55 protein-coding genes (2 of these 55 cut by a window edge) are annotated in these 56,738 nt (G+C 61.8%); 31 read left to right on the top strand and 24 right to left on the bottom strand.

The window, feature by feature from the left end; translation table 11 throughout:
- Both FGE21_RS03885 and FGE21_RS03880 read right to left on the bottom strand, forming a co-directional pair.
- Positions 1 to 418, bottom strand: the 5' portion of a protein-coding gene (locus FGE21_RS03885; RefSeq protein WP_139661824.1) for a tripartite tricarboxylate transporter TctB family protein. Its footprint begins 113 nt before the window's first position; 418 of the gene's 531 nt are visible here — the first part of the coding sequence; its start codon is at positions 416 to 418; the stop codon falls past the left edge of the window.
- Positions 419 to 574: 156 nt separating this feature from the next.
- Positions 575 to 1,537, bottom strand: a complete 963-nt coding sequence (locus tag FGE21_RS03880; RefSeq protein WP_139661822.1) for a tripartite tricarboxylate transporter substrate-binding protein — start codon at positions 1,535 to 1,537, stop codon at positions 575 to 577.
- A gap of 232 nt (positions 1,538 to 1,769) precedes the next feature.
- Here FGE21_RS03880 and FGE21_RS03875 point away from each other — a divergent pair, with 232 nt between their 5' ends.
- Positions 1,770 to 2,549, top strand: a complete 780-nt coding sequence (locus tag FGE21_RS03875; RefSeq protein WP_139661821.1) for an IclR family transcriptional regulator — start codon at positions 1,770 to 1,772, stop codon at positions 2,547 to 2,549.
- A gap of 36 nt (positions 2,550 to 2,585) precedes the next feature.
- Positions 2,586 to 3,941, top strand: a complete 1,356-nt coding sequence (locus tag FGE21_RS03870; protein WP_139661819.1) for an aspartate aminotransferase family protein — start codon at positions 2,586 to 2,588, stop codon at positions 3,939 to 3,941.
- Positions 3,942 to 4,075: 134 nt separating this feature from the next.
- Here FGE21_RS03870 and FGE21_RS03865 read toward each other — a convergent pair whose 3' ends face one another.
- The 3 genes from FGE21_RS03865 to FGE21_RS03855 all read right to left on the bottom strand — a co-directional run bounded on the left by FGE21_RS03865 (position 4,076) and on the right by FGE21_RS03855 (position 7,611).
- Complete coding sequence (locus FGE21_RS03865; protein ID WP_139661817.1) at positions 4,076 to 4,858, bottom strand: FkbM family methyltransferase; 783 nt, start codon at positions 4,856 to 4,858, stop codon at positions 4,076 to 4,078.
- Between the two features lie 114 nt (positions 4,859 to 4,972).
- Positions 4,973 to 6,262 (bottom strand): glutamine synthetase family protein, encoded by a 1,290-nt coding sequence (locus tag FGE21_RS03860; protein WP_139661815.1) that lies wholly within the window; start codon positions 6,260 to 6,262, stop codon positions 4,973 to 4,975.
- 89 nt (positions 6,263 to 6,351) lie between these two features.
- Positions 6,352 to 7,611 carry a cytochrome P450 gene (locus FGE21_RS03855; RefSeq protein WP_139661813.1) on the bottom strand — a complete coding sequence of 420 codons (1,260 nt, stop codon included), beginning with the start codon at positions 7,609 to 7,611 and terminating at the stop codon, positions 6,352 to 6,354.
- A 73-nt stretch (positions 7,612 to 7,684) separates the two neighbouring features.
- Between FGE21_RS03855 and FGE21_RS03850 the strand changes: the two genes are divergently transcribed.
- A complete protein-coding gene (locus FGE21_RS03850; RefSeq protein WP_139661812.1) occupies positions 7,685 to 8,455 on the top strand; it encodes a type 1 glutamine amidotransferase in 771 nt (256 codons plus the stop codon).
- Here the strand turns inward: FGE21_RS03850 and FGE21_RS03845 are convergent.
- Entirely contained in the window at positions 8,452 to 9,102 is a 651-nt protein-coding gene (locus FGE21_RS03845; protein ID WP_139662074.1) for a GntR family transcriptional regulator, read from the bottom strand. The genes FGE21_RS03850 and FGE21_RS03845 overlap by 4 nt on opposite strands.
- A gap of 247 nt (positions 9,103 to 9,349) precedes the next feature.
- On the opposite strand from FGE21_RS03845, the gene paaA reads away from it, so the two are divergent.
- The 16 genes from paaA (at position 9,350) to FGE21_RS03765 (ending at position 23,660) form a co-directional block, all read left to right on the top strand.
- Positions 9,350 to 10,342: a 1,2-phenylacetyl-CoA epoxidase subunit PaaA gene (gene paaA / locus FGE21_RS03840; protein WP_139661810.1), complete on the top strand. Its 993-nt coding sequence runs from the start codon at positions 9,350 to 9,352 to the stop codon at positions 10,340 to 10,342.
- A gap of 45 nt (positions 10,343 to 10,387) precedes the next feature.
- Complete coding sequence (paaB, locus tag FGE21_RS03835) at positions 10,388 to 10,672, top strand: 1,2-phenylacetyl-CoA epoxidase subunit PaaB (RefSeq protein ID WP_139661808.1); 285 nt, start codon at positions 10,388 to 10,390, stop codon at positions 10,670 to 10,672.
- A 1-nt stretch (position 10,673) separates the two neighbouring features.
- Complete coding sequence (gene paaC, locus FGE21_RS03830; RefSeq protein ID WP_176695356.1) at positions 10,674 to 11,447, top strand: 1,2-phenylacetyl-CoA epoxidase subunit PaaC; 774 nt, start codon at positions 10,674 to 10,676, stop codon at positions 11,445 to 11,447.
- A 63-nt stretch (positions 11,448 to 11,510) separates the two neighbouring features.
- Positions 11,511 to 12,035, top strand: coding sequence for a 1,2-phenylacetyl-CoA epoxidase subunit PaaD (gene paaD / locus FGE21_RS03825; RefSeq protein ID WP_139661806.1), 525 nt, complete (start codon positions 11,511 to 11,513; stop codon positions 12,033 to 12,035).
- A gap of 10 nt (positions 12,036 to 12,045) precedes the next feature.
- Positions 12,046 to 13,116 (top strand): 2Fe-2S iron-sulfur cluster-binding protein, encoded by a 1,071-nt coding sequence (locus tag FGE21_RS03820; protein WP_139661804.1) that lies wholly within the window; start codon positions 12,046 to 12,048, stop codon positions 13,114 to 13,116.
- Between the two features lie 121 nt (positions 13,117 to 13,237).
- Positions 13,238 to 14,101, top strand: a complete 864-nt coding sequence (locus FGE21_RS03815) for a branched-chain amino acid aminotransferase (RefSeq protein ID WP_139661803.1) — start codon at positions 13,238 to 13,240, stop codon at positions 14,099 to 14,101.
- A gap of 314 nt (positions 14,102 to 14,415) precedes the next feature.
- A complete protein-coding gene (locus tag FGE21_RS03810) occupies positions 14,416 to 14,871 on the top strand; it encodes a universal stress protein (RefSeq protein WP_139661801.1) in 456 nt (151 codons plus the stop codon).
- Between the two features lie 239 nt (positions 14,872 to 15,110).
- Positions 15,111 to 15,674 (top strand): NifU family protein, encoded by a 564-nt coding sequence (locus FGE21_RS03805; RefSeq protein ID WP_139661799.1) that lies wholly within the window; start codon positions 15,111 to 15,113, stop codon positions 15,672 to 15,674.
- A gap of 4 nt (positions 15,675 to 15,678) precedes the next feature.
- Entirely contained in the window at positions 15,679 to 16,329 is a 651-nt protein-coding gene (tsaB, locus tag FGE21_RS03800) for a tRNA (adenosine(37)-N6)-threonylcarbamoyltransferase complex dimerization subunit type 1 TsaB (RefSeq protein ID WP_139661798.1), read from the top strand.
- On the top strand, positions 16,322 to 16,747 hold the full coding sequence (locus FGE21_RS03795) for a GNAT family N-acetyltransferase (protein WP_139661796.1): 426 nt from the start codon (positions 16,322 to 16,324) through the stop codon (positions 16,745 to 16,747). Before tsaB ends, FGE21_RS03795 begins: the two co-directional genes overlap by 8 nt.
- Positions 16,748 to 16,885: 138 nt before the next feature.
- Positions 16,886 to 17,881: a BMP family protein gene (locus tag FGE21_RS03790; protein ID WP_139661794.1), complete on the top strand. Its 996-nt coding sequence runs from the start codon at positions 16,886 to 16,888 to the stop codon at positions 17,879 to 17,881.
- A gap of 195 nt (positions 17,882 to 18,076) precedes the next feature.
- A complete protein-coding gene (locus tag FGE21_RS03785; protein WP_139661793.1) occupies positions 18,077 to 19,606 on the top strand; it encodes an ABC transporter ATP-binding protein in 1,530 nt (509 codons plus the stop codon).
- Positions 19,607 to 20,701, top strand: a complete 1,095-nt coding sequence (locus FGE21_RS03780; protein ID WP_139661791.1) for an ABC transporter permease — start codon at positions 19,607 to 19,609, stop codon at positions 20,699 to 20,701.
- Positions 20,701 to 21,708 carry an ABC transporter permease gene (locus FGE21_RS03775; RefSeq protein WP_139661790.1) on the top strand — a complete coding sequence of 336 codons (1,008 nt, stop codon included), beginning with the start codon at positions 20,701 to 20,703 and terminating at the stop codon, positions 21,706 to 21,708. The genes FGE21_RS03780 and FGE21_RS03775 overlap by 1 nt, the downstream gene beginning before the upstream one ends.
- A 222-nt stretch (positions 21,709 to 21,930) precedes the next feature.
- A complete protein-coding gene (locus FGE21_RS03770; protein WP_139661788.1) occupies positions 21,931 to 22,848 on the top strand; it encodes a sulfite exporter TauE/SafE family protein in 918 nt (305 codons plus the stop codon).
- Positions 22,849 to 22,913: 65 nt separating this feature from the next.
- On the top strand, positions 22,914 to 23,660 hold the full coding sequence (locus tag FGE21_RS03765) for a TIGR02186 family protein (RefSeq protein WP_139661787.1): 747 nt from the start codon (positions 22,914 to 22,916) through the stop codon (positions 23,658 to 23,660).
- 97 nt (positions 23,661 to 23,757) lie between these two features.
- Here FGE21_RS03765 and FGE21_RS03760 read toward each other — a convergent pair whose 3' ends face one another.
- The 5 genes from FGE21_RS03760 to FGE21_RS03740 form a co-directional block, all read right to left on the bottom strand.
- The gene (locus FGE21_RS03760; protein ID WP_139661785.1) at positions 23,758 to 24,495 is read right to left on the bottom strand and encodes an SDR family oxidoreductase; all 738 of its coding nucleotides are present in this window, start codon (positions 24,493 to 24,495) and stop codon (positions 23,758 to 23,760) included.
- A complete protein-coding gene (locus FGE21_RS03755; protein WP_139661783.1) occupies positions 24,492 to 26,033 on the bottom strand; it encodes an ATP-dependent RecD-like DNA helicase in 1,542 nt (513 codons plus the stop codon). The genes FGE21_RS03760 and FGE21_RS03755 overlap by 4 nt, the downstream gene beginning before the upstream one ends.
- A gap of 62 nt (positions 26,034 to 26,095) precedes the next feature.
- Positions 26,096 to 26,815, bottom strand: a complete 720-nt coding sequence (locus FGE21_RS03750) for an autoinducer binding domain-containing protein (protein ID WP_139661782.1) — start codon at positions 26,813 to 26,815, stop codon at positions 26,096 to 26,098.
- Between the two features lie 492 nt (positions 26,816 to 27,307).
- Positions 27,308 to 28,588 (bottom strand): crotonyl-CoA carboxylase/reductase, encoded by a 1,281-nt coding sequence (gene ccrA, locus FGE21_RS03745; protein WP_139661780.1) that lies wholly within the window; start codon positions 28,586 to 28,588, stop codon positions 27,308 to 27,310.
- Positions 28,589 to 28,712: 124 nt separating this feature from the next.
- Complete coding sequence (locus FGE21_RS03740) at positions 28,713 to 30,167, bottom strand: 1-acyl-sn-glycerol-3-phosphate acyltransferase (RefSeq protein ID WP_139661779.1); 1,455 nt, start codon at positions 30,165 to 30,167, stop codon at positions 28,713 to 28,715.
- Positions 30,168 to 30,344: 177 nt separating this feature from the next.
- On the opposite strand from FGE21_RS03740, the gene FGE21_RS03735 reads away from it, so the two are divergent.
- From FGE21_RS03735 to deoD, 3 genes are all read left to right on the top strand, one after another.
- On the top strand, positions 30,345 to 32,333 hold the full coding sequence (locus FGE21_RS03735; protein ID WP_139661777.1) for a protein meaA: 1,989 nt from the start codon (positions 30,345 to 30,347) through the stop codon (positions 32,331 to 32,333).
- Positions 32,334 to 32,460: 127 nt separating this feature from the next.
- The gene (locus FGE21_RS03730) at positions 32,461 to 32,781 is read left to right on the top strand and encodes an H-NS family nucleoid-associated regulatory protein (RefSeq protein ID WP_139661776.1); all 321 of its coding nucleotides are present in this window, start codon (positions 32,461 to 32,463) and stop codon (positions 32,779 to 32,781) included.
- 16 nt (positions 32,782 to 32,797) lie between these two features.
- Positions 32,798 to 33,502, top strand: a complete 705-nt coding sequence (deoD, locus tag FGE21_RS03725; protein ID WP_139661774.1) for a purine-nucleoside phosphorylase — start codon at positions 32,798 to 32,800, stop codon at positions 33,500 to 33,502.
- A 138-nt stretch (positions 33,503 to 33,640) separates the two neighbouring features.
- Here deoD and FGE21_RS03720 read toward each other — a convergent pair whose 3' ends face one another.
- The 13 genes from FGE21_RS03720 to FGE21_RS03660 form a co-directional block, all read right to left on the bottom strand.
- Positions 33,641 to 34,495 (bottom strand): DUF1989 domain-containing protein, encoded by an 855-nt coding sequence (locus tag FGE21_RS03720; protein ID WP_139661772.1) that lies wholly within the window; start codon positions 34,493 to 34,495, stop codon positions 33,641 to 33,643.
- A gap of 100 nt (positions 34,496 to 34,595) precedes the next feature.
- On the bottom strand, positions 34,596 to 35,768 hold the full coding sequence (locus FGE21_RS03715) for a type III PLP-dependent enzyme (RefSeq protein WP_255731339.1): 1,173 nt from the start codon (positions 35,766 to 35,768) through the stop codon (positions 34,596 to 34,598).
- Positions 35,769 to 35,967: 199 nt separating this feature from the next.
- Positions 35,968 to 36,165, bottom strand: coding sequence for a hypothetical protein (locus tag FGE21_RS03710; RefSeq protein ID WP_139661769.1), 198 nt, complete (start codon positions 36,163 to 36,165; stop codon positions 35,968 to 35,970).
- 336 nt (positions 36,166 to 36,501) lie between these two features.
- Positions 36,502 to 37,281: a succinate dehydrogenase iron-sulfur subunit gene (locus FGE21_RS03705; protein WP_139661768.1), complete on the bottom strand. Its 780-nt coding sequence runs from the start codon at positions 37,279 to 37,281 to the stop codon at positions 36,502 to 36,504.
- A 128-nt stretch (positions 37,282 to 37,409) separates the two neighbouring features.
- A complete protein-coding gene (locus FGE21_RS03700) occupies positions 37,410 to 38,345 on the bottom strand; it encodes a hypothetical protein (protein WP_255731338.1) in 936 nt (311 codons plus the stop codon).
- On the bottom strand, positions 38,342 to 39,160 hold the full coding sequence (locus FGE21_RS03695; RefSeq protein ID WP_255731336.1) for a sulfotransferase domain-containing protein: 819 nt from the start codon (positions 39,158 to 39,160) through the stop codon (positions 38,342 to 38,344). The genes FGE21_RS03700 and FGE21_RS03695 overlap by 4 nt, the downstream gene beginning before the upstream one ends.
- Positions 39,160 to 40,968 (bottom strand): succinate dehydrogenase flavoprotein subunit, encoded by a 1,809-nt coding sequence (sdhA, locus tag FGE21_RS03690; RefSeq protein WP_139661766.1) that lies wholly within the window; start codon positions 40,966 to 40,968, stop codon positions 39,160 to 39,162. The genes FGE21_RS03695 and sdhA overlap by 1 nt, the downstream gene beginning before the upstream one ends.
- 24 nt (positions 40,969 to 40,992) lie before the next feature.
- Positions 40,993 to 41,364: a succinate dehydrogenase, hydrophobic membrane anchor protein gene (sdhD, locus tag FGE21_RS03685; RefSeq protein ID WP_139661765.1), complete on the bottom strand. Its 372-nt coding sequence runs from the start codon at positions 41,362 to 41,364 to the stop codon at positions 40,993 to 40,995.
- Between the two features lie 11 nt (positions 41,365 to 41,375).
- On the bottom strand, positions 41,376 to 41,765 hold the full coding sequence (gene sdhC / locus FGE21_RS03680; protein WP_139661763.1) for a succinate dehydrogenase, cytochrome b556 subunit: 390 nt from the start codon (positions 41,763 to 41,765) through the stop codon (positions 41,376 to 41,378).
- A 389-nt stretch (positions 41,766 to 42,154) separates the two neighbouring features.
- Positions 42,155 to 43,201 carry a MaoC family dehydratase gene (locus tag FGE21_RS03675; protein ID WP_139661761.1) on the bottom strand — a complete coding sequence of 349 codons (1,047 nt, stop codon included), beginning with the start codon at positions 43,199 to 43,201 and terminating at the stop codon, positions 42,155 to 42,157.
- On the bottom strand, positions 43,201 to 43,404 hold the full coding sequence (locus tag FGE21_RS03670) for a DUF1737 domain-containing protein (RefSeq protein WP_139661760.1): 204 nt from the start codon (positions 43,402 to 43,404) through the stop codon (positions 43,201 to 43,203). Before FGE21_RS03670 ends, FGE21_RS03675 begins: the two co-directional genes overlap by 1 nt.
- 2 nt (positions 43,405 to 43,406) lie before the next feature.
- The gene (locus FGE21_RS03665; RefSeq protein ID WP_139661758.1) at positions 43,407 to 43,955 is read right to left on the bottom strand and encodes an NnrU family protein; all 549 of its coding nucleotides are present in this window, start codon (positions 43,953 to 43,955) and stop codon (positions 43,407 to 43,409) included.
- 38 nt (positions 43,956 to 43,993) lie between these two features.
- Positions 43,994 to 44,848, bottom strand: a complete 855-nt coding sequence (locus tag FGE21_RS03660) for a CoA ester lyase (RefSeq protein ID WP_139661757.1) — start codon at positions 44,846 to 44,848, stop codon at positions 43,994 to 43,996.
- A 342-nt stretch (positions 44,849 to 45,190) separates the two neighbouring features.
- On the opposite strand from FGE21_RS03660, the gene FGE21_RS03655 reads away from it, so the two are divergent.
- The 9 genes from FGE21_RS03655 to lpdA form a co-directional block, all read left to right on the top strand.
- A complete protein-coding gene (locus FGE21_RS03655) occupies positions 45,191 to 45,514 on the top strand; it encodes a hypothetical protein (protein WP_139661755.1) in 324 nt (107 codons plus the stop codon).
- 564 nt (positions 45,515 to 46,078) lie between these two features.
- A complete protein-coding gene (mdh, locus tag FGE21_RS03650; RefSeq protein ID WP_139661753.1) occupies positions 46,079 to 47,041 on the top strand; it encodes a malate dehydrogenase in 963 nt (320 codons plus the stop codon).
- Between the two features lie 789 nt (positions 47,042 to 47,830).
- Positions 47,831 to 49,024, top strand: a complete 1,194-nt coding sequence (gene sucC, locus FGE21_RS03645; protein WP_139661751.1) for an ADP-forming succinate--CoA ligase subunit beta — start codon at positions 47,831 to 47,833, stop codon at positions 49,022 to 49,024.
- Between the two features lies 1 nt (position 49,025).
- Positions 49,026 to 49,304, top strand: coding sequence for a hypothetical protein (locus tag FGE21_RS03640; RefSeq protein ID WP_139661749.1), 279 nt, complete (start codon positions 49,026 to 49,028; stop codon positions 49,302 to 49,304).
- Positions 49,305 to 49,316: 12 nt separating this feature from the next.
- Positions 49,317 to 50,204: a succinate--CoA ligase subunit alpha gene (gene sucD, locus FGE21_RS03635; protein ID WP_139661748.1), complete on the top strand. Its 888-nt coding sequence runs from the start codon at positions 49,317 to 49,319 to the stop codon at positions 50,202 to 50,204.
- A 229-nt stretch (positions 50,205 to 50,433) separates the two neighbouring features.
- Entirely contained in the window at positions 50,434 to 53,385 is a 2,952-nt protein-coding gene (locus tag FGE21_RS03630; protein ID WP_139661746.1) for a 2-oxoglutarate dehydrogenase E1 component, read from the top strand.
- A 14-nt stretch (positions 53,386 to 53,399) separates the two neighbouring features.
- Complete coding sequence (gene odhB / locus FGE21_RS03625; RefSeq protein WP_139661745.1) at positions 53,400 to 54,914, top strand: 2-oxoglutarate dehydrogenase complex dihydrolipoyllysine-residue succinyltransferase; 1,515 nt, start codon at positions 53,400 to 53,402, stop codon at positions 54,912 to 54,914.
- A gap of 326 nt (positions 54,915 to 55,240) precedes the next feature.
- The gene (locus FGE21_RS03620; protein WP_139661743.1) at positions 55,241 to 55,651 is read left to right on the top strand and encodes an MAPEG family protein; all 411 of its coding nucleotides are present in this window, start codon (positions 55,241 to 55,243) and stop codon (positions 55,649 to 55,651) included.
- 94 nt (positions 55,652 to 55,745) lie between these two features.
- A protein-coding gene (lpdA, locus tag FGE21_RS03615; protein ID WP_139661741.1) for a dihydrolipoyl dehydrogenase crosses the window boundary here: on the top strand, positions 55,746 to 56,738 show its 5' portion. It continues 402 nt past the right edge of the window; only the first 993 of its 1,395 coding nucleotides appear in the window; its start codon is at positions 55,746 to 55,748; its stop codon lies beyond the right edge, outside the window.

The following is a 56,738-nucleotide window of genomic DNA, read 5'->3' as shown; positions in this document are numbered from 1 at the left end:
CAAAGATCACGCAGATGGCCATCATCCGTCGGCTGCGGTATCCCATGCGCCAGGCCAGTGCCGACACAAACACCAGTGTCACCGGCAGGTATCCGATCAGTGGCACCAGCAGCACATAGGCCATGAACCACACCGCATATTCCAGCGCCTGCGCCCATCTCAGGACCTCGCGCAGATCATTGCGTCCGACGCGACGAAACGGCAGCCGCCACAGGTGCAGGGCCGACAGCCCCACCATGCCGCCCACTGCGACGGCGGGCCAGAACCTTGGCTGGGCAAACAAGGCCGTCTGCTTCACCCATGTGGTCTGCTGGCCGATCAGAGCAAGCAACACCCCCGACAGAGTGAGGAAGGTCAGGACAAAAAGCAGCTGCCCCCGATGCGGGCCGACAAATCTGCGTTCGCGTTCGCTGGTCATGGCTGGGCTCGGGCGATCTCTGACTGAAAGGGGAGGCCCGGGGACGGGCCGAATGCGGGGGGCGCAGGTGTGATGGGCATGGTAGGCGTAGTGGAGGGCGGGCAAAAATCCGCCGGGGTCTCTGCGCGTGTCCCCCGGCGGCAGGCTCAGGAAAGGCTACTCCAGCGCGGCGCCGATCCGGGCCATAGTGTCGATATCGCTGGCCACGCGCGCGGCACTTTCGGCCGCGTCCTGCCAATAGACCAGCGCTCCTGTCTCGGCGGCCACCGCCTGCGCGCGGGCGCTCATCACGGTCTCCTGCGCGACGGCGATGATCTTGTCGCGGACGTCTTGCGGGGTGTCCTTGGTCACGAACAGGCCATTCCACAGCGCAATATCAAGCTCCGGGTTCAATTCGCCAATGGTCGGCGCATCGGGCACCAGCGGGATGCGGTCATCGGTGATGGAGACCAGAACGTTCACATCATCGAGACAGGGCAGGATCAGCTGCAACGTGGTGTTGATGACATCCGCATCGCCGGAGGCCAGCGTATTGCAATCCAGCGCATCAAACGCCGCATCCGCCCCCCATTCAAAGCCCGCCGATTTCGCATAGGCCTTGGTCACCTGCGTGGGCGTCAGGACATCCCCGAAATGCCCGAGAACCACATCGTGATCCTTGGCGTAGGTCGCCAGTTCCTCCATCGAAGCATAGGGGGCATCGCCGGATGTGGCGATCACAAAGGGATAGGTCAGAAAGATGCCGAGCGGGTCGAATTTTGCGGGGGTCAGGGGCGCAATGTCGATCTGGTGGCCCATCACCGGCACACCAATCACGAAGGACCCCACGGTGTAGCCATCGGCCGGCGCGTTCGCGACCTCAATCGCACCGGGAAATGGCCCGCCGCCACCGCCGGGTTTGTTGACCACCGCCGCTGCGACACCGTATTTTTGCTGGAAATCCTCGGCGATCATCCGGGTCAGCACGTCTTCGAGGTCTCCCGGCGGCCAGGGCACGATGAAGTTCACGGGCTTTTCGGGATAGTCCGCCAGTGCGGCCCCGGCGGTCACAGTCAGGCCTGCCGCAACAATGGCCCCCGTTTTGAAAACTGCGCTTCTGAAGAAAGAACTCACGGTCATTGGCTGTCTCCCTGTTCGCCATTCAAGTTGCCGTAGTCAAGTTGCTGTCGGTGAGGTGGCGACGTGGTCCGCCGCTCGGTCGGGGGCGCCCCCGATTGGTTCATTATTTGAACCATTGGTTTGAATTTAGATTGACAGCGGCGGGCTTCATCTGTCAACAAAAATAGAGCCACCCGGGACACCCGTGATCCGGCGGGCTGAGAATTCTGGCAAAACGGTATCAGGACAACCGATGGGCACTGTCTCCAAAGCACTGAGTTTGCTCACCCATTTCAATCATGGTCGGCTTGAGATCGGTTTGAGCGACCTGACGCGCCTGTCTGGTCTGAACAAGGCGACCGTCTACCGGCTGATGGGGGAGCTGCAGGAACAGGGATTCGTCGAACAGATCGAAGCGGCCCGGTCCTATCGCCTCGGGCCGCAGGTCCTGCGGCTGGCGGCCCTGCGGGAGGCGAGCGTTCCGATTCTGTCTGCCTCGCGCCGGGTCCTGCGCGAGCTGTCGGAGGTCACCGGGGAAACCACCCATTTGTCGCTGTTGCAGGGCGATCAGCTGGCGTCGCTGTCGCATGCCTATGCGCCGCAGCATGCAACGAAAGTGATGATGGAAGACGCCGAAGTGCTGACGTTTCACGGCACGGCTTCGGGCCTGGCGGTGCTCGGGTTTGCCGAGGCGGGATTTGTCGAGGCGGTTCTGGCCCGGCCGCTGGAGGCCCGCACGCCGCAGACACAGACCGACCCGGAAGTGGTGCGCGCCCAGATCACCGAGGTGCAACGCGCTGGCATCGCGCAATCGGTCGGCGGCTTTGAGGCGGAAGTGCATTCCCATGCGGTGCCGATCTTCGGGCCGGACCGTGCCGTCCTGGGCGCGCTGGCCGTGGCGGCGCCCAGCTCGCGCATGAGTGCGGCACAGCGGCGCGCCATCCCCCAGGCCCTGCATGCGGCCGGGCTGGCCCTCACCCAACGCATCGGCGGTGTCTGCCCGCCGGATTTTCCCACCGTTCCCGCGGCCTGACTGCCGCGCCATGCCGCGAAAAAGGAGCCCGCTTCCATGAAAGACGCCAACTTCCTGAAAGAGCACAACGCCCGGAGCCTGTGGCATCCGATGGCCCATCCCGGCGACAGCCTCGCCCACCCTCCGACCATCATCACCGGCGCTTCGGGCGTGCGGATCACGGATGTGGACGGCCATGAGGTGGTGGACGCGGTGGGCGGTCTCTGGAACGTCAACCTCGGGTTTTCCTGCCAGCCGGTGAAGGATGCGATTGCCGCGCAACTGGACAGGCTGCCCTACTATTCGATCTTTCGCGGCACCACCAACGATCAGGTGATCCAGCTCGCCGAGGAGTTGCGGGACTTTTTTGCCCCCGACGGTCTGTCGCGCGCCTTCTTTACCTCGGGCGGTTCAGATTCGGTCGAGACCGCCCTGCGTCTGGCCCGCCAGTATCACAAGGTGCGCGGCGAGCCTGGCCGGGTGAAATACCTGAGCCTCAAGAAAGGCTATCACGGCACTCATTTCGGAGGCGCGTCGGTGAACGGGAACGCCAATTTCCGCACGGCCTACGAACCCTTGTTGCCCGGCTGCCACCATATTCCGGCCCCCTACACCTACCGCAACCCGTTCAATGAGACCGACCCGGAGCGTCTCGCTCAGCTCTGTCTTGCCGCATTGGAAGACGAGATCGCGTTTCAGGGCGCGGGCACCATCGCCGCCTTCATCATGGAGCCCATCCTCGGGGCGGGCGGCGTGATCCCCCCGCACGAGAGCTTCATGCCCGGTGTGGCCGAAATTTGCAGCAGGCACGGCATTCTGCTGATCGCCGACGAGGTGATCACCGCATTCGGCCGCTGTGGATCCTGGACCGGGTCGCGGCATTGGGGCGTCCAGCCCGACCTGATGTGCACGGCCAAGGCGATCACCAACGGGTATTTCCCTTTTGGCGCGGTGATGATCTCGGAACGGCTGGTGGACACGTTCGAACAGGACCAAAGCGGCAAGGCGGCAATCGGACATGGCTACACCTACTCCGGCCATCCGGTGGGCGCGGCGGCCGCTCTGGCCTGTCTGGCGGAAACCAAACGGCTGGATGTCGCCACCAACGCAGCCGCACGGGGGGCGCAGGTCCATGCAGGGCTTCTGGCCCTCAAGGCGCGCCATGCCCTCATCGGAGACGTGCGTGGCGGACATGGGCTGATGTCCGCAGTGGAACTGGTCAGCGACCAGGAGAGCAAGGCGCCGATCGACAAGAAGACCGCCAACACCATTCAGGAGGTCGCCTATCAAAACGGGGCAATGGTGCGGGTTTCTGGGCCCAATATCATCCTGTCGCCACCGCTGGTCGTGACGGAGGCTGATGTAGACCAGATCCTCTCGGCACTTGCGGCCGGCCTCGCGGCGGTGAGCTGACGGTCCTCCGGGGTGCGACCGCAGCCAATCCTTCTGGATTGGCTGCTACCAGATACCATGGCGGGCCCGAAGCCGAAGGCTTCGGGCCCGCTCCCTTCGGTGGCGCCGCTGGCGCGGCGCGGTTCCGCTTGAGACTAGCCCTCCGCATCCTCACGAACGCAGGTCCAGACGGTCCGGGTCGACACTTTTTCGACCTTCGCAAACCCCGCCTTTCGCAGGATTGCCTTGCATCGGCGCATGCCCGCCACCTCATAGGCGTCGGGATGGAACTCCATGACGATCGCGCGAAAAGAGCTGAGATCCATGGCGTCCAGCAGCGCCAACTCCCCGCCTTCGATATCCATCACAAGGACCGTGGGCTGAAACCCATCGATCACTTCGGCCAGATCCGCCGTCGGGACCTGCACAACCCGCGACGGGCGCCCTCCTTCATTCAGCACCGACGAGCCGAGAAAGCTGGTGCGGAGATGGAAGGCCAGCGTGTCCGGTCGGTCCGCCCCGGCCCACAACACCTGATTGCGCACCTCAATCCGCCCCACCAGCCCGTTCATTTCGTGCAACGCCGTGATGACCGGTATCAGCTCCGGATTGGCCTCGAACGACAACAGTTTTTGCGGCCGGGCATTCAGCGCGATGACCGCGCCCACCACCCCCAGCCCGGCCCCGACTTCCAGCACCCTGTCTGTTTCGCGCACAACATGGAGCGCCCCCGCGATCTCCTGTCCCTCATATCGGGCGGCATTGATCCGCTCGATCCGGGTCTCGGTCAAAAAATCAGAAGCCGGGACTTTGACCCCGAGACAGACGGCCGCCACCCGGGCGCCGGATGCCTCGCCCCCGGACGGGTCAGACTTCGCCGCGTGAACGCCGGTCTCTGGCTCGGTGGCTGCGCCTGTGTCTGTGTCTGTGTCAGACATGGTCTGGATCTTCCCCCGGAATGAATCTGGCCCCAGTTTGACGCGCCCCGACCGCCGGATGCAAGCCCGCAGCGCTGGTGCGCGCCCAGTTCACGCCAAGTTCACACCCAGACCTCAGAGGAAATGCACGTAGAAATCCCGCAGGGCGTCCCCTTCGAGATCGCGGGTCTTGCGCACCTCTTTCTGCTTCATGAAGATATGGTTGTCCGCCAGCTCGGCCCCCAGCGCCTGCGTCAGGGCAATGTCCTTCTGCAGGTCGGCCACTGCCCCCTTCAGCGTCATCGCGGTGCTTTCGCGGGTATCCGTGCGGTCAAATCCGTCGCCGGTCTCCATCGGTGGCAGATCATAGCCCAGCTCCACGCCAAGCCGCGCCGCCTGCAACAGCGCTGCTACGGTGGTATAGGGATTGGAGGAGGCATCCGCCGTCCGATGTTCCAGCCGCGCCTTGGCACCGCCTTCGGAACTGATCCGGGTGGTGACGTTGCGATGATCACCGCCCCAATTCTGCCAGAACCCCGACAGGCTGCCGGGCTGCAGGCGCATGTAGCTGTTCGCCGTGGGGGCAATCAGCCCCGCCAGCCCTTTGTGGTGATGAAGGAAGCCCGCCAGACAGCCCCGCGCGAGATCATTCATATGCTCGGGGCCGCCGCGCGGGCCACAGGACAGCGCATTGCCGCCCCGCTCGTCGCTGAAGGAGAGATTGACATGCATGCCCGAGCCGCCCCCCTGGGCCACCGGTTTCGGCATGAAGGTCAGCACGATGCCATATTCCAGCGCAACCTCCCGCGCCATCAGCCGGAACAGGACAATATCATCCACCGCCTTGACCGCGTCATCAAAGGTCAGCGTGTATTCGAATTGCGGGCTGTCGAACTCTGCGGTGATCATATCGAGCGCAAAGCCCATTTCATCCGCCATCGCCCAGATCCGGTCATTGAACCGCAACGGGTCCGCAAAGGGACCGGTGCCATAGACCACGCCGCCCGGCGCATCATAGGGGACCAGCCGCCCGTAGTCATCGGGTTGCAGCGCATAGGCTTCGAGTTCGATCCCGACCTTCGGGGTCAGACCGCGCGCCTGCCATTGCGCCACGGCCCGCTTCAGGGCGCCGCGCGGGCAGAGGCTGAGCGCAGCGCCTGCATCGTCATAGAGGTCGCCCAGCACAATCTTGGTCGAGGCATGCCAACTGTCGCGGATATCGTCATGACGCCAGCGCAGCTCCATGTCGGGCAACCCCTGCTTCACCATGGCCCCCGGCGCATTCAGCAGATCCCGGTCGTAGTGGGTGCCGAAAACCGAGCGGCAGAACCGGGTGCCATCGTCACCGATCTTGGAATGGGGCAGATATTTGCCCCGCATGATACTGAGATGATCGCAAAAAAGCGCGCGCAGGCGGGTTTTCATCAAATGTCCTTTCCTGTTGTGCGGATCGCTCCAGCTGCCCTGCCCCCCCCGGAAAGACGTGCGCCCCGGGCGAGCCTTCTCAATCCAGCCTAGGCCGCCTCGACCCGCACCGGCAATTCCTTGATGCCCCCGACAAAATTCGACCGCAGGAATTTATGCGGCCCTGCGGGCTCGATATGGCGGATGCGTTTGGCCAGTTCCTGAAACAGGACTGTCACCTCCAGCCGCGCCAGCCACATGCCGAGACAGACATGGGGGCCGAACTGACCAAACGACAGGTGACGGTTCGGGTTGCGCATCAGGTCGACGCGAAACGGATCTGTGAAATAACTGTCGTCACGATTGGCGGAAATGAACCAATAGAGCACCTTGTCGCCCTTCCGGATGGTCTTGCCGTGCATCTCCACGTCCTGCGTGGCGGTGCGCCTGAAATAGAGCGCAGGCGTGGCCCAGCGGATGATTTCATCCGCGGCCGTGTCCCAGACCGCGCCGCCAGCCTGCATCTGCGCCAGCAGTTCCGGTTGATGGCACATCGCTTGCAGGCCCGCCGCAATGGAGTATCGGGTGGTATCATTGCCCGCCGCCACCAGCAGGCAGAAGAAATTGCGAAACTCGGTCTCGGTGATGGTGGAGCCGTCCCGCGCGGGCCGCAGGATCATGTTCAACACGCCCGCCGTGTCGCCCTTGCGGTCTTTCTCCCGCATCAGATCCTTCGCATAGACATAGAGCTCTGCGCCGGCGGGGGAATTGAAGGGCATCATGCGGAATTCATCCGTGTCCATCTTGTCGAGCACATGCGCGGTGAAATCCGGGTCCGTATTGGCGATCAGCGCATCGCCCTTTTCCACCAGCCACGGCAGGTCCGCATCGGGTAGCCCGACCACCCGTCCCAACATCCGCATCGGCAATTGCCGGGCGATCTCCTTGGTGGCGTCAAAGGTGCCTTTCTCCAGCACCGGGTCGAGGATCTCGGCGCAGAGATCGCGGATATCCTGTTCGTATTGCGCCATCGTGGTCCTGGAGAAGGCCTTCAGCAATTTCATGCGGACCTGGGAATGCTCCGGCGGGTCGGTTTCCTGAAACGTGCGCCGGGCAAGGTATTCCTCATAGGTCTGATCCTCCATCCGGATGCCCTGGGCGGAGGAAAACACCTCGGTGTTCCCGTTCATCAGGGTGATGTCGTCATAGCGCGTCACCGACCAGAAATTCTGCCCATCGCGATACTCTGTCCAATATAGCGGATCCTCGCGCCGCAGCCGGGCAAAGGTGTTGTGAGGCGCGCCCCCGGCAAAGGTGTCATGGCTGGACAGATCCGCATGGCCATCGTCGTTTGGAGTCCAGATCGTCATGGCGGGGCTTCCTTTGCTACGCGGCGAATGTATACTAGTAAGCACGTTAATTATACACATGGAAAGGCCGAATATGCGCATTGCGATCCTGATGACCAACACGGATGAGAGCGAATTTGCGCATCGCCACCCTCTGGATGGCGAGAAGTTCACACGCCTCATTCATCTGGCCCGCCCGCAGGGGAGCTGTGTTGTGTACCCGGTGAAGGACGGAATTTTCCCTTCAGATATCACGGCGTACGATGGTGCGATCATCACCGGGAGCCCCGCCTCCACCCGGTCGGGCGCGCCCTGGATCGACCGGCTTTTGCAGTTGATCCGGCACATGCATGCGGAGCGGATGCCGCTGTTCGGGGCCTGTTTCGGCCATCAGGCCATTGCGCTGGCCCTCGGCGGCGCGGTGGAGCATGTGCCCGGCGGCTGGGTGCACGGGCTGACATGGAATCACCTCGTGGCGCGCCCGGATTGGGCTGCGGATGTCGCGCCGGTCGTCGGGATTTACGGATCTCATGTGGAATATGTGAGCAGGCTGCCGGACGGGGCCCACCCGCTGATGACATGCAGCGGGATCAACAGCGGGTTCACGCTCGGGTCACATATCGCCACCACACAGCACCACCCTGAGATGACGCATGATTTCATCGTTGCGCTGACGGAAGAGCTGCGCGGGAAGATGGGGCCTGAGCTCCACGCCCGCGCGGTCGCGAGCCTGACCGATCATGCCGATCAACCGGCCCTCGCCGAGGCAGTTGCGCGGTTCTTTGACAGCGCGCGAAGGGTCGCTGCGGCCAAAACAGCCGCCACAGCCAGCCCCGTCAAAACCGCCAGACCAGGCTGCGCCTAGCCAAGCGCCGCTAGAAGATCCATCACAGTGATCTGATCAAAAAGGATATGCGCCTCCATCGCCGCCTCGGCGCCGGCGCGGTCATGGGCGATGATCAAATCGGCGATGTGGCGGTGGTCCTGCGCCGATTGCGCGATCGCGCCGGGATAGCGATAGCGGGCGCGATAATAGGCCATCAGCTTTCTCGCGTTGGTCTTGATCATCTCCAGCAGGAATGCATTTGCCGCCCCCAGCGCGACGGTCTCGTGAAACACCAGATTCAGCTGATAATAGTCGTCCGGATCTGTCTCGCCCTTCTCGGCCGCGTGGGTTTCGCAGGCGAGGGTGGAGGCCTCCAGCCGGTCGCGCAGCTCTGGTGACAGACGTCGCGCCGCCAGCCCTGCGGCCTGCCCTTCGAGGCGCGCATGCACCTCCTGAATGGCGAGGAACTCTTCGAGGCCGGGTTTGAACAGGATCGCCCCCTTACGCGGCAGACGACGGATCAGGCCGGTGGCCTCCAGTTGAATATAGGCCTCACGGATGGGCGTCCGCGAGACCCCATGGCGATGTGCCAGCGCCGCCTCGTCGATTTCCTGCCCGGGAGCGAGACGTCCGGCATCGATGTCCTCAAGGATCGCAGCGATCAGCGTTTCGGTCTGCCCGGCCATGCGCGTCTTGTCCTCCTGTCGCCCCGGCAAATGTGCTGCGGTGGCCATTGCTGCCTGCTTACGGCAGCCGGCGGGCGCTTGGCCACAGGCAAGTTGCGCTAGAGGCAGGTTGCGTTACAAGAAAAATCCAAAGCGGATATTTTCGTTACAATATTCTTGAGCCGAATCGGCGCAGGCAATAGAGTGGCAGTGTGCGGGGCCTGCGACAGCGCCCTGCGCGCGCCCTGCCAGCAGCGAGGAGCCAGCCATGTATGCGCAGATGGTCAAATCGACCGGCAAGGGTGTGACCCCGCGGGAGGAGATGAGCGCCCAGGAGCGGGCCTTTCAGGACCGGATCGACGCCGGCGAAAAGATCGAACCCAAGGACTGGATGCCCGAGGGATACCGCAAGACCCTGATCCGCCAGATCGGCCAGCACGCCCATTCCGAGATCGTCGGCCAACTGCCCGAAGGCAACTGGATCACCCGCGCGCCGACACTGGAACGCAAGGCGATCCTGCTGGCAAAGGTTCAGGATGAGGCGGGGCACGGGCTATATCTGTACTGCGCGGCGGAAACGCTGGGGATCTCGCGCGACGAAATGACGGAAATGTTGCTGGACGGGCGGATGAAATACTCCTCCATCTTCAACTATCCAACGCTGACATGGGCCGATATGGGCGCGGTCGGATGGCTGGTCGATGGGGCTGCGATCATGAACCAGGTGCCGCTGCAGCGGACCTCTTTCGGGCCCTATTCCCGCGCCATGATCCGCATCTGCAAGGAAGAGAGTTTCCATCAGCGTCAGGGGTTCGACATCATGATGAAGATGGCGCGGGGCACTGCCGCGCAGCGGGCGATGGCGCAGGATGCGCTGAACCGGTTCTGGTATCCGTCGCTGATGATGTTTGGTCCCTCCGACAAGGACTCCGTCCATTCCGCACAGTCGATGGCCTGGCGGATCAAGATGAACACCAACGACGAGCTGCGTCAGAAGTTTGTCGACCAGACCGTGCCGCAGGCGGAATACCTCGGCCTCAGCGTCCCCGATGAAGACCTCCGGTGGAACGATGAAAAAGACGGCTATGACTTCACCGAGCCCGATTGGGATGAGTTCTTTGAGGTGATCAGCGGCAACGGCCCCTGCAACAGCGACCGTCTGGCGGCACGCAACAAGGCCTGGGACGACGGCGCCTGGGTCCGCGAGGGTCTGATGGCCCATGCCGAGAAAAAACGCGCCCGCGCGATGGCGGCGCAATAGTCGCCCTCTCTGCCTTTGTTGACCCCTTGCCGAGGACACAGGATCATGACAACCCAATGGCCCCTCTGGGAAATTTTCATCCGTGGTCAACACGGCATGAGCCACCGCCACATGGGCAGCCTGCACGCGCCCGATGCCGAAACGGCAATTCGCAACGCCCGTGATGTCTATACCCGCCGCAACGAAGGGGTGTCGATCTGGGTGGTCGAAGCGGCGGCCATCACGGCCTCGTCGCCCTCGGCCAAGGGGCCGATGTTTGACCCCTCCGAAAGCAAAGTCTACCGCCACCCCTCGTTCTACGACATCCCCGATGATGTGGGGGCGATGTAGAATGGCCGACAGCACATCCGAGCACATGGCCCTGCGGGAATTTCTGCTGCGCATGGGGGACAATACGCTGATCCTCGGCCACCGCGTCAGCGAATGGTGCGGCCGGGCCCCGGTGCTGGAAGAAGATATCGCGCTGGCCAATATCGCCCTTGATCTGATCGGCCAGACGCAGATGTGGCTCGGTCTGGCGGCCGAGGTTCAGGGCGACGGCCGCTCTGCCGATGATCTGGCCTTTCTGCGGGACGTGTCGCAGTTCCGCAATCTGCTGCTGTGCGAAATGCCGAACGGTGACTTTGGTCAGACCCTGATGCGGCAGTTTCTTTTTGACGCCTGGCATGACTGCCAGCTGCGCCAGCTTTCTGCATCGACCGATGAAAGAGTGGCCGCGATTGCCGCCAAAGCGGCCAAGGAGGTGGCCTATCACCTTGAACGCTCGGCCGAGACGGTGATTGCCCTCGGCGATGGCAGCGCCGAAAGCCATGCCCGCATGCAGGCGGCGCTGGATTATCTCTACCCATATGTGGGCGAGCTGTTTCTGAGCGATCCTGTCGATGAGGCGCTGATCGCGGCGGGCATTGCCCCCGACCCCCGAAGCCTGCGCCCCGCCTATGACGAGACGCTGACGCGGGTGCTGGGCGCTGCGACCCTGACCATACCGCAGGCGCGCCGCCCCCGGGGCGGCGGGCGGGACGGCAAGATGCATACGGAACATCTCGGCCATCTGCTGACCAGCATGCAATGGATGCAGCGTGCCTATCCGGGAGCAACCTGGTGATGCGGCGTCCGGCGATCGACAGACCTGTGCCGCGGCGTCGGCCAGACCTGGAGGGGGTGTGATATGCCTGCGGCCCGCTCTCAGCCCCCATCGCTCCCCTCACGGGACCCGCCTTCGACCAGCCAGGGGCGCGCGCCCGACCTTGCCCGGATCTGGGCCTGGCTTGATGCGGTGCCAGACCCGGAAATCCCGGTCATCTCGCTTGTTGATCTTGGTACCATCCGTGATGTGGCCTGGCAGGAGGACCGGCTTGTGGTCACAGTGACCCCGACCTATTCGGGCTGCCCCGCAAGCGCGGTGATCCGTCTGGATATCGAGACGGCCCTCAGGGCGCATGGCATCGGCAGGGTCGAGATCCGCACCCGGATCGCCCCGCCATGGACCACCGACTGGCTGACCGAAAAGGGCCGCGCGCAGCTTGAGGAATACGGCATTGCGCCACCTTCAGCGGCGGGCGGCCCGGCGCGCTGTCCCCGCTGCGGCAGCGCCGAGCTGACCCGGGTGAGCCAGTTTGGCTCCACCCCCTGCAAGGCTCAGTGGCGCTGCCAGAGCTGTCTCGAACCTTTTGACTATTTCAAATGTATCTGAGGAGGCAGCAATGGCCCGTTTTCACGCGCTCGAAGTGACCGACATCAGAAAGACGATCCGGGATGCGGTGGTCGTCACCCTCAGACCCGCCAATGATGCTGCGCCGGAATTCGACTTTGTGCAGGGGCAATACCTGACCTTCCGGCGGCAGTTCGACGGCTGCGAACTGCGCCGCAGCTATTCGATCTGCGCCGGGCGGGACGAGGGGCTTCTGCAGGTCGGGATCAAACGCGTTGACGGGGGGACCTTTTCCACCTGGGCCAATAGCGACCTTCGGGTCGGGGACCGGATCGACGCCATGCCGCCGCAGGGCCGGTTCCACACGCGGCTGGATGCTGAGGCGCAGCGGCACTATCTGGGGTTTGCGGGGGGATCGGGGATCACGCCGGTGCTGTCGATCCTGAAAACCACGCTGGCCTTTGAACCTCGGTCACGGTTCACGCTTGCCTATGCCAACCGCAGCGTGAATTCGATCATGTTCCGTCAGGAGATCGAAGATCTGAAGAACCGCTATATGGATCGCCTGTCCGTGGTCCATATTCTGGAGACCGACACCCAGGAAGTTGACCTCTTCACCGGGCGCATCACCCAGGACAAATGCACCGAACTCTTCGCGCGCTGGATCCCGGTCAAGACCGTGGACAGGCTGTTCGTCTGCGGGCCGGAGCCGATGATGCGCGGCATTGTCGCAGCGGCGAAGACCGCAGGCCTGGAGGACGACCAGATCAAGTATGAACTGTTCGCCTCCGATCAGCCCGGCCGGGCCCATCACCGGGCGGCCGCCCCGACGCATGCCTCGACCGCACCTGTCACGGCGGCGATCACGCTGGACGGGGCCACCCGCACGGTCACCTTTGACCGCAACACCACCCTGCTGGAGGCCGCCCTCGCCAATGATCTGGACGCACCCTTTGCCTGTCAGGCCGGGGTCTGCTCCACCTGTCGGTGCAGGGTGATCGAGGGAGAGGTCGAGATGGCCGCCAACCATGCGCTGGAGGATGACGAAGTCGCCAAGGGCTATGTGCTGTCCTGCCAGTCGGTCCCCCTGACAGATCGTCTGGTCGTGGATTATGATCAGTAACCCCCGGTCACAGCGCCCTCCTTTTTGTCGCGCATTCCGGTGCCATTCCCGCTGGACCTTGTGGGGGCTGGCCCGTAACGTCCCGAGTCTGTCCAGCGTCTTTCAATGATCCGAGGTTTGCATGGCTATTGGCAAAACAATCCGCACCTATTTCAACGGCCAATGGCACGACGGCGACGTGCCCATCATGTCCGCCGCCGATCATGCGGCCTGGCTCGGCTCGTCGGTTTTTGACGGCGCGCGCGCCTTTGAGGGGATGTGCCCGGATCTCGACAAGCATTGCGCCCGCGCCAATGCCTCGGCAGAGGCGCTGATGATGGCCGCGACGACTCCCGCAGAGCAGATGGCAGAGATCGTGCGCGACGGGCTGAAGGCCTTCTCGCCCGAGGCTGCCGTCTACATCCGGCCGATGTACTGGGCAACCGAGGGCGATCAGACCATGATCGCGCCCGCACCGGAGGCGACACAATTCGCGATCTGCCTGGAGGAGATCCCGATGGCGCCCGAAGCCGCGTCGGCAACGCTCACCCGCACGCGTTTTCGCCGCCCGGTGCTGGAAAGCGCCGTCGTCAACGCCAAGGCCGGATGCCTCTATCCCAACAATGCCCGCATGCTGCGTGAAGCCCGCGCCAAAGGGTTCAGCAATGCCCTGTCCTGTGACGTGATGGGAAACGTGGCGGAAACGGCGACGGCAAATGTCTTTTTGGTCAAAGATGGCGAGGTTTTCACCCCCATCGCCAATGGCACCTTCCTGGCGGGCATCACCCGCGCGCGCCACATCGAGAACATGCGCGCCGACGGTATTGTCGTGCACGAGGCCGTGCTGGGCTACGCCCATTTCGAGGCGGCGGATGAAGTCTTCATGTCCGGGAACATGTCCAAGGTGACTCCGGTCACTGCCTTTGACGATGTAAGTTACCAACACGGGCCGGTTACGCGGCGCGTGCGGGAATTGTACTGGGACTGGGCCAGATCCAACGGCTAGGCCCGACTGGTGCGACGCGCAATTGCGCCTGCGGCGGGCGGGGGCGCTCCCGCGCCCGCTGGCGATCCGTCTGCGCCGGATCTCCATGGCGGGCTTGGGCGTGGCAGCGCACCCTGCCGGGTGCGCTGCTGTCGCGACATGTCGCGACGGCGCCGGGCGGGAGCCCGGCGCCCGGCCCAACGGGTTGCCGGGCATGTCAGTGGACGGCAACCGGGCGGGAGCACCCCTTGCGACGCCGGAAACACCCGCAACGTTCTATTGCGCGGCTCACGCGCATCGGCCAATATGTCCTTCACACGACAGCAGAGGTTTCCATGCGCAAGTTCCTAGTGGTGCTGGATGACAGCCGCGAATGCCTGAACGCCATGCGCTTTGCCGCAATGCGCGCCGCAAACACTGGCGGCGGAGTACTCATTCTCTCTGTCATCCCCCCGGATGAATTCAATCATTGGATTGGCGTCGGTGAGGTCATGCGCGAAGAAGCGCGCGAGCGCATCCACGCCCATTTCGAGGTCTTTGCCAAATGGATGCGGGACCGTCAGGGCGTGGACCCGGAACTGGTGATCCGCGAAGGCGACATTGTGCCGGAAATCCTCGCGCAGATTGAGGCCGACCCGAGTGTCGGCGTTCTTGTTCTCGGCGCCGCGAGTGACCGCAAGGGCCCCGGCCCGATCGTGACGCAATTGACCCGGAATGCCGGCACGCTGCCGCTCCCGATCACCATTGTTCCCGGCGACATGTCCAAGGAAAAACTGGAAGCGATCACCTGACATCGAAACGTCGGATGGCTCCTCCCTTTCCGGCGGACATCAGACCCGGGCTTTCAGGCATCCGGCACCGAAAAGAGCTGATCAGGCCCCGATCATGCCCTCATGAAGCAGGGACAAAGCCCCGTCTATGCACAGACAACGCACCGATACAGCCCCTGCCCCACATTTAGAACCATTCTAAAACTTGACTTCAAAGCAACGAAGGCGCATATCCATCAGGTGCAATGCGGAGATGCGAAATGTTTATCCAGACCGAATCCACGCCCAACCCGGCAACTTTGAAATTCCTGCCCGGCCAGACGGTTCTGGATGCGGGCACCGCTGACTTTCCCTCCGCCGAGGCGGCGACCAAATCGCCGCTGGCGACACGGATATTTGCTGTGAATGGCGTGTCCGGCGTCTTCTTCGGCAATGATTTCGTGACGGTCACCAAAGGCGACACGGTGGAATGGGATCACATCAAACCCGCCATTCTCGGCGCTGTGATGGAACATTACCAATCCGGCCAGCCGGTCATCGACGAAGGGACGCAACAGGCCTCGGCCCATGCGGAACACACCGGCGAGAACGGAGAAATCGTCAATCAGATCAAAGAGCTGCTGGACAGTCGTGTACGGCCGGCGGTGGCTCAGGACGGCGGCGACATCACATTCCACGGCTTTGACCGCGGTGTTGTCTATCTGCATATGCAGGGCGCCTGCGCTGGCTGCCCCTCGTCCACGCTGACGCTGAAAATGGGGATCGAAAATCTGCTGCGCCACTATATCCCCGAAGTGACCGAGGTCCGCCCGGTTGCCGTCTGACCACATGACGGTCAAACCGCTGATCCTGGCGTTTGACACATCGGCCGCGCATTGCGCGGCCGCTTTGCTGCGTGGACATGACATCGTCTCACAGCGGCTGGAACCAATGGCCAGAGGTCAGGCAGAGCGGTTGATGCCCCTGCTGGAGGAGGTCCTGGCCGAAGGCGGCGCGTCCTATGGCGACCTGCAGGCGATCGGCGTCGGCATCGGCCCGGGCAATTTTACCGGGATCCGCATTTCCGTCTCTGCCGCCCGCGGGCTCGCACTGGGGCTGGATCTGCCCGCGATCGGGGTTTCCAGCCTCGACGCTCAGGCGTTCGGCCAGACGGGCACCGTGATTTCCAGCCTTGATGCCCGGCGTGACCATCTCTACCTGCAGATCGCCGATGGGGCGCCGGGCCTATATACGCCGGACAGCCTGCCGCCGCTGCCACAGGACGACCGGCCGATATGCATCGGCCATATGGCTGACGACATCGCCGGGCGCTGCGGCGGCATCGTTGCCTCCCCGCGCTATGCGACGGCCGAGGCAATCGCGCGTGTGGCGGCCTCTCGCCTGGGGCAGCCGGACCTGCCTGCGCCGGCGCCGCTCTATCTGCGGGAGGCGGACGCGGCACCCTCCCACGACACGCCCCCTGCCTTGCTGGATGCGTGACGCCATGCTTGCCGCGGCGCTGGCCGCCACCCATGCGGCCGCCTTCACCCAGTCGCGCCCCTGGAGCGCCAGGGAAATGGCCGACCTTCTGGCCGATCACTACACGCATCTGACGGGCGGCCCAGAGGCCTTCGCACTTGTCCGCGAGGTCGCGGGAGAGGCGGAACTGCTGACGATTGCCACCCATCCCGACCATCAGCGACAGGGGCACGCCCGCCGTCTGATGCAGGAATGGATGACAAAGGCCACAAACAATGGCGCAACCGAAGCTTTTCTCGAGGTCGCAGAAGACAATGCCGCCGCCCGGGCGTTATACTCGGACTGCGGATTCGGGCTTGTCGGGATTCGAAAGGCCTATTATCCGCGATCAAAGGCAGCAGCGGCGGACGCATTGCTCATGAAACGTCTCTTTCCCTAAAGGAAACAGCTCTTTTCTGGACCGGCTGGTCAAAAAATAGTTGACCCCGGCCCAACGCAGCAGGCTAAATCGCTCCACCTTTTTCGAATGGACACACCCGTTTTGCGGGAAAGAACAAGACCAACTGGGAGTACCTGAATGACCCTGATGAAATCGCTCATGGGCGCGGCGGCTGCGGTAGCGCTGACGGCCGGTGCCGCTCTGGCAAACCCGGCCCTGATTTTCGACCTTGGTGGCAAGTTCGACAAATCCTTCAACGAAGCTGCGTTCAACGGCGCCGAGCGTTGGGCCGAAGAGACCGGCGGCAAGTATCTCGAAATCGAGATGAAGTCCGAAGCCCAGCGTGAGCAGGCCCTGCGCCGCTTTGCGGAATCCGGTGCCAACCCGATCATCACCACCGGCTTTGCCATGAGCGCGCCCCTGGCCGAAGTGGCGGGCGACTACCCGGACACCAAGTTCGTCACCATCGACGGCTGGGTTGACGCGCCGAACGTCCACGTTGTGAGCTTTACCGAGCATGAAGGCTCTTATCTTGTTGGCATGCTGGCCGCTCAGGCGTCCAAATCCGGCACCGTCGGCTTCATCGGTGGCATGGATGTCCCGCTGATCCGCAAATTCGCCTGTGGCTACGCACAGGGCGTCAAGGCCGTGAACCCCGATGCGACCGTGATCTCGAACATGACCGGCACCACGCCATCGGCCTGGAATGACCCGGTAAAAGGCTCCGAGCTGACCAAGGCACAGATCTCGCAGGGCGCGGATGTTGTCTATGCGGCCGCTGGCGGCACCGGTGTCGGTGTCCTGCAAACTGCTGCTGACGAGGGCATCCTGTCCATCGGTGTCGACAGCAACCAGAACCACCTGCACCCCGGCAAGGTCCTGACCTCCATGCTGAAGCGCGTGGACGTGGCCGTCTACAACATCATGACCGCCGGTGCGGACCTCGAAGTAGGCAAGGTCACTCTGGATCTGTCCGACGATGGCGTCGGCTACGCGATGGATGAGAACAACGCCGAGCTGGTGTCTGATGAGATGCAGGCCGCCGTTGAAGAGGCCAAGGCCCAGATCATCGCAGGCGAGTTGAGCGTTCATAACTACACCAGCGACGACAGCTGCCCGGTGCTGAACTTCTGATCGACCTGATCTGCACCCCGCGCGGCCGCTTGTTTTCAGTTGGCGGGCGGGGTGTTCAAATTGGCCCGGAGGATGCAGGTGCAGCCCTCCGGGCCTGCTTTTTTTTCGTGCCGGTCCTTTTTGACCTTGAACGAAACGACGTGGCCTGCAGGCTGAGCCCGCACGGATCTGCGTCGAGATGACAGGGGAGCCCAAATGACGGCACCAGCAATCGAACTCAAAGGCATTTCAAAGGCCTTTGGCCCGGTCCAGGCGAACAAGGACATCTCGATCCGTGTGCAGCCCGGCACCATCCACGGGATCATTGGGGAAAATGGCGCCGGCAAGTCGACGCTGATGAGCATCCTCTACGGGTTTTACAAAGCCGACAAAGGCGAAATCTGGATCAAGGGGACCAAGACAGAAATTCCCGACAGCCAGGCGGCAATTGCCGCGGGCATCGGCATGGTTTTCCAGCATTTCAAACTGGTGGAGAATTTCACCGTGCTGGAGAACATCGTGCTGGGGGCCGAAGACAGCGGCCTGCTGATGCCCTCCCTCTCCCGCGCCCGCAAGGAGCTGAAGGAGCTGGAGGAAGAATACGAACTCTACGTCGATCCGGACAAGCGCATCGACGAGATCGGCGTCGGCATGCAGCAGCGGGTTGAAATCCTCAAGGCGCTGTATCGCAAGGCCGAGATCCTGATCCTGGACGAACCCACCGGCGTGCTGACCCCGGCCGAGGCGGATCAGCTGTTCCGCATTCTCGACCGGCTCCGCTCCGAGGGCAAAACGATCATCCTGATCACGCACAAGCTGCGGGAGATCATGGAATATACCGATACGGTGTCGGTGATGCGGCGCGGCGAGATGAACGCCACCGTCAAGACATCAGAAAGCAGCCCCGAGCAACTGGCCGAGCTGATGGTGGGTCGCAAGGTCCTGTTGCGGGTCGACAAGATCCCGGCGACGCCCGGCAAACCCATTCTCGAGATCGAGCGGCTGTCCGTCGTCGATGGCGCCGGTGTGGAACGTGTGAAGGGGATCGACCTGACGGTGCGCGCGGGCGAGATCCTTGGCATTGCGGGGGTGGCCGGCAATGGTCAGTCGGAGTTGCTGGAGGTTCTCGGCGGTATGCGCGAGGGCACAGGCACCATCCGCGTCAACGGCCAAGCCTTGCCGCTGGCCGGGCCCGGCTCCGACGCGCGGTCACGGCGGCACAGCGGTATTGCCCATGTCCCCGAGGATCGCCAGCGCGAAGGCCTGATCATGGACTTCCACGCCTGGGAAAACATCGGCTTCGGCTATCACCGCGAAGAGGCCTACAAGAAGGGTCTGTTTCTGGACAACGCCGCCCTGCGCGCCGATACAGAAGCCAAGATCGAAAAATTCGATGTCCGCCCGCCCAACCCCTGGCTCGCCGCCAAGAGTTTCTCCGGTGGCAATCAACAAAAACTGGTGGTTGCACGGGAAATCGAACGCAATCCCGACCTGCTGCTGATCGGCCAGCCGACCCGTGGTGTCGATATTGGCGCCATCGAGTTCATTCACCAGCAGATCGTGGCTCTGCGAGATCAGGGCAAGGCAATCCTGCTGGTCTCGGTCGAGCTGGAAGAGATCCTGTCGCTGAGCGACCGGGTTGCGGTGATGTTTGATGGCAAGATCATGGGCGAACGGCTCGCGGATCAGACAGACGAAAAAGAACTCGGTCTCTTGATGGCCGGCGTCGCGGGGGAGGCCGCGTAAATGGAAAAAATGCCAAAATGGGCCGATGTGGTGCTGATCCCTGTGATCAGTCTGCTCCTGGCCGCCCTGATTTCTGCTCTTGTGATCCTGCTCATCGGCGAAAGCCCGGTGGAGGCGCTGAACCTGATGGTCAATGGCGCGCTGGGATCGACCTACGGCTGGGGCTATACGCTCTACTACGCCACCAACTTTCTCTTTACCGGTCTGGCGGTCGCCGTCGCGGCCCATGCGGGCCTGTTCAATATCGGCGGCGAAGGTCAGGCGATGATCGGTGGCCTCGGCCTGGCCGTTGTCTGCCTCTATATTCCCTTCCCGCACTGGACCATCGCGCTGATCTTTGCCGCGCTTGGCGCCGGGATCTTTGGGGCGGCCTGGGCGGCTATTCCTGCGTATCTGCAGGCCAAACGCGGCAGCCACATCGTGATCACCACCATCATGTTCAACTTCATCGCGGCCGCCGTGCTGAACTACATGCTGGTGACCGTGCTGAAACCCAAGGGCGCGATGGACCCTTCGACCGCAAAGTTCCCCGAGACGGCCCAACTGCCGTCCCTGCACGAAATCCTCGCGCCGCTGGGCATCGAGTTTTCCAAATCCGCCCCCGCCAATGTCACCCTGTTTGTGGGTCTGGCGGCCTGCGTTGTGGTTTGGGGGCTGATCTGGCACACACCTCTCGGGCATGAGATCCGCGCGCTTGGCAAATCCGAACGCGGCGCCGTTTACGCAGGCATCTCACCGGTGCGCACGGTGATGATCACCATGCTGATCTCAGGCGGGCTCTGCGGCCTGATGGCGATCAACAATGTCATGGGCGAGGCGGAGCGACTGGTTCTGAACGCCACCGAGGGCGCCGGTTTCATCGGCATCGCCGTGGCCCTGATGGGTCGCAATCACCCCTTCGGCGTGTTCCTTGCGGCAATTCTGTTTGGGTTTCTCTATCAGGGCGGGGCGGAGCTGGCGCTCTGGACCAATATCCCGTCAGAGCTGATCGTGGTGATCCAGGCGCTGGTGATCCTCTTCACCGGAGCGCTTGACAACATGGTGCGTATCCCGATCGAGAAGATCTTTATCGCCCTTCGCAAGGAGAACGTCTGATGGATTTTCTCACTCTGATTCAGGTGCTCGACAGTTCCATGCGCATGGCGACACCGCTGCTGCTGGCCTGTCTGGCCGGGCTGTTCTCGGAACGGGCCGGCATTTTCGACATCGGCCTTGAAGGCAAGATGCTGATGGCGGCGTTTTTCTCCGCCGCGGTGGCGTCGATCACCGGCGATGTCTGGCTTGGTCTGGGGGCCGGTATCCTGTCCTCTCTGGCCCTGAGCGGTCTGCATGGGCTTGCCTCCATTACCTTCCGCGGCAACCAGCTGATCTCGGGCGTTGCGCTCAATTTTCTCGCGTCGGGGCTGACAGTCCTGATTGCGCAGAGCTGGTTTCAGCAAGGCGGCCGTACGCCGTCTCTGATGACGGCCGGACGGTTCAACGGGATCGAGCTGCCCTTTGCCATCGGCCCTTCCGATGCCGAAGCCGCAGGCCGTCCGTTGACCGAAATGATCAAGGAAGCCAGCATGGTGCAGCAGCTCTATTCAGAGCTGATCTCCGGCCATTCCATCCTTGTCTATGTCTCGCTTCTGGCGGTTCCGATCACATGGTGGGTGCTGTTTCGGACCCGCTTTGGCCTGCGGTTGCGGGCGGTGGGCGAAAACCCGGCTGCGGTGGATACAGCCGGTATTTCGGTGCGGGGGCTGCGCTTTGCGGCGGTCGGCATCTGCGGTCTGCTCTGTGGCATCGCAGGCGCCTACCTGGCCACCGGACTGCAGGCCGGGTTCGTCAAGGAGATGACCTCGGGCCGTGGCTATATCGCATTGGCGGCGCTGATCTTTGCCAAATGGCGCCCATGGCACGCGCTTGGCGCCTGTCTGTTGTTCGGCCTGTTGCAGGCCGTGGCCCTGCGGTTCCAGAGCATCCAGCTCGGCGGTTTCACCATCCCGGTTCAGGTGATGGACGCCCTGCCCTATATCCTCACAGTGGTCATCCTCGCAGGGTTCGTGGGCAAGGCAATCCCCCCGCGCGCCGGCGGAGAACCCTATGTGAAGGAGCGCTGACCGAAATATCGTCCGGTCACGCACCTGTAGCGCCTTCGCCTCACTCAGAGAGCGGAGGCGTTTTTATTGCAACGACAGTCGCTTTCGAAAACGGCCTGCACTAAAGTGGCACAAAGCCCGACCGCAAATCGCCCGGCCTGTAGTCGGCCTGTGATCTACCTGTGACCGCTGCATAGCAGCATTGTAATTGAATCATCCGCCCAGAACCGACACCCTAGCACAATGAACATCTATCTCCCCATCGCCGAAGTCGCGGTCAATGCGTTCCTGGTTCTGGGACTCGGTGGCATGGTTGGCGTGCTGTCGGGCATGTTTGGCGTTGGCGGCGGCTTTCTCCTGACGCCTTTGCTGTTCTTCATCGGCATCCCGCCGGCAGTGGCAGTGGCAACGGGTGCGAACCAAATCGTCGCCTCCTCCGTGTCGGGCGTGCTGGCGCATTTGCGCCGCCGCACCGTTGACCTGAAGATGGGAGGCGTGCTGCAGGCCGGTGGCATCGTCGGCGCCGCGCTGGGGATCGCGGTTTTCAACTATCTGAAATCTCTCGGTCAGGTCGATCTCTTTGTGACGCTGTGCTACGTGGTGTTCCTCGGCATCGTCGGTGGGCTGATGTTCATCGAGAGCGTCAACGCGCTGCGCAAATCCAGACGCGGCACGCCCGCCAAACGGAAACAGCGCGGTTGGGTCCATAGCCTGCCGTTCAAGATGCGGTTCAGAACCTCGGGGCTCTATATTTCGGTGATCCCACCGCTGGCTGTCGGGCTTTTTGTGGGCATGCTCACGGCGATCATGGGCGTTGGCGGCGGCTTCATCATGGTGCCTGCGATGATATATCTTCTTGGCATGCCGACGAAGGTGGTGGTCGGCACCTCGCTGTTTCAAATCATCACGGTCACTGCGGCGACCACCATGATGCATGCGATCACCAACCAGACCGTCGATATTGTCCTTGCCGTGCTGCTGCTCATCGGCGGTGTTGTCGGTGCCCAGTTCGGCACCCGCATCGGCACGTTGCTGAAGGCCGAGCAGCTACGTATCCTGCTGGCGCTTCTGGTCCTTCTGGTCTGCGCCAAGCTGGCCCTCGATCTGTTGCTGGAGCCAAGCGAGCTTTATTCGATCAGCCCAATCCGGGTGGCGCAGTGATGGGCAGTATCCGCAGATCCCCATGGCCACCGCGCTTGGCCGTCCCGGGTCTGGCCGTCCTGTTCATGTCGCTTTGGTCGGCCCTGTTTGCTGCCTCCACAGCCATGGCCGAGGAGGTCGTGCTGGGGCTCAGCCATGACCGCGTGGCAATCACGGCGACGTTTGACGGCTCGGAGATCCTGATTTTTGGCGCAGTCAAACGCGAAACTCCGATCTCGGACCGGGCGCCGCTCGAGGTGATCGTCACGATTTCGGGTCCGAAGGAACCTGTGATGGTGCGCCGCAAGGAGCGCAGCATGGGGATCTGGGTGAACACGGACAGCGTTGCAGTCGACTCTGCGCCGAGCTTTTATGCGGTCGCCACCAGCGCGCCCTTTTCCGAGGTTCTCAGCGATACCGAGGATCTGCGCCACAAAGTCTCCATCCGGCGCGCGATCAGATCCGTCGGCTCCACGATCGAAGGCGCGCAGGCCTTCAAGGAGGCCCTGATGCGGATCAGAGAGGAAAACGGGTTCTATAGCCTGCAGGAAAACGTGGTGTCCCTGGATGAACAGACCCTGTTCCGCACCGCCCTGCAGATGCCTGCCGATCTGATCGAAGGCCAATACGAGACCCGGATTTTCCTGACCCGCGACGGGAGCGTGGTCTCCCAATATGAAACGGTGATCGAGGTCAACAAGGTCGGAGTAGAACGGTTCCTGTTCAATCTGTCCCGCGAACAGCCGCCCCTATACGGAATTCTCGCCCTGTTCATCGCAGTCCTGTCGGGCTGGGGCGCGGCTGCAATCTTCCAGCTGTTGCGCAACGGCTGACGGGGCGGTCCGGCGCCGCCACCGGCATCAACAGGCATGATCTGGCAGGAACTGGCACGGCCCCGTGCGCGCACTGCTCGTTTTTGGGCCCTCAGCTTCAGCCGCGTCCGATATAGGGCATCTTTGTTGCCATCACGGTCATGAACTGAACGTTGGCCTCGGGCGGCAGCGCAGCCATATGCAGAACGGATCGCGCCGCATCGGCGACATCAAAGCTCTCCATCACTGGCGCGTCGGGGTTGGCTTTGGCCTGACGCTCCGCCAGATCCTCGACCATAGGGGTGCGCGCATTTCCGATATCGATCTGGCCGCAGGCGATATCAAAGGCGCGGCCATCCAGCGACAGAGACCGCGTCAGCCCGGTGATCGCCGCCTTGGTGGCCGCATAGGGCGCGCTCTGCGGGCGCGGGACATGTGCCGCAATAGAGCCGTTGTTGATGATCCGCCCGCCCCGGGGGTGCTGCCGCCGCATATGGCCAAAGGCTGCACGCGCGCAGAGGAACATGCCGTTGAGGTTCACATTGACGGCGGCGTACCAATCCTCCAGCGGGATTTCATCGATCGTGCCAGCCGGGGTGAAGATGCCTGCATTGTTGAACAGCACGTCCAATCGTCCCGCGGCAGTCATGAATTGGTCGAAGACCTCTGTCACCGCAGCCGGTTCGGTCACATCCGCAGGCAACACAATGGCACGGCGATGCCCCCTGGCGAGATCCTCCAACAGGGGTGCCCGCCGTGCCAGCAGGCCGACGGTCCACCCTTCGGCCAGAAACAGCTCTGCGACCGCGCGGCCGATGCCGGAGCTGGCGCCGGTGACCAGAATGGATTTGCTCATGCGGGGGCCTCTTCGTCCTGAACTTCGAGCGTCAGCGCCGCCACTGGCGCCGCACGCAGATCCTCCACCGGCAGCCCCGCCGTGGGTTTTGCCAAGCGGTTGCGAACCACCCAGATCAGCCGCTCCTGCGCCCGGGTGATCGCCACATAGGCCAGACGTTTCCACAGCGGCTGACCCGCCTCCACCCGGCCCATCCGCGCCGCCGCGTAGATGTCTGGCGCAAAGACCTGCGTTGTCCCCCATTGGCTGCCCTGGGCCTTGTGAATGGTCACTGCCGCACCGTGCAGGAAGGTCGCCCCCATCCCCGCTGCGAAGGGAATGAAGGGTTCCTCTTCATCGGGTCGCTCGATCTTCACGATGGAAGCGGCCGAGACCTGCGGATCCTCCGCTCCCATGACATGCAATCGCGAAAACCCCGGTTTGCGGCCGGGGCCGAGGTAAATCACCTGCGCGCCCTTGATCAAGCCGCGCGCTTCGAGGTCGAGACGTTTCTTGCGATGCTTCATCGGCAATTCTATCCCGTCGCAGATCAGCGGCTCGCCCGGCATCAGTTGGTCCTCCGGCGCCCCATGCACGGCGCGAAAGGCGTTGATAAGCCGAATACGGGTGTTGTTGCGCCAGACCAGCACCGGCGACCGGGCCATCAGGTCGACCTCGACCCGTTGGCCCCAGACGACGCGCTCGTCCTGCCGGGCCTTGTCTTCGATCATGCGTTCGAAATCTTCAAAGCCCAGCGCCGGGTCCGCCAGCGCATGCGCAAGGTCGAGGATCGGGTTGTCGGCCTCCTGACGGTGGATCCGGTTCAGGATCAGCTGGCGCTCTGCGGGCAGAGATTCAAAGACCATTGCCCCCGATTGATTGACCGGCGCCAACTGGGCGGGATCTCCGAACAGGACGAGGGTCGGGAAAATCTCCTTCAGGTCGTCGAACTGGCGGTTGTCCAGCATCGAGGCCTCGTCGACGAAACCGATATCCAGCGGTTCCTCGCGCCGTTTCCAGCCGGTGATGAAATCGGACCCGCGCAGGCCCGCCGCCGCCAGCGCACCGGGGATGGATTTGTTCTTTTGGAAGAAGGCCGAGGCCCGGGCCAGAGCCTCTTCTGTCAGACCTTCGATCTCCGGCTTGTCCCCGTCACCGGCCAGCCATTCGGCAATGCGCTCGTATTCGGGATCATAAACAGGGGTGTAGAGAATGCGGTGGATCGTCGTCGCCGGCACACCCCGCAACCGCAGCACACTGGCCGCCTTGTTTGTCGGTGCAAGGATCGCGAGGGTCCGCTTGTCTGCTTTCTTGCGGCTCTCGTAATCACCGGAGACCACCTCGACCCCGGCGGCGGCAAGCGCCTTGTAGAACTCCGCCAGAAGCAGCGTCTTTCCGGAACCTGCCTTGCCGATGACGGCCGTGACGCCGGTGTCGCCCCGGGGCGGATGCAGGAGATCCTCGCCCAGATCGACCCCCGCCTTGCGGAGTTGTTCGGTCAGGGTGTCAAAGGCTTGCGCCTGATCGTCGGAGAATTGAATGGCGGGCATCTGTGTCATGGGCGCGACCCTACAGCCGCAGGGCAGCACGCACCAGTGGGATCAGCCCGGTCCGCCGGTGATCACACCGCAATCAGGCCAATGGCAATGGCACGGGCCACGGCATGGGTGGTATTCTGCGCCTTCAGTTTTCCGCGCGCGCCCTCGATATAGACCCGGAGCGTGTGCTCGGAAATATCCAGAACCTCGGCCGCGCGGGCGCGGCTGTGCCCCTCGGCCAACAGGCTGAGCGCTTCGGTTTCGCGCAGGGACAGGGGTTGTTTCGGCAAGGGACAGGCCGGTGCTTCGAAATCCAGCGCCCGTCTGTTGACATAATGGGCTACCAAAATCAGGTTGCGGCCGTTCTTTTGGGTGAATTTATCCCAAGCCTTGCCGTCACAGGTTCTGGAAACGCTGAACACGGCATACTGGCCATTGGGCCCCCGTACCGGAGCGGTAAAGCCCTGGTTGCCCAGACCATGCGCCAGTGCGTCCTTTCTATAGGCGGCCACCGGACGTGAGGACCAATCCAGGTCCCGCCAGTCCACCGGGCAAAAGGCGCTATGGCAACCAACAACCACGGGATCGACACGTTCATAATGCATCGCGGCGTATCGCTCGCGCCACGCGGTCGGCAATGTCGAGCAGGCACTGAGGCTTTCGGACCGGTCAATCCGGCGGTAGAACACATGATCGACCTCGACAAGGTCCCGAAACCGCGCCAGCACCGCGCCGACTTCTTCGAGGCTGGCCGCACTCTCGATCATCTCGAGGATCGCATTCAGATTGTGACGTCGCACCATTCCCCTATCCACTTATACAAGACTCACAGTGTTATAAGACTCACAGTGTCGCCGTTCCGATATGTTTGCCCTGGGCAGTTGACCGCAACAGTTTTGGCGCGTGCCTCCCGACATCGTGATCGGAGGTCTGCGGCATCGGGGACGGCGCATTGCGACCGTTATCGCGCAGATCCGAACAGTTCCGAACAGAATCAAACAGGGGCTTTGATCCGGGATCAATCTGGCCCGCATGCCGAGGGGACCAGTTTACCACCCCGGACCCGATTGCCATAGGAACATTTCACCCTTCCCCACTTCCCTCCTCATTTCGGGTGACGGGTCCGATGCAGCAGTGGCTTTGAAACGCCGAGGGTCAGTCCTGGCTGTCTGCGCGGTTCATATTTCCGGCACTGTGTCTGTCACATGGCTGCAGCCGTCACGTGCCTGCGTGGGCGAATGACACCCGACCTCGTCAGAGACCGGGTGCTTCATCGTCCGGTGGCAATCAGAGGGTCACCCCTGGACCACCTCTTCCAGCGTCCTGAGCCCGGTTTTCGGCGCCTGCACCAGCACGGACATATTGCCCGGCTTGTGCTCGTTGCGCAGCATCTTCATATGCGCGGCGGGCAGATCCTGCCATGCGAAGACTTCGGACATGCAGGGGTCCAGACGGCGCTCAATCATCAGTTTATTGGCCGCCGAGGCCTGTTTCAAATGGGCAAAGTGCGAGCCCTGCAAGCGCTTCTGGTGCATCCACATGTAGCGTACGTCAAAGGTACAGTTGAACCCGGAGGTGCCCGCGCAAATCACGACCATACCGCCCTTTTTGACGACAAATGTGGACACCGGAAAGGTCGCCTCGCCCGGGTGCTCGAACACCATATCCACGTTATTGCCCTTGCCGGTGATGTCCCAGATTGCCTTGCCGAACTTGCGCGCTTCGGTGAACCAGGTGTTGTACTCGGGCGTGTTGACCGTGGGCAATTGACCCCAACAGTTGAAATCACGGCGGTTCAGGACCCCCTTGGCGCCCAGCGACATGACAAATTCGCGCTTGCTCTCGTCGGAGATCACACCAATTGCGTTGGCACCGGCGGTGTTGATCAGCTGGATCGCATAGGAACCAAGCCCTCCGGACGCGCCCCAGACCAGAACGTTCTGACCCGGTTTCAAATCATGCGGCTCGTGACCAAACAACATCCGGTAGGCGGTGGCGAGCGTCAGCGTATAGCAGGCGGATTCCTCCCAGCTGAGGTGCTTTGGCCGTGGCATCAGCTGCTGGCTCTGGACCCGCGTAAACTGGCTGAACGAGCCATCCGGCGTTTCATAGCCCCAGATCCGCTGGCTGGTGGAATACATCGGGTCACCGCCGTTGCACTCCTCGTCGTCGCCGTCATCCTGATTGCAGTGGATCACCACCTCATCGCCGACTTTCCACCGGGTGACCTTGTCCCCGACGGCCCAGACAATACCCGAGGCATCCGACCCCGCGATATGATAGGGGGCCTTGTGACCGTCAAAGGGGCTGATCGGCTGGCCCAGCGCAGCCCAGACCCCGTTGTAGTTCACCCCAGCCGCCATCACCAGAACCAGCACTTCGTTGCTGTCGACAGAGGGGACATCCACCACCTCCTGCTGCATCGCAGTATCCGGTTCGCCGTGGCGTTCCTTGCGAATGGCCCAGGCGTACATCTGCTTGGGCACGTAGCCCATCGGGGGGATCTCCCCCATTTCATAGAGATCTTTCTGCGGCGCGTCATAGGTCATGATGCCGTCCTGCGTGTCCAAAGCCATAGCGGCCTCCCTTGGTCTCATCCCGGTGGGCGCATCGTTCTGCACTGCAGAATCGCGCCCTCTGCTCCAAGGAGTAGAAACGTTCAGGTAATATTACAACCCTGATTATTCAGATTTTGTAATTTTATGACCCTGCGGATGCAGAATTTCCTTTAGCACCGGCAGCATCGGAGGGGTGATCGGGCGCGATATCCCCCTCCATGGCCTGTGGCGGCTCCAGCGCGGGGGGCACCAGATGAGCGATGGATTTCGCATAGAAGCGAAGCAGATCCATCTGGCTGACATCCGGCGTGATCATGCCGCCGGACAAGCGCACCAGATGACGGCGGCGCAACTGTTGCAGCGCGCTCTGGACGGCAAAATCATGACTGTGGGCGGGCATGTGAACAGAGGCCAGCGGCATCCGCGCCGTGACCTCTGTCACGGCCTGGCGCAGCGCGGACTCGCTCATGGCGCCGCGGGTGACCAGCAGATAGCAGACCAAGGGTACTGGCAGAACGGGCACGACCTCGCCGATGCGATACATCAATTCCGCCGAGAGCGCGCGCGCATGGTCCCGCCCCTCCTCGGCCGGGAGCTCGCTCAGGCTGAGGGGACGGCCAAAGGTGACCGCCGCCGCACCAAAGCGGTGATACCGCCCGGTCGCCCATAGCCAGAGTTGCCGCAGCATACGCCACATCACTACACCGATCCGGGCGCGAAAGCGTCGTTCCCCTGCCCGCGCCGCCTTGGTCAGGATCTTGTCTTCGAGAACCCGGTCGTAATTCAGCGCGACCGGCACAAAGACGACATCTTTGCCGGACCCCGCATTCCCGTCGATGATATAGCGCAAAAGCCCGTGTTTCGGCGGTGACAGTGCCCCGGTCAGGCTGAGCCCGCCTTCGGGAAAAATCGCCTGCGTCACCCCGCCCTGGGTTGCCAGGCGTACATAGGCCGCGAGAACCTTGCGGTAGAGTTCCGTCTGCGATCTGCGCCGGATGAAATAGGCGCCCATCGCCCGGATCAGGAGACTGAGCGGCCAGACCCGCGCCCACTCCCCCACGGCATAGGACAGCGCCGACCGTTTCGCCACGAGATAGGTCACCAACACATAGTCCATGTTGGATCGGTGGTTCATCACAAACACCACCGTGGCATCGCGGTCGATCACCTGCAACAGGCCCTCATCATAGCTGCCCAGGCGAACCCGGTAGATCGCATTGGACAGCAGTCGCGCCGCCCGGATGGCAAAGCTGAAATAGGTAAAGGCCGAAAACGATGGGACAATTTCCCGCGCATAGCGGCGCGCGTCCTCGAAGGCCACGTTTTCCGGAATCCCCCGGCTGGCCGCATGATCCGAGACAGCCTGTGCCACCTGCGGATCATATATCAGCCGCTGAATCATATCGTATCGACGCGCCAGCCGGAACGGTTCAATCGGCCGTTCCAGCCGTTCGTTCAGGCGCGCGACCGCGCGCTCCAGCCGACGACGAAAGAACCAGCGGACAGATGGGAAGAGAAAATGCGAAGCAAGTGTGACCACCGCAAACAGCAGGATCAGCACAAAGAGCCAAAGAGGAAGTTCCACGGTTTGCGTCATGGCCGCACTCTGGCCGAGGCGCCTCCTCAAGACAAGCGAGACCGCCCCTGATTTCGCAGCTGCAAAAGCCGCACCGCCACAATTGCCGCGTCGCAGCGAATTGACATGGGTTTAAAATTGCAGTTTAGATCTTTTCAGTGAAACAAAATTACTCACCCGCAACCCATGAGGCCCATCATGTCGCTCTCGCAGAACGAACGCCCGCAAGAGCCCAAAAAGGATCGTCCCTGGCTGATCCGCACCTACGCAGGCCATTCCACCGCCACCGCGTCAAACGCGCTCTATCGTGCCAACCTGGCCAAGGGGCAGACCGGCCTTTCGGTCGCCTTCGACCTGCCGACCCAGACCGGATATGACAGCGACCACCCCTTGGCCAAAGGCGAAGTGGGCAAGGTGGGCGTGCCGATTTGCCATCTGGGCGACATGCGCAACCTGTTCGACCAGATCCCTCTGGACCAAATGAACACCTCGATGACCATCAACGCAACGGCGCCCTGGTTGCTGGCCCTCTATATTGCTGTGGCCGAAGAACAGGGTGCGGATATTTCGCGGCTTCAGGGCACGGTACAGAATGACCTCATCAAGGAATACCTGAGCCGCGGCACCTATATCTGCCCGCCGGCGCCAAGCCTCAAGATGATCGCCGATGTCGCCGAATACTGCTACGCGCACGTCCCCAAGTGGAACCCGATGAACGTCTGCTCCTACCACCTTCAGGAGGCGGGCGCGACACCGGAGCAGGAGCTGGCCTTCGCACTCGCCACCGCGCAGGCGGTGCTTGACGAGTTGCAGCCGCGCGTACCCGCCGAAGATTTCCCCGCCATGGTCGGCCGTATCTCATTCTTCGTGAACGCCGGTATCCGCTTTGTCACCGAGCTGTGCAAGATGCGGGCCTTTGTTGATCTGTGGGACGAGATCTGCCGCGATCGCTACGGGGTCACCGACCCGAAGTTTCGCCGCTTCCGCTATGGCGTGCAGGTGAACTCGCTCGGGTTGACCGAGCAGCAGCCTGAAAACAACGTCTATCGCATTCTGATCGAAATGCTGGCCGTGACCCTGTCAAAGAAGGCACGGGCCCGCGCCGTCCAGTTGCCCGCCTGGAACGAGGCGCTCGGCCTGCCCCGACCGTGGGACCAGCAATGGTCTATGCGCATGCAGCAAATCCTCGCCTATGAGACGGACCTGCTGGAATATGGCGACCTCTTTGATGGCAACCCGGTAGTGGACGCCAAGGTCGAGGCCCTGAAGGACGGCGCCCGGGCGGAGTTGGCCACCTTGCAGGGCATGGGCGGCGCGGTGCAATCCATTGAATATATGAAGTCGCGCCTGGTGGAGTCGAACGCGGACCGGCTGAACCGGATCGAGGCGGGCGACACCATCGTCGTCGGCGTCAACAAATGGACCGAAGGAGAACCCTCGCCGCTGGAAACCGAGGACGGTGGCATCATGGTGGTCGACCCCGCCACCGAAGCGGATCAGATCGCCCGCCTCGACACCTGGCGTCGCGACCGCGATTCTGTGGCGGTCGCGGACGCCCTTGCCGAGCTGCGCGCCGCTGCGCGAATCGGGGACAACATCATGCCTGCCTCGATCAAGGCCGCAGCGGCTGGGGTCACCACCGGCGAATGGGCCGAAGAGATGCGCAAAGCACATGGGACCTACCGCGGGCCAACCGGCGTCTCTGCATCGGTGTCAAACCAGACAGACGGGCTGGATGACCTGCGCGAGGCGGTCAATGCCGTCTCCGATCAGCTTGGTCGGCGGTTGAAATTCGTGGTCGGCAAGCCCGGTCTGGATGGCCATTCCAACGGCGCAGAGCAAATCGCCTTTCGCGCCCGGGATTGCGGCATGGACATCACCTATGACGGTATTCGCCTCACGCCGGAGGAACTTGCCGCGAGTGCGCGTCAGGACGGCGCGCATGTTGTGGGTCTTTCGATCCTGTCCGGCAGCCATCTGCCGCTGGTTGAAGACACATTGACGCGCCTTCGCGACGCCGGGCTGGAGGAAGTGCCGGTGGTCGTCGGCGGAATAATTCCGGACGAGGATGCGGAGAAACTCCTGTCGCTGGGTGTCGCCCGCGTCTATACCCCAAAAGATTTCGAGCTGAATTCGATCATGAGGGATATCATCGATCTGGCCCAAAAAAACATATCTGCAAAATAGCATTTCGCTGAATTTCGCCAAAAAACAGTCAAATGCAAATTAGTTGCTGAATAGCATCTAGAATTCGGGCAATAAGAGCGTTAGCCCGGAAATGCAATCTGTGGCTGGAATTCAATGGAGTAACACAATGTCCCTCGATTTGACAGAATTGTCCCGTAAAGAGCTACTTCAGCTCCGTAAGGACGTTGAAAAGGCACTAAAAGATGCTGAGCAACGCGAACGCAGCGAAGCGCTGAAAGCGGCAGAGAAGGCTGCTGCTGAATATGGTTTCTCTTTGGACGAGGTTTTGACGTCTCCCGGAAAACCTTCCGCGCGTAAAACAAAAGCCACGCCAAAATACCGCAATCCAGAAAACCCAGACGAAACGTGGACAGGCCGTGGCCGCAAACCGCATTGGGTTCACGCTGCGCTCAGCAAAGGCGCAGATATCGCTGAACTCGAAATCTGAACCGGAGCGTAAATAAGTGACAGTTCACATAGGAGCAAAAAAGGGCGATTTCGCTGAAACCGTTCTGATGCCCGGCGACCCCTACCGTGCGAAATGGGCCGCCGAAACTTTTCTGAGCGACGCACGCCTCGTCAATGATGTGCGTGGAATGCTCGGATATACTGGCACATGGAATGGGCACCGGGTCTCGATCCAGGGCAGCGGCATGGGTATGCCGTCCCTGTCGATTTACGCCAACGAGTTGATCCGTGATTTTGATGCCCAAACCCTGATCCGCATCGGCTCCTGTGGCGGCATGCAACCCGAGGTAAAGGTGCGTGACGTCATCATCGCGATGACCGCAACCAGCGTCACCACCCCCTCCAGTACCATGTTCAAGGACGTGAACTTTGCACCAACGGCCGATTGGACCTTGCTGCGCAACGCTGTTGCCGCGGCCGAGGCTCAGGGCATTCGCCCGCATGTAGGCGGCATCTATTCTTCCGACACCTTCTATGATGAACGCCCGGACCTGAACGAACAGATGGTCCGGCACGGTGTATTGGGCGTGGAGATGGAAGCCGCGGAACTGTATACCGTCGCGGCGCGTCACAAGCGGCGCGCATTGGCGGTACTGACGGTGTCCGATCACTTGCAAACGGGCGAAGCATTGCCGTCTGAGGACCGCGAACGCAGCTTTGGAGAGATGGTGGAAATCGCTCTCGCCGCTGCTTTTGCCTGATCAGACAGTGGCCTGATCAGATATCGACCTGATCGCGCACGGGCGCACGACACAACACCAAACCCAGCAAAGGGCCGCCTGCATCACCGGGGCGGCCCTTTCTTTTCTGAACCCTGCAGAGGCAATCTCAGGGCCACCTCAGCGCCCGTGACTGCCGTCATATGCATTGCGCGCCGGAGCCTTCCAGCCCGCAAGGGCCGCCGTCGCAGGCGCGAAGACCTCAATGAGCAGAGGAAAACAGGCAGCCTCATCACTGGAATGCTCGCTTGAACAATCCCCGCCGGGACAGGCGCTCAGCGCCCCCAGAAGGTCGATTTCTGCGAAAAACTCCAGATAGTCTCCGGGCCGAACCGGGCTTGCCTTCATGAAATACTGCCCCGTATCCCGCGTGAACCCCGTGCACATGAAGACATTCAGAACGTCATGCACATGAAGCTCAGCCTCCGGCAACGACAGGCCGAGATGATCCGCCAAGGCGCGGGTGAGGTTGGAATGACAGCAGTGATGATAGTGATCTGTGGACAGAAGATTGCCGGTGTAGGGGTCGCAGCGGGTGCCGATCACATCGTGGACCGACCCGCCATAGGAATCGATCCCGTACCATTCCAGCGTATCGGCGATAATCGTCGCCATGGGACGCATGTGGGGCAGATTGCTCCACAACCGCTCGCCGGTGGTCACATGGGTTCCGTGCAGTGCCCGGGTTTTGCCCGAATAGAACCGTTCCGCGATGTCGTTCTGGTTCCAGAGGTTGAGATCCCCCACCTGCGCGCCCTCGATGGAGGAAATGCGAAAGAACTGACCCGCGGCCACCTGAAACACGGCCGCCTCACGGGCGGGGACGATGACCTCTGTGACCTTTGTGGCGCCCTCGCGCGCGCGGTGATACAGCTTCAGCTCCGGGCGCGGCAGGGTCTCGGTCGGATAGCAGATCACAGGCGCAACGGCGCGCCGGGCCTGCGCATCAGCAGGGGGAGAAAAGCGGTTGGACATGACGACTCCTGATGGAAGATGTCCGCCAGTCAAACCCGCGAAACGCCCGGGCACAAGACCCGGGCGTCGCCCTCTCGTCAGCAATCCCGCCTGACAACGATCAGAGCACAACCACGTCCAGCGGCGGGAACCCGTTGAACCCGATGGAGGCATAGGTCGTGGTATAGGCACCACAGGCGTGGATCACGACTCGGTCACCGGATTTCAGCCCCACAGGCAGCTGCACCGGCTGCTTTTCGTACAAGACGTCGGCGCTGTCGCAGGAGGGGCCTGCAAGAACGCAGGTGCCCATTGGCTCGTGATCGCGGTCAGTGGTGATCCGGTAGCGGATCGCCTCATCCATGGTCTCGGCAAGGCCGGAGAATTTTCCAATGTCCAGATAGACCCAGCGATGCAGGTCATTGTCGTGTTTGCGCGACACCAGCATTACCTCCGCCGCAATCGCACCCGCTTCGGCAACCAGTCCACGGCCCGGCTCTGCCATGATTTCAGCAGCGTCCGGGAAGCGGGCATTGACCTGTGCCATGACTTCGGCGGCATAGTCCTGTGGTGCCATGACGGCACTGCGGTAGCTCGCGGGGAACCCGCCGCCGATGTTCAGCAGCTTCAGGTCATGGCCCGCTGCGCGCGCCGCCGCCCACACCTCGGCGAGCTGATCAAGAATGGGCGCCCACATCTCTGGCCGACGGGTTTGCGAGCCCACATGAAACGACAGGCCATGCGGGACCAAACCCAGCGCGACACAGCGATCCATCAACGTCAGAGCCATCTCCGGTGCGCAGCCGAATTTGCGGCTCAACGGCCAATCGGCACCGGAGGCTTCGACCAGGATACGGATGCACACGTGAGCGCCGGGCGCATGTTCGGCCAGCTTTTCCAGCTCTTCTACCGCGTCGGCCGCGAAATGTTTGATGCCGATCGCATGCGCATAGGCGATGTCAGAGGCTTTCTTGATGGTGTTGCCGAATGTAATCCGGCTGGCGCTTGCACCGGCAGCGCGACACATTTCGATTTCAACCCGGCTGGCCGCATCAAAGTTCGATCCGATCGCTGCCAGACGCCGCAGGATTTCCGGCGCCGGGTTCGCCTTTACCGCGAAATGGATGCGCGCCCGACCCAGGCCGCGGGCCAGGTCCATATATTGGCGCGCGACGGCTTCGCTGTCGATGACCAGCGTTGGGCGCGCGAATGTTGTGTTCGCAATGTACTGCAGGTGGCGAGGGACAAAAGTCACGTCTTGGCGGGCCGAGGGCCCGGTTACGTTTGCGTTCATGGTCATCTCCAAAAGACCCGGCCATACATGACCGCTCAGTTCCATCAGAGACGTTACCGTCGCTACGTAACCCTAGGGGATGAAAACCCTTACGACAGAGGCGCGTGCGTTGGCGTCTTAGCCGCGCATATCAGGCAAAACCCCGAGTCGATCAAGCATAATTTTTTGCAGAGGAGATATTTGCTTTTTGCATGGCGGTTCAGGGGGCTGGCCCTTCCCGCAGACAATGGACCGGACTGCTCTCTCCGCCATCGACGGCGCCGCAATAGGCACAGCGCCACTGACCCGCCCGTCCTTCTTTGCGCCACCGGCAATCCCGGGTCAGGCTCGTGGTCTTGCGGCGCCAGAACAGGTAGCCAAGCGTGCCCAGCAAGAGGAGGATCAGAAGAACCGGCATGCCCCGCATCTAGCCAGGGGGACAGGCCGATGCAAGTCTCGCGCCACATGGGTCGGCCATCCCCAGGAGAATTCGCTCAGCCTCCGAGCGCCTCCACGCATCTGCGACTGCCTCCGGCCGGGTGAGACCCCTGTCAGGCCCGCGGCCCGGGGGTTTGGGTGTCGCAGCCCGACTCAGACCCCAGTAGGGCGCGCCTCTCGACCGCCAATACCCCCATGCAGCAGCCCGGTTGCGCCCCATGGCGGGCGGGGAGCGGACGCGGCATGTGAAAAGGCCCCCGTGCCGGCTGTGCACGAGGGCCTTCAGTGTCTCGCCCGGTCGGCAGGGCGTTTGAAATCAGACCGTCCGTTCGACCATCATCTGCTTGATGTGCGAGATCGCCTTGGCCGGGTTCAGGCCCTTGGGGCAGGTCTTGGCGCAGTTCATGATCGTGTGACAGCGATAGAGCTTGAACGGATCTTCGAGTTCATTCAGGCGCTCGCCCGTGGCCTCGTCCCGGCTGTCGATGATCCAGCGATAGGCATGAAGCAGCGCGGCGGGGCCGAGGTAGCGGTCGCCATTCCACCAGTAGCTCGGGCAGGATGTGGAGCAGCTCGCGCACATCACGCATTCATACAGGCCATCAAGCTTTTTACGGTCCTCTATGGACTGTTTCCACTCCTTGGCCGGGCGGTTGGTCTTGGTTTCAAGCCAGGGCATGATCGACGCATGCTGAGCGTAGAAATGGGTCAGGTCCGGAATCAGATCCTTGACCACCGGCATATGCGGCAGAGGGTAGATCTTCACGTCGCCTTTGACCTCATCCAGCCCGTAGATACAGGCCAGCGTATTGATCCCGCCGATGTTCATCGCGCAGGACCCACAGATCCCTTCGCGACAAGAGCGCCGGAAGGTCAGCGTCGGATCAATCTCATTCTTGATCTTGATCAGCGCATCCAGAACCATGGGGCCGCATTTGTCCATGTCCAGAAAATAGGTATCCACCTGCGGATTTTTTCCGTCATCCGGATTCCAGCGATAGATCTGGAATTTGCGGACGTTGGTTGCACCGTCAGGCTTGGGCCACGTCTTACCCGTGGTGATCTTGGAATTTTTCGGAAGTGCGAATTCGACCATGATCTGTCTCCTTGCTTAGCTGCCCTGCGCGTCTGCGATCAGCAGACCACGCCGGGAAAGGGCTGGTCCCGGACAGGTCCGGGCGTCATTCGGGGCGCGACCAGCGCGCGTGAAACGGGTGGCTTGGCTCATGTCAGACCCTCGGTGCTGAAACCGGGGAGCCGGCCAATCCGCGCCAACCGGTCTGCATCCTCGGGAAAGAACGCGGCAACGCGTTGGCAGAACCTGCTGTCCAGCGCGGCGAGGCGCAGCAGCGCCTGATATTCGGGGTCATCCAGCATCGCACTCCAGCGCTCATCAGGCCTGAGATCACTGGCATGGAGGGCTTCCTTCTGAAAGCTGGATCCCCCTCCGTAGCTTTGGACCTCTCCGAGGTCATTGTCCTGCAGCGGCAGACCCAGATCGCTGAGCACGCGCGCGCGGTACAGCTCGTCCCGGAGCCAGCGGTCGTAGCAAATCGCCACGCGCCCTGTCGTGGCCGCGGCTGCCACCTCATCCAGCAGATCGCCATAGGTGGCCAGAGCCCGGACCAGAACGGCCATCCTGTCGACGGGGTGATAGGTCTCGTTGGCCTGCAACTTCTTCAGCAGCGATGCGATCCAGTTCAGCGCACTCCGATAGATCAGCACATCCATGTCGAAACTCGCGTCCGCATGGGGGCCGGACAGGGGTCGTGCGTCACCGAAACGCCCATGCGCCGTGTCCTCATAGGAGACAAGCAGCAACGCGCCATCACCGGCAGCACGCGCGCTCTCGGCCATGGGCTCGTCCGAGCGTGGCTGGCCGGAGACCTCAAGGCCGTTGCAGCTGCGCAGCGGATCTGTACCGGGGCGACAGTTGTTCAGGAACAGCGACCGTCCGCCCTGGGCATTGCGCTGCAGCCAGTTGCAGATCGCGTGGTTGCCGGATCGCCGCATCCCGACCACGCGGAGTGCGCGGGCGGGCTCAATCCCGAGGGCCTGCCAGGGGGGTGCCGCCCCGGTTGCTGCATGGGTTGCTGCTGCAGGGGTTGCTGCATCGGGTGCTGAATGGGGTCTGTGCGGCGCTGTTGCGACAGGGGTCATGCCGATCCCCCTGCCGCTCGGGCCAAAGGGACTGTTTCGATCCTGGCCAACCAGCCTTTGTCCGCCTCATACCCCAAGGTGATCAGGTCCTCTCCGTGTCGATCAAGATACAGGCGTGCGGTATCCAGTGGCAACGCGGCGGGCCATTGGCGGGCGGCGCCGGAGTTCACATGGGTCGCAGTGCGCCCGGTTCCTGTGTCCGTGCGCAGACCACCGAACAGGGAATTCTCGAAATAGATCTGACGCGCGGTTTCAATCTCGGCCTGGTCCAGACCGAAGAACCGCAGCACATCGATGAACTGCGCACAATCATGATCCGCAATCATGTCTTCATAGCGCAGATCCAGCGCCCGCGGGTGGCCATAGGGCCAGCCCAGCATTTCAGTGAGCGTCTTCAGATGCATATTCTGCATCTCGAACGCAAGCTTCGCCTCCACGTCCGGCAGCGCCTGAAGATGCTCCTGATAGCTCCTGCCGTCCAAATCCGCCCGCGCCCCATGAAGGAACCGTTCCTGACGGCCAGGGCTCGTCTCGTGGTAGCGGGCGCCGGACAACAAGACGTCGCGGGGATCGCGGATGATGTGAAGAAACCGGGCATCCGGCTGATCGAACAGCTCTGGCGCGAAACTGCCCGCCCAGTTGACCACGATGACGCGCCCGGTCGACGGGATCTTGTGCCATTTTGCCGGATTGTGAACCGGCACGAAAGGGATATCCAGCGCCTCTCCGATCAAGCGCCAGACACGCCGCATCCAGACGGTACCCGTCTTGTGATGCGTGCCAATGCACAGGATTCGGGGAGGCGCTGAGGTCATCAGAAGGTGCGGGCCTTCGGGGCGATCTTCGCCAGCGAAATGCCGCCTTCCGCCTCGGTCGAGAGCGGTTCGGTGATCACCGGGCGGAAGCTGAGCGTCGTCTTGGTCCCTTCGACCCGCGCCACGGTATGCACCCGCCAGTTCTCATCATCGCGGGTCGAATAATCCTCGTGAGCATGGGCGCCGCGGCTTTCCTTGCGCGCCTCTGCACCGACGATGGTGGCCAGCGCATTCGGCATCAGGTTGGTCAGCTCGAGGGTTTCCATCAGGTCGGAGTTCCACACCAGCGAGCGGTCCGTGACCTTGAGATCATCCAGCTTGGCCGCGATCGCGCCCATTTTCTCGACGCCTTCCTTCAGCGTCTTGTCGGTGCGGAACACCGCAGCATCCGCCTGCATGGTGCGCTGCATTTCCAGACGCAACTCTGCGGTGGGGGTGCCGCCATTGGCATTGCGCAGCGTGTCGAAACGGTCGAACGCCTTGTCGATGGAGGCCTGATTCGGCACCGGATTCGGCGCTTCCGGATCCACCACCTTGCCTGCGCGAATGGCCGAGGCGCGACCAAAGACCACGAGGTCGATGAGCGAGTTCGATCCCAGTCGGTTGGCGCCATGCACCGACGCACAGCCCGCCTCGCCCACGGCCATCAGGCCCGGAACGACGCCGGTCGGGTTGTCTTCGCTCGGGTTCAGCACTTCGCCCCAGTAGTTGGTGGGAATGCCGCCCATGTTGTAGTGCACGGTCGGCAGAACCGGGATCGGTTCCTTGGTGACATCCACACCGGCGAAGATCTTGGCCGACTCGGAAATGCCCGGCAGCCGCTCTGCCAAAGCTTCGGGCGGCAGGTGGCTGAGGTTCAGGTGGATGTGATCCCCCTCCTCGCCGACACCGCGGCCTTCGCGGATCTCCATGGTCATGGACCGGGAGACATAGTCGCGGGGCGCGAGGTCCTTGTAGTTCGGCGCATACCTCTCCATGAAGCGTTCGCCTTCGGAGTTGGTCAGATAGCCGCCCTCACCGCGCGCGCCCTCGGTGATCAGACAGCCGGAGCCGTAGATGCCGGTCGGGTGGAATTGCACGAATTCCATGTCCTGCAGGGGCAGGCCTGCGCGTGCGACCATGCCGCCACCGTCGCCGGTGCAGGTATGGGCCGAAGTCGCCGAGAAATAGGCGCGGCCGTAGCCGCCGGTCGCCAGCACCACCATCTTGGCGTTGAAGACATGCATGGTGCCATCGTCGAGCTTCCAGCACACAACGCCCTGACATTGCCCGTCGTCGGACATGATCAGGTCGATGGCGAAATATTCGACATAGAATTCGGCGTTGTTCTTCAGCGACTGACCATAGAGCGTGTGCAGGATCGCATGGCCGGTCCGGTCGGCCGCCGCACAGGTGCGCTGCACCGGGGGGCCTTCGCCAAACTCGGTCGTATGGCCACCGAAGGGGCGCTGATAGATCTTGCCCTCCTCGGTGCGGCTGAACGGCACCCCGTAATGCTCCAGCTCATAGACCGCCTTTGGGGCCTCCCGCGCGAGGTATTCCATCGCGTCGGTATCGCCCAGCCAGTCGGAGCCCTTGACGGTGTCATACATGTGCCACTGCCAGCTGTCCGGGCCCATGTTGCCCAGGCTGGCGGCGATGCCGCCCTGGGCGGCCACGGTATGCGAGCGCGTCGGGAAGACCTTTGTGACACAGGCCGTCCGAAGGCCCTGCTCGGCCATGCCAAGCGTCGCGCGCAGCCCCGCGCCACCAGCGCCGACAACCACCACGTCATATTCGTGGGTTTCATATTCGTATGTTGCTGTCATCGTATGTGTTCCTTACCGCGCGGATCAAAGAGCGAGCTTGACGAGGGCAAAAAGACCCGTGGCAATCAGGGTGTAGGAAAAGGCGGCCACCGCAATCAGCGTCAGCTTGCCGGTGATGCCGTGAACATAGTCCTCTACCGCGACCTGTGTTTCGCGCATCAGGTGGATGATGCCCACCACCAGCGTCAGCCCGGTGATGATCGCCGGAACCGGGCGCTCGTAATAGGCCAGCACGTCCTCGTAGGAGCCGCCAAGACCAAGACCGAAGGTGATCACGAAAGCCGGAACCAGAACAACCAGCAGGATGGACGTGACCATCATCTGCCAGTGATGATGGGTGCCGGTGCCCCCTGCGCCCAGACCTGCGGCGCGTTTGCGATCTGTCAGATATCTCATCGTCCCTCTCCTTACACCAAGATCGCCGCGAGGATGGTCAGGACGGTGGCGCCCACAAACATGCCGATCGCCATTTTCTCGGAGATGGCGACTTCGAGGCAGTAGCCGAAATCCCAGATGACGTGACGCAGGCGACCCAGCATGTGATAAAAGATCGCCCAGGTGGCGCCCAGCAACACAATATCGCCAAGGATGCTGCGCAGGAGGCCATCAATGAAGGCAAATCCCGACGCGGAGGTCGCAGCCGCCAACAGCCACCACACCACCAGAAGCGCCGCACCCAGCGCCGCAATGCCGGTGATCCGGACCATGATGGAGGAGATGGAGGTAAGCTGCGGCCGGTAGTACGGCCCAATCATAAAGGGCGAAAGCGGGCGATTGCCCCGATTGACATCGGCCATGGTGGCTCCTTTCCGGTTAGCTGACGACGTTCTATCCTATTTTTGCGCACTGTCACGCAAACGAGTGGTAAAAATTGCCAGTTATCGCTTCGGTTTGAGGTAAATATTGACCTATGTGATCACATCCCCGAATAGCGTGATCACAAAATAATTCCCTATAAGATTACTCAGAATCAATGAGCCGAACGGCCGCCTCCGCGGCATCTGACAGGACGCGCACTGTTCTGCCGCCTCTTGCGCATGACACGTTGAGATCCGTACCGAAACCAGACAAGTACAGAAGCCTCATAGATCATAAAGCTCCTGCCGTGAGGTTAATGCGTCCTCCCCGGAATGGCAGAGTATGGTGGACATCGCCGCAGGATGGCGGGGTCTTTCGATATTCGCGCCTAGAGCGGCATCAGCGCCCAGTAGTCCAGATCCAGCAGCACCTCGGGGCAGTATTTTCCCTCCTCCGTCCGGAGACAGAATGGCGCCCCGCCCGAGGTCGCGACAAGCCGCAGCCGAATGGCGCCGACACCGGGGGCTGCTGTCTCCGCCTTGTCCAGAACCTCGGACCAGGCCCGGATCGTCGTGCCTGCAAGGCAAGGGTTCGCATGCGCTCCGCCGTTCAAGCCGACGATCATCTGCGCGTTGGCCAACCCGTTGAAAGACAGCGCCCGCGCCATCGAAATCACGTGACCTCCGTAGATCAGGCGCGACCCGTCGGGGCGGGCCGTGGTGTCGAAATGCACTTTGGCCGTGTTCTGCCACAGGCGGGTCGCCAGCATATGCTCGGCCTCTTCCACCGTCACGCCATCCACGTGATCGATGGTTTCTCCGATCTCGTAATCTCCCCACCGGTGCGGCTCGCCTGCGAGGCTGAAATCATAGGTCGAAAAATCGAGCCCGGCCGGCACGGTCAACTGCGCAGGCTCAATCGCGCCCGCCAGCGCCGGCACCACCGTTTCGGGCGCGGCAGCCGCCGGATCGCCCTTGCGCACCATCACCCAGCGCACATATTCCATCACGGTGTCATCGCGCTGATTGAGCCCCCGCGTCCGCACCCAGACCACGCCCGTCTTGCCGTTGGAGTTCTGCTTCAGCCCGATCACTTCGCTCTCGGCGCGCAGAGTGTCGCCCATATAGACCGGCAGATGCCAATGGCCTTCGGCATAGCCAAGGTTCGCAACCGCGTTCAGCGAGATATCGGGCACCGTTTTGCCAAAGACGATATGAAAGGCCGCCAGATCATCCAACGGTGCCTGCGGCAGGCCGGACCTGCGGGCGAATTCATCTGAGGAATACATCGCATGGCGCGCCGGATAGAGCGCATGGTACAAGGCCCGCTCCCCCCCGGAGACGGTGCGGGGCACCGCATGGCGGATCACATCGCCCAGAGAATAGTCCTCGAAAAACCGCCCAGCATTGGTCTTTGCCTGCCGCGGGGTCGCCATCAGTGCTCTCCCAACTTGGTGTCGGGCGTATAGGTGCCGTCCACCTCTTTCACCACCGCCTGGCCGCAGCGCATGATCCCCTTCACCGGATCAAAGGCCTGCGTCGGGCCGCCATGCAGCTGCCAGCCCTTGTTCAATGCATCGGTGACCTTGTGGCAAAAGGCAGAGGTGTCATCCTCGCTCAGAAATCGATAGAGTTTCATGGTTACCCCGGAAAAGGTGAAGGCCCGACAAGGCCGTGAATATAGCCGATCACGCCGACCAGCAGAACAGAGATGACGAGGAACATCAGCCCCTTGGCAACAGTGCCCCTGGGGCCCGGCGTCCACTCGGGTTCGGCTTTGTTGATCATCGCGACCTCAACTCCGGCCCAGAGCAACATCGATCCGAAAAGCAGCACCGACGCGAGATCCCCGTTGACCAGCAGATGCGCCACGGCCCAGATCGAAAACCCAAACAGCTGCGGGTGGCGCATCTTGTAAAACAGCGCCCCTTTGCGTGGCCCCGGGCTGGTGAAGAACAGCGCCAGCACCATCAATGTATTGTTCAGATGCACCATGGGCGCAGGCGGCGCCCAGACATGGATGTAGTCTGCACCCCGAAACCCGAAGATCATCAACACGACGCTGGCCACAAGTGCGAGGGCAACCAACCCCTTGCCACGGGCACCCAGGGCCGCGCGCGGACCCGGTGCCAATCGTTTGAACAAATGCGCCGCCCACCACAGGACGATGCCGAAAATCAAAAGTGCCATGTCTTTCTCCAACGCAAGACGGGTGCCTGCGTCAATGACTAGCCCGTGATCTCCGCAATTGCATCCGCTTTTCCGAGAATTTCACGCGCCGACACCACATGCAGGTTCTCGACAATCTTCCCGTCCACCACCGCAACGCCTTGTCCTGCGGCCTCTGCCGCCTCAAAGGCCGCGATCTGGCGCCGCGCAAGGTCAACCTCGTCAGCCGAGGGCGCAAAGGCCGCGTTGGCAATATCGACCTGCGCGGGATGGATCAATGTCTTGCCATCGAACCCCATGTCGCGGCCCTGGCTGCATTCCTCCCGCAGCCCGTCGTCATCCTTGAATGCGTTGTAGACCCCATCGAGGATCAACTTCCCTTCGGCCTTGGCCGCGAGCAGACATAATCCCAGCCCGGCCATCAGCGGCAACCGGTCCGGACGAAACCGGGTTTGCATCTCCTTGGCCAGATCGTTGGTTCCCATCACCATGCCCTGCAACAGGGGATGCGCGGCGATCAAGCCCGCGTTCAATATGCCGTTTGGTGTTTCCATCATCGCCCAAATCGGCATCTCGCCAGTGATCCCGGCCAGCGCGTCGAGATCATCGGGCGAAGACACCTTGGGAAGAAGAACCGCATCACAGTCCATCTCTGCCACAGCCTCCGCATCCCGGCGGCCCCATTCGGTGTCGAGCCCGTTCAGACGCACAATCCTGACACGCGGCCCATAGCCCCCCAGCTTCAGTGCAGCGGCGAGAGTGGCGCGGGCGTTGTCCTTTTCATCGGCAGCAACCGCATCCTCAAGGTCAAAAATAATGGCATCGATAGCCAGGCTACGCGCCTTGTCCAACGCGCGCGGCTTGGAGCCCGGGATATACAAGGCGGAACGGTACGGGCGGGCGCGTCGGGTCACAGGCGATCCTCCAAGAAATTTTATTACGAATTTAGCTACAATCATGACTGATTATTTTCAATAAAAAAATTGCCGCGGCGCAGAAAAGCTCCGCGAATTCGCCGCCAAGACCATGGCAAGCCGTTGAATTCACTTATGAACGCCCCATTAACCAGTTATCAGGACCTCTATGCCAATCTAGACGGACTGGCGCTCTCCTCCGGTGGCATTGTTCCACTCCGGCGCCCGGTGGGCCTAGGGCCCGCAGTCATGATTACGTCACCAGAAAACCGGTCCACCCCAGGCGACCGGGGTGCTCTTTCGGCACCCCATTGGGGCACCGTTCCGAAAGGGGTAAAACCTATGAAAAAGACGCTTTTTACATTGTTCGCGGGCCTTGCACTGGCAGTTTCCGCACAAACCGCCGCGGCCCAGAGTCAAGCCCAGGGGCAAAACTGTGCCCCGAGAGAGCTTGTGATCAAACGGCTCGCCGAGAAATATGGCGAGAGCCGCCAGAGTATCGGTATGGGCCAGCAAGGCATGGTAATGGAGACCTTTGCCTCGGGTGAAACGGGATCCTGGACCATCACCGTCACCACGGCAAATGGCATGACCTGTCTGGTCGCCTCTGGTCAGTCCTACGAGATCCTGGCCGAAGCGCTTCCCGCCATGGACACCGACGCCTGACCCGAATGCCGCAACCTTGAGGTCCGCGCCTGCCAAACAATGGCCTGCGTTGACCAACCCGCTGGCGGAACGTCGGCAGGCTTTTCCTGTTGGCTTTTTTGATCGTGCGCTCCCTTCGCGCCGATCAAAAGCCTGCGCATGGAATATCGCGGAACCAAATCAGTGTGACGGCGCCCAAAAAGCGGCGCCCACGAAAAACACGTCCGCGCGCATGTTTTCTGGCGGCTTCTGGCGACCTCCTCTGGCGGCGTCCCATGAACGCTTTCTGGCGGCGTCCCATGCCGATGGTTGGTGACACGCTGGCCACACCGAATCGACATTCCTGTGTCCAGCTTCACCCGGCGCGCGCAGCACTTCGGGGTTGGCATGTGCACCATGGTATCTCTGGCCCCGTTCTGGCAGAGTTCTGGTCCGGTGGTTTTTCTGGCCCGGTGGTTTTCCGGGCGCAAACATTCTGAAAATACCCCCGCTCTCCGGGGGTGCTGCATCGCAGAACACTTGCGCGGCGCAGCCGAACGCCTTAGGCATCGGTGCAGAAATCAACCGGACCGGAGAGATTATCCCATGGCACGACCCAAAATCGCCCTTATTGGCGCAGGTCAGATCGGTGGCACCCTCGCGCATCTCGTAGCCCTCAAGGAACTTGGCGACGTCGTTTTGTTCGACATTGCCGAGGGCACCCCAGAAGGCAAAGCGCTGGATATTGCTGAATCCGGTCCGTCAGAAGGCTTTGATGCCAGCCTGAAAGGCACACAGGACTATGCCGACATCGCAGGCGCAGACGTCTGCATCGTCACGGCTGGCGTACCGCGCAAACCCGGCATGAGCCGCGACGACCTGTTGGGCATCAACCTCAAAGTGATGAAATCAGTCGGCGAAGGCATTCGCGACAACGCTCCCGACGCATTCGTCATCTGCATCACCAACCCGCTTGATGCGATGGTCTGGGCGCTGCGCGAATTCTCCGGCCTTCCGCATGAAAAGGTCTGCGGCATGGCTGGCGTGCTTGATTCCGCACGTTTCCGCCACTTCCTTGCAGAGGAATTCAACGTCTCCATGAAGGACGTTACCGCATTTGTGCTGGGCGGCCACGGCGACACCATGGTGCCCTCCGTTCGCTACTCCACCGTTGCAGGCATTCCTCTGCCCGATCTGGTGCAGATGGGTTGGACCACCCAGGATAAACTGGACGCCATCGTTCAGCGGACCCGGGACGGCGGCGCGGAAATTGTTGGCCTGCTGAAGACCGGCTCCGCCTTCTACGCGCCTGCCACCTCCGCGATTGAAATGGCCGAAGCATTCCTCAAGGATCAGAAACGGGTCCTCCCCTGTGCCGCCTATGTGGACGGTGCGCTGGGGCTGAACGGCATGTATGTCGGCGTTCCGACCGTGATCGGGGCCGGCGGCATCGAACGTGTCGTCGACATCAAGCTGACATCCGAAGAGCAGGCCATGTTCGACGCATCGGTCACCGCTGTCAAAGGCCTCGTCGACGCCTGCAAAGCAATCGACACCTCGCTGACCTGACCCCTTTCCCGCGAGAAGCAGGACACAAAAAGCGCCCTCAAGAGGGCGCTTTTTTCTATTCGGCATCATTCTAGTTGGCATCGTTGGGCTTCTGCGCAAACAGAAGCGCCACGCGCGACCGCCATGCCAAGCGCGGCGTCATAAATCTCTTACATGATCGTCACAAACGCCCTACCAGAATCGAATATCGTTGGTTTGAGAGGGGAATTTCCTTCTAGAGGGGCGACGCCGGACAGAATGGGCACCTCTCGGTAAAAAGCACGGGTCTACCGTCGCAAAATCAATCAAATCTTGTCGTTACCGGAGGATGCCATGACAGACTTCCTGTCTTCTGCCCCCCTGTGGGCCTGTTTGCTGATTTGCTTTGCCGTAGTCGTGTTGCTGTTGGGTGGTGGAGCGCTCCATGTCACCCGGTCGAAAGGCGCCTCAGTGCGGGTCACCTGGTACGGTCTGCGGCGGTGCGCACAATCAGGCCTCAGCAAAACCGCGCCCCTGCCCCCTGCAACGGATCAGAATATCTCACAGAGGCCAACCTCGCTGTCGTCCCCCGCCGAGTGAATTCGCAAAATCCCTTGACGATCAATTATGGATGATTTTAGCGATCAGAGGCCGTGGATTCGAATCGAATTTGGGCAGCTATGCGATATGTGATCACACTGTCGGAGCGTGTGATCACATATCCAGAAAATCTTCATCATTTAGCGCCAGTCCAGCAAAAAACCCTTTAACCTCCTGTTTGAAGAAGGCGTACTAACAAGGGACAAGTGTAGCCAGACGGGACAGTTTCAGATGAACATCCACGAATATCAGGCCAAGGCCCTCCTCCGCAGCTACGGCGCGCCGGTTTCCGATGGGCGGGTCGTACTAAAAGCCGACGAGGCAAAAACCGCTGCAGGCGAGCTGGACGGCCCGCTCTGGGTTGTCAAAGCCCAGATCCATGCAGGCGGTCGCGGCAAGGGCTCCTTCAAGGAGGCCGATGCCGGTGAAAAAGGCGGCGTGCGCCTGACCAAATCGGTTGAAGAAGCGTCAGAAGAAGCGAAAAAGATGCTCGGGCGCACTCTGGTAACGCACCAGACCGGCCCTGCGGGAAAACAAGTCAACCGCATCTACATCGAAGCGGGCTCCGGCATCGAAACCGAACTCTACCTCGCACTGCTGGTGGATCGCGTGACCTCGCGCGTGTCGTTCGTCTGCTCCACCGAAGGTGGCATGGACATCGAGGAAGTTGCCGCCGCGACCCCGGAAAAGATCCTGTCTTTCTCGGTTGATCCCGCCACCGGATATCAGGCCTATCACGGCCGCCGGATCGCCTTCACCCTCGGCCTCAAGGGCGCACAGATCAAACAATGCGTCAAATTGATGGGTCAGCTCTATCAGGCCTTCATGGACAAGGACATGGAGATGCTGGAGATCAACCCGCTGATCGTCTCCGACAGCGGTGATCTCAAGGTGCTGGATGCCAAGGTCGGTTTTGACGGCAACGCAATCTATCGCCACGCCGACATCGCCGAGCTGCGCGACACCACCGAGGAAGACCCCAAAGAGCTGGAAGCCTCCAAGTATGACCTGAACTACATCGCGCTCGACGGTGAGATCGGCTGCATGGTGAACGGCGCGGGTCTGGCGATGGCCACCATGGACATCATCAAACTCTACGGTGCGGAGCCTGCGAACTTCCTCGACGTCGGCGGCGGCGCCACCAAAGAGAAAGTGACCGAGGCCTTCAAGATCATCACCTCTGATCCGAACGTCAAAGGCATCCTCGTGAACATCTTCGGCGGCATCATGCGCTGCGACGTCATCGCCGAGGGCGTGATCGCCGCTGTGAAAGAAGTCGGCCTACAGGTTCCGCTGGTGGTGCGCCTTGAGGGTACCAACGTCGAGAAGGGCAAAGAGATCATCGCATCTTCCGGCCTGAACGTGATCGCGGCGGATGACCTGTCCGATGGTGCCGAGAAGATCGTGAAAGCGGTCAAGGGCTGAGTTGGTCAATCACGTTGCCATAGCAAGCGTCGGCTTTGCCGTATTCGTGTTCATGGGGCTTATTCTGCTCGGTGCAGAAGCCATGAGGAAGACACGCGGCGAAAGCAGCTTGCTCAAGGGACAACGAGATATTGCTGACGAATACGGCTGGGGTGACTTTGAAGGTTTCAAACAACATCCGCAAATGCTGATGGTTCAAGTTTTGGGTCTTCGTTTTGCCACCCTTGCCGCCTTTTGCTTCACTTGTTGGCATGCAGCCAGCGCAGTCAATTTTTTGTAGGAGACTTCCCCAATGGCAGTCCTTATCGACGAAAACACCAAAGTCATCTGTCAGGGCTTCACCGGCTCGCAGGGCACCTTCCACTCCGAGCAGGCCATCGCCTATGGCACCAAGATGGTCGGCGGCGTCACTCCGGGCAAAGGCGGTCAGGACCATCTCGGCCTGCCGGTCTTCAACTCCGTGCATGAAGCCAAGCACGTGACCGAGGCCAATGCATCCGTGATCTACGTGCCGCCGCCGTTTGCAGCCGATTCCATCCTTGAGGCGATCGACGCCGAGATGGAACTCATTGTCTGCATCACCGAAGGCATTCCGGTTCTGGACATGATGAAGGTGAAACGGGCACTCGAGGGCTCCAAATCGCGCCTCATTGGCCCGAACTGCCCCGGCGTGATCACCCCGGATGCCTGCAAGATCGGCATCATGCCCGGCCACATCCACAAGCGTGGCTCGGTCGGCGTTGTGTCGCGCTCCGGCACCCTGACCTATGAGGCGGTGAAACAGACCTCCGACATCGGCCTCGGCCAGTCCTCTGCTGTGGGTATCGGCGGCGACCCGATCAAGGGCACCGAGCACATCGACGTGCTGGACATGTTCCTTGACGATCCCGAGACCCAGTCGATCATCATGATCGGCGAGATCGGTGGCTCTGCCGAGGAAGAAGCGGCGGAATTCATGGCAGAGCAGAAGAAAAAGGGCCGCTGGAAGCCGACAGCAGGCTTCATTGCCGGCCGCACGGCACCTCCGGGCCGCCGCATGGGCCATGCGGGCGCGATTGTCGCCGGTGGCAAAGGCGGTGCCGAGGACAAGATCGAAGCGATGAAGTCCGCAGGCATTGTCGTCGCCGACAGCCCCGCCACGCTCGGCGAAGCGGTGCAGAAAGCGATCGCACAAGGCTGATGCGCCTGCGGTCCCGAAATAAACCCGGGTTCGCAAGCCTGTTCTGGGGTGGGCGTTTGACGTCCGCCCCTTGCCTGCACTGGGATCCTGTCGCCGATGCGGCCAAATGGCCGCCTTCGCCGCAAGATCCGCCACGATACTGAGACGGAATATTTCGCCCTTTTTCGGGCTTTCAGTCCCCGACCAAGGGCCTGATCGCTTACGGTCCAAACGCACAAGAGGCAACCCCATGACCGAACAAAGCCCCAACGATATCTTCCACGCGTCCTCTTTCATGCAGGGGCACAACGCGGAGTATCTGGAGCAGCTTTATGCCCAATACGCCAATGACCCGAACGCCGTGGATGCGGCCTGGGCCGAGTTCTTTCGCGCCATGGGTGATGCTGAGCTCGACGTCAAGAAAGAGGCTGCGGGGCCGTCCTGGGCACGTGCCGACTGGCCCCCTGCACCGGATGACGACCTGACGGGGGCGCTGACCGGCGAGTGGCCAGCTCCGGTGGAAACCAAGGCTGCGGGCAAGAAAATCCAGGCCAAAGCCGCCGAAAAAGGGGTCGCCGTCTCCGATGAGCAGATCCAGCGGGCGGTTCTGGATTCGATCCGGGCCCTGATGCTGATCCGGGCCTACCGGATTCGCGGGCACCTGGCGGCCGATCTCGACCCGCTGGGCATGCGGGCCGCCGCCTCGCATCCGGAACTGAACCCGAAGACCTACGGCTTTACCGACGCCGACATGGACCGGCCGATCTTTATCGACAATGTGCTGGGCCTGCAGGTGGCCTCCATGCGCCAGATCGTCGATATCGTCAAACGCACCTACTGCGGCACCTTTGCGCTGCAGTACATGCATATCTCCGATCCGGAACAGTCCGCCTGGCTGAAGGAGCGGATCGAAGGCTACGACAAGGAAATCCGTTTCACCCGCGAGGGCCGCAAGGCGATCCTCAACAAGATGGTGGAAGCCGAGGGTTTTGAGAAGTTTCTGCACGTCAAATACATGGGGACCAAGCGATTTGGTCTGGACGGTGGCGAAAGCCTGATCCCCGCCATGGAACAGATCATCAAGCGCGGCGGCAACCTTGGCATCAAGGATATCGTCATCGGCATGCCCCACCGGGGCCGGCTGTCGGTGCTCGCCAACGTGATGCAGAAACCCTACCGGGCGATTTTCAACGAATTCCAGGGCGGCAGCTTCAAACCGGACGACGTGGACGGATCCGGCGACGTGAAATACCATCTCGGTGCGTCATCTGACCGCGAATTCGACGGCAACAAGGTGCACCTGTCCCTGACTGCCAACCCCTCGCATCTAGAGGCGGTGAACCCCGTCGTTCTCGGCAAGGTGCGTGCCAAACAGGACCAGATGAACGATGCGGATCGCATGACCGTGTTGCCGATCCTGCTGCATGGCGATGCGGCTTTCGCCGGTCAGGGTGTGGTGGCCGAATGCTTTGCCTTGTCCGGCGTACGTGGCCACAGGGCGGGCGGCACAATGCATATCGTCGTGAACAACCAGATCGGGTTCACCACGGCGCCGCATTTCTCGCGCTCCTCCCCCTATCCCACCGACAACGCGCTGGTGGTTGAGGCGCCGATCTTTCACGTCAATGGTGACGACCCGGAGGCGGTCGTGCACGCGGCCAAGGTCGCGACCGAATTCCGTCAGAAGTTCCACAAGGATGTGGTGCTCGACATCTTCTGCTATCGCCGGTTTGGTCACAACGAAGGTGACGAACCGATGTTCACCAACCCGCTGATGTACAAAAAGATCAAGGGTCACAAGACGACCCTGTCGCTGTATACGGAACGGCTGGTCAAGGACGGTCTGATCCCCGAGGGCGAAATCGAGGATATGAAAGCGGCGTTTCAGGCGCATCTGAACGAAGAGTTCGAAGCCGGCAAGAACTTCAAGCCGAACAAGGCCGATTGGCTGGACGGGCGCTGGTCTCACCTCGACAAGCAGAACGAGGATTATCAGCGCGGCGAAACCGCGATCAAGCCCGAAACGCTGGCCGAGGTCGGGCGGGGTCTGACGGTGCTGCCGGACGGCTACCCGGTCCACAAGACCATTGGCCGCTTCCTTGATGCGCGCAAGAAGATGTTCGAAACCGGCAAGGGCTTTGACTGGGCGACCGGCGAGGCGCTGGCCTTCGGGTCGCTTCTGACCGAAGGCTACCCCGTGCGTCTGTCCGGTCAGGATTCCACCCGCGGCACCTTCTCGCAGCGCCATTCCGGCATCGTGAACCAGGAAACAGAAGAGCGCTACTACCCGCTCAACCACATCCGCAGCGGTCAGGCCAATTACGAGGCGATCGACTCGGCACTGTCCGAATATGCGGTGCTGGGTTTTGAATATGGCTACTCGCTTGCAGAGCCCAATGCGCTGACGCTTTGGGAGGCGCAGTTTGGTGACTTTGCCAACGGCGCGCAGATCATGTTCGACCAGTTCATCTCATCCGGCGAATCGAAATGGTTGCGGATGTCGGGCCTCGTCTGCCTGTTGCCGCATGGGTTTGAGGGTCAGGGCCCGGAGCATTCCTCCGCCCGGCTTGAGCGGTTCCTGCAGATGTGCGGTCAGGACAACTGGATCGTCGCGAACTGCACCACGCCTGCGAACTACTTCCATATCCTGCGGCGTCAGCTGCACCGGACCTTCCGCAAGCCGCTCATTCTCGTGACCCCAAAATCGCTGCTGCGTCACAAGCTGGCCGTCAGCAAGGCTGAGGAATTCACCACCGGCTCCTCTTTCCACCGGGTTCTGTGGGACGATGCGGAGGTCGGCGCCTCGCCAACCAAACTGGTCGCAGACAAGAAGATCAAACGCGTGGTTCTGTGTTCCGGCAAAGTCTATTTCGACCTGCTGGAAGAGCGTGATGCCCGTGGCATCGACGATGTCTACATCATGCGGATCGAGCAATATTATCCCTTCCCCGCGATCAGCCTGGTGAAGGAACTCGAGCGGTTCAAGGATGCCGAAATGGTCTGGTGTCAGGAAGAGCCTAAAAACCAGGGCGCATGGACCTTTATCGAACCCAATATCGAATGGGTTCTCACCCGCATCAAAGCCAAGCACACTCGTCCGGCCTATGTCGGTCGCGCCACCTCGGCCTCGCCCGCAACGGGTCTGGCCAGCCAACACAAAGCCCAACAAGCGGCGCTCGTTGATGAAGCGCTGAGCATCTGAGGAAGATTGAGATCATGACCACCGAAGTGCGCGTGCCCACCCTGGGCGAATCCGTGACCGAAGCAACGGTCGCAACCTGGTTCAAAAAGCCCGGCGATGCCGTGGCACAAGACGAGATGCTCTGCGAACTGGAAACAGATAAAGTAACGGTCGAGGTCCCCGCACCGACAGCCGGCACCCTGGCCGAAATCGTCGCGAACGAAGGCGATACCGTCGGCGTTGATGCGCTGCTCGCCAACATCTCCGCAGCCGGCGAGGCGGCAGCGCCCGAGGCCAAGCCGACAGCAGAAACCGCTCCGGCGGCCGCAGCCCAAACCGGTTCGGTCGATGTGATGGTGCCGACACTCGGCGAAAGCGTGACAGAGGCCACCGTTTCCACCTGGTTCAAAAAGGTCGGTGACGCGGTTGCTCAGGACGAAATGCTCTGTGAGCTGGAAACCGACAAGGTCTCCGTCGAGGTCCCGGCCCCGGCGGCAGGCGTTCTGGCAGAAATCACTGCCGAGGAGGGGGCGACCGTGAATGCCTCGGCCAAACTCGGCGTGATCTCCGGTGACGGCGCCGGGACGGCGACTTCGGGGGCGGCGGCCCCAGCTGCTGCGCCTGCTGCAAGCGCAGCCCCCGCCGCCGCATCCAAGGACATCGCCAATGCGCCGTCGGCGGAAAAGGCCATGTCCGAGGCCGGGCTCTCCGCCGCCAATGTTCAGGGATCAGGTCGCGACGGCCGGATCATGAAAGAAGACGTCGCCGCCGCTGTGGCCGCTGCGAAATCGGCCCCCGCGGCCGCATCGGCTCCTGCTGCGACCCGCGCGCCGGTTGCCGCAGATGACGCCGCACGCGAAGAGCGGGTGAAGATGACCCGCCTGCGCCAGACCATCGCGCGCCGCCTGAAAGACAGCCAGAACACCGCTGCGATGCTCACCACCTACAACGAGGTCGACATGACCGAGGTGATGGCATTGCGCAATGAATACAAAGATCTGTTCCTGAAGAAGCACGGAGTCAAACTCGGCTTCATGTCCTTCTTCACCAAGGCGTGCTGCCACGCCCTGCGCGAGGTGCCTGAGGTCAACGCAGAAATTGACGGCACCGACATCGTCTACAAGAACTTCGTCCACATGGGCATCGCGGCGGGCACGCCCACCGGCCTCGTGGTGCCGGTGATCCGTGATGCCGATGCGATGTCCTTTGCCGATATCGAGAAGGCGATCGCCGAAAAAGGCGCCCGCGCCCGCGATGGCAAGCTGTCGATGGCGGAAATGCAGGGCGGCACCTTCACCATCTCCAACGGCGGTGTATATGGCTCGCTGATGTCCTCCCCGATCCTGAACCCGCCGCAGTCCGGTATCCTCGGCATGCATAAGATCCAGGACCGGCCGATGGCGATCAACGGCAAGGTGGAAATCCGCCCGATGATGTATCTGGCGCTCTCCTATGACCACCGCATCGTAGACGGCAAAGGGGCCGTGACCTTTCTTGTGCGCGTCAAAGAAGCGCTGGAAGACCCCCGCCGCCTGCTGATGGATCTGTAACAGGGCGATGCGCGCGCTGTTCCGCATCGAGGCAATGGGGCGGCTGGCCGATGGCCACCGCCCTGCAGCGCGCGCTGTTCCTATTCGGTTGATACTCCTGGGGGCGCCGGTGGCCCTTCTCTGTACAATGGCAATATCTGCCGGGCATGACAGCAATCGGGATAAAAACCATGCAGGTGCGTCATCCCCCCTCTACCTGTTTGGTCTTGATGCCCTGATCCGCGGCTGGGTGCGCGTCGGCATCCCTCGCTGTGCAGCCGTTCGCAGCATCGTGATTTGGCTGCGGGATCGAAGCTCAACCTCCCTGACTGACGGATAAGCTCGCAATGCCCCTCGAACTCACCGCCCTCACCCTCGCCGCGCTTTTGCAGATGTTTCAGATCGCCCTGATGGCGGTGCATGCAAACCTTGAGCTGAAACCGGGCCAAACCCTTGGGCCCCGCGACCGCGACCGGATGGGGGGCGATCTGCAGGATCAGGTCTCCAAACGCACCGCGCGGCTCTACCGGGCAACGAACAACCACTTCGAAGGGCTGATCCTCTTCTCCATCGCCTGCGTGGTCGTCACCCTGGCCGAGGCATCCTCGACTCTGACCAGCATTTGCGCCTTTGCATATCTGGGCGCACGTGTCCTCTACATTCCGGCCTATGCCTTCGGCTGGGTGCCCTGGCGCAGCCTCATCTGGGCTGTCGGCTACCTCTCCACTGCGACCATGCTGATCGCAGGCCTCGCATGATCTTTCATCTTTTCATCAATACCTCGGGGGAGGCCTGTCAGGGCCGGGGGCAGAGCCCCCTTCCCCGCTCAACCCCAAAAGGAGCACATGACCTATGGCATCCTATGACGTCATCATCATCGGCGCAGGCCCCGGCGGATATGTCTGCGCCATCCGCTGCGCACAGCTGGGCCTGAAGACCGCCATCGTTGAGGGCCGTGAAACGCTCGGCGGCACCTGTCTCAACGTCGGCTGCATCCCGTCCAAGGCCCTGTTGCACGCGACCCACATGCTGCATGAAGCCGAACACAACTTCGCGAGCATGGGTCTCAAGGGCAAAAGCCCCTCCGTCGATTGGGACCAGATGAAGGCCTACAAGGACGACGTCATCGGACAAAACACCTCCGGCGTCGAATTCCTCATGAAAAAGAACAAGGTCGACTGGCTGAAAGGCTGGGCCTCCATCCCAGAGGCCGGCAAGGTCAAGGTCGGGGACGACACGCATGAGGCAAAGAACATCGTGATCGCCTCCGGATCCGTGCCATCCGCCCTGCCCGGCGTCGAGGTCGACAACGAAAAAGGCATCGTCGTCGACAGTACCGGCGCGCTTGAGCTGCCGAAAGTGCCGAAAAAAATGGTCGTGATCGGCGCAGGTGTCATCGGACTGGAGCTGGGCTCGGTCTACGCCCGCCTCGGTGCCGAGGTGACCGTGGTGGAATATATGGATGCGGTCTGCCCCGGCATGGACAAGGATGTTCAGCGGACTTTCAAGCGGATCCTCGAAAAGCAGGGTCTCACCTTCATCATGGGGGCGGCCGTGCAGGGCGTCGAGACCACAAAAACCAAGGGCAAGGTCAAATACCAGCTCAAATCCGGCGGTGACGAAAACCAACTCGACGCAGATGTGGTGCTGGTGGCAACCGGCCGCAAACCCTATGCCGACGGCCTCGGTCTGGATGCGCTCGGCGTCAAGCTGACCGATCGCGGCCAGATCGCCACCGATGGCCATTGGGCCACAAACGTCAATGGCCTCTATGCCATCGGCGACGTGATCGAAGGCCCGATGCTCGCCCATAAGGCAGAGGATGAAGGCATGGCCGTTGCCGAG

It is taken from the genome of Phaeobacter sp. B1627 (assembly GCF_006265095.1).
Classification (GTDB): domain Bacteria; phylum Pseudomonadota; class Alphaproteobacteria; order Rhodobacterales; family Rhodobacteraceae; genus Epibacterium.
The sequence above is the reverse complement of the archived record's forward strand: the minus strand, read 5'-3'. Positions and strand labels throughout refer to the sequence as shown.

Coding starts and splice junctions, on each gene's coding strand:
- FGE21_RS03880 (WP_139661822.1), bottom strand. CDS start 1,537: ATGACCGTGAGTTCTTTCTTCAGAAGCGCAGTTTTCAAAACGGGGGCC.
- FGE21_RS03875 (WP_139661821.1), top strand. CDS start 1,770: ATGGGCACTGTCTCCAAAGCACTGAGTTTGCTCACCCATTTCAATCAT.
- FGE21_RS03870 (WP_139661819.1), top strand. CDS start 2,586: ATGAAAGACGCCAACTTCCTGAAAGAGCACAACGCCCGGAGCCTGTGG.
- FGE21_RS03865 (WP_139661817.1), bottom strand. CDS start 4,858: ATGTCTGACACAGACACAGACACAGGCGCAGCCACCGAGCCAGAGACC.
- FGE21_RS03860 (WP_139661815.1), bottom strand. CDS start 6,262: ATGAAAACCCGCCTGCGCGCGCTTTTTTGCGATCATCTCAGTATCATG.
- FGE21_RS03855 (WP_139661813.1), bottom strand. CDS start 7,611: ATGACGATCTGGACTCCAAACGACGATGGCCATGCGGATCTGTCCAGC.
- FGE21_RS03850 (WP_139661812.1), top strand. CDS start 7,685: ATGCGCATTGCGATCCTGATGACCAACACGGATGAGAGCGAATTTGCG.
- FGE21_RS03845 (WP_139662074.1), bottom strand. CDS start 9,102: ATGGCCGGGCAGACCGAAACGCTGATCGCTGCGATCCTTGAGGACATC.
- paaA (WP_139661810.1), top strand. CDS start 9,350: ATGTATGCGCAGATGGTCAAATCGACCGGCAAGGGTGTGACCCCGCGG.
- paaB (WP_139661808.1), top strand. CDS start 10,388: ATGACAACCCAATGGCCCCTCTGGGAAATTTTCATCCGTGGTCAACAC.
- paaC (WP_176695356.1), top strand. CDS start 10,674: ATGGCCGACAGCACATCCGAGCACATGGCCCTGCGGGAATTTCTGCTG.
- paaD (WP_139661806.1), top strand. CDS start 11,511: ATGCCTGCGGCCCGCTCTCAGCCCCCATCGCTCCCCTCACGGGACCCG.
- FGE21_RS03820 (WP_139661804.1), top strand. CDS start 12,046: ATGGCCCGTTTTCACGCGCTCGAAGTGACCGACATCAGAAAGACGATC.
- FGE21_RS03815 (WP_139661803.1), top strand. CDS start 13,238: ATGGCTATTGGCAAAACAATCCGCACCTATTTCAACGGCCAATGGCAC.
- FGE21_RS03810 (WP_139661801.1), top strand. CDS start 14,416: ATGCGCAAGTTCCTAGTGGTGCTGGATGACAGCCGCGAATGCCTGAAC.
- FGE21_RS03805 (WP_139661799.1), top strand. CDS start 15,111: ATGTTTATCCAGACCGAATCCACGCCCAACCCGGCAACTTTGAAATTC.
- tsaB (WP_139661798.1), top strand. CDS start 15,679: ATGACGGTCAAACCGCTGATCCTGGCGTTTGACACATCGGCCGCGCAT.
- FGE21_RS03795 (WP_139661796.1), top strand. CDS start 16,322: ATGCGTGACGCCATGCTTGCCGCGGCGCTGGCCGCCACCCATGCGGCC.
- FGE21_RS03790 (WP_139661794.1), top strand. CDS start 16,886: ATGACCCTGATGAAATCGCTCATGGGCGCGGCGGCTGCGGTAGCGCTG.
- FGE21_RS03785 (WP_139661793.1), top strand. CDS start 18,077: ATGACGGCACCAGCAATCGAACTCAAAGGCATTTCAAAGGCCTTTGGC.
- FGE21_RS03780 (WP_139661791.1), top strand. CDS start 19,607: ATGGAAAAAATGCCAAAATGGGCCGATGTGGTGCTGATCCCTGTGATC.
- FGE21_RS03775 (WP_139661790.1), top strand. CDS start 20,701: ATGGATTTTCTCACTCTGATTCAGGTGCTCGACAGTTCCATGCGCATG.
- FGE21_RS03770 (WP_139661788.1), top strand. CDS start 21,931: ATGAACATCTATCTCCCCATCGCCGAAGTCGCGGTCAATGCGTTCCTG.
- FGE21_RS03765 (WP_139661787.1), top strand. CDS start 22,914: ATGTCGCTTTGGTCGGCCCTGTTTGCTGCCTCCACAGCCATGGCCGAG.
- FGE21_RS03760 (WP_139661785.1), bottom strand. CDS start 24,495: ATGAGCAAATCCATTCTGGTCACCGGCGCCAGCTCCGGCATCGGCCGC.
- FGE21_RS03755 (WP_139661783.1), bottom strand. CDS start 26,033: ATGACACAGATGCCCGCCATTCAATTCTCCGACGATCAGGCGCAAGCC.
- FGE21_RS03750 (WP_139661782.1), bottom strand. CDS start 26,815: ATGGTGCGACGTCACAATCTGAATGCGATCCTCGAGATGATCGAGAGT.
- ccrA (WP_139661780.1), bottom strand. CDS start 28,588: ATGGCTTTGGACACGCAGGACGGCATCATGACCTATGACGCGCCGCAG.
- FGE21_RS03740 (WP_139661779.1), bottom strand. CDS start 30,167: ATGACGCAAACCGTGGAACTTCCTCTTTGGCTCTTTGTGCTGATCCTG.
- FGE21_RS03735 (WP_139661777.1), top strand. CDS start 30,345: ATGTCGCTCTCGCAGAACGAACGCCCGCAAGAGCCCAAAAAGGATCGT.
- FGE21_RS03730 (WP_139661776.1), top strand. CDS start 32,461: ATGTCCCTCGATTTGACAGAATTGTCCCGTAAAGAGCTACTTCAGCTC.
- FGE21_RS03720 (WP_139661772.1), bottom strand. CDS start 34,495: ATGTCCAACCGCTTTTCTCCCCCTGCTGATGCGCAGGCCCGGCGCGCC.
- FGE21_RS03715 (WP_255731339.1), bottom strand. CDS start 35,768: ATGAACGCAAACGTAACCGGGCCCTCGGCCCGCCAAGACGTGACTTTT.
- FGE21_RS03710 (WP_139661769.1), bottom strand. CDS start 36,165: ATGCCGGTTCTTCTGATCCTCCTCTTGCTGGGCACGCTTGGCTACCTG.
- FGE21_RS03705 (WP_139661768.1), bottom strand. CDS start 37,281: ATGGTCGAATTCGCACTTCCGAAAAATTCCAAGATCACCACGGGTAAG.
- FGE21_RS03700 (WP_255731338.1), bottom strand. CDS start 38,345: ATGACCCCTGTCGCAACAGCGCCGCACAGACCCCATTCAGCACCCGAT.
- FGE21_RS03695 (WP_255731336.1), bottom strand. CDS start 39,160: ATGACCTCAGCGCCTCCCCGAATCCTGTGCATTGGCACGCATCACAAG.
- sdhA (WP_139661766.1), bottom strand. CDS start 40,968: ATGACAGCAACATACGAATATGAAACCCACGAATATGACGTGGTGGTT.
- sdhD (WP_139661765.1), bottom strand. CDS start 41,364: ATGAGATATCTGACAGATCGCAAACGCGCCGCAGGTCTGGGCGCAGGG.
- sdhC (WP_139661763.1), bottom strand. CDS start 41,765: ATGGCCGATGTCAATCGGGGCAATCGCCCGCTTTCGCCCTTTATGATT.
- FGE21_RS03675 (WP_139661761.1), bottom strand. CDS start 43,201: ATGGCGACCCCGCGGCAGGCAAAGACCAATGCTGGGCGGTTTTTCGAG.
- FGE21_RS03670 (WP_139661760.1), bottom strand. CDS start 43,404: ATGAAACTCTATCGATTTCTGAGCGAGGATGACACCTCTGCCTTTTGC.
- FGE21_RS03665 (WP_139661758.1), bottom strand. CDS start 43,955: ATGGCACTTTTGATTTTCGGCATCGTCCTGTGGTGGGCGGCGCATTTG.
- FGE21_RS03655 (WP_139661755.1), top strand. CDS start 45,191: ATGAAAAAGACGCTTTTTACATTGTTCGCGGGCCTTGCACTGGCAGTT.
- mdh (WP_139661753.1), top strand. CDS start 46,079: ATGGCACGACCCAAAATCGCCCTTATTGGCGCAGGTCAGATCGGTGGC.
- sucC (WP_139661751.1), top strand. CDS start 47,831: ATGAACATCCACGAATATCAGGCCAAGGCCCTCCTCCGCAGCTACGGC.
- sucD (WP_139661748.1), top strand. CDS start 49,317: ATGGCAGTCCTTATCGACGAAAACACCAAAGTCATCTGTCAGGGCTTC.
- FGE21_RS03630 (WP_139661746.1), top strand. CDS start 50,434: ATGACCGAACAAAGCCCCAACGATATCTTCCACGCGTCCTCTTTCATG.
- odhB (WP_139661745.1), top strand. CDS start 53,400: ATGACCACCGAAGTGCGCGTGCCCACCCTGGGCGAATCCGTGACCGAA.
- FGE21_RS03620 (WP_139661743.1), top strand. CDS start 55,241: ATGCCCCTCGAACTCACCGCCCTCACCCTCGCCGCGCTTTTGCAGATG.